The 57,671-nt window shown below is 59.5% G+C and carries 46 protein-coding genes and 2 tRNA genes (1 of these 48 running past the window's edge); 18 read left to right on the top strand and 30 right to left on the bottom strand.

Translation table 11 applies throughout. The annotated features are described in order from the left end of the window. From Q7C33_RS21865 to Q7C33_RS21850, 4 genes are all read right to left on the bottom strand, one after another. A protein-coding gene (locus tag Q7C33_RS21865) for an ABC transporter permease (protein WP_407684152.1) crosses the window boundary here: on the bottom strand, positions 1 to 651 show its 5' portion. 171 nt of this gene lie to the left of the window's left edge; 651 of the gene's 822 nt are visible here — the first part of the coding sequence; it begins with the start codon at positions 649 to 651; the stop codon falls past the left edge of the window. A gap of 5 nt (positions 652 to 656) precedes the next feature. Next, positions 657 to 1,889, bottom strand: coding sequence for a glycosyltransferase (locus Q7C33_RS21860; RefSeq protein WP_407684151.1), 1,233 nt, complete (start codon positions 1,887 to 1,889; stop codon positions 657 to 659). Between the two features lie 114 nt (positions 1,890 to 2,003). Further along, positions 2,004 to 3,176 (bottom strand): glycosyltransferase family 4 protein, encoded by a 1,173-nt coding sequence (locus tag Q7C33_RS21855; protein WP_407684150.1) that lies wholly within the window; start codon positions 3,174 to 3,176, stop codon positions 2,004 to 2,006. A gap of 80 nt (positions 3,177 to 3,256) precedes the next feature. Continuing rightward, on the bottom strand, positions 3,257 to 5,629 hold the full coding sequence (locus tag Q7C33_RS21850; protein WP_407684149.1) for an AGE family epimerase/isomerase: 2,373 nt from the start codon (positions 5,627 to 5,629) through the stop codon (positions 3,257 to 3,259). Positions 5,630 to 6,272: 643 nt separating this feature from the next. Between Q7C33_RS21850 and Q7C33_RS21845 the strand changes: the two genes are divergently transcribed. Beyond that, entirely contained in the window at positions 6,273 to 7,061 is a 789-nt protein-coding gene (locus tag Q7C33_RS21845) for a response regulator transcription factor (RefSeq protein WP_407684159.1), read from the top strand. Positions 7,062 to 7,458: 397 nt separating this feature from the next. Here the strand turns inward: Q7C33_RS21845 and Q7C33_RS21840 are convergent. Beyond that, positions 7,459 to 7,535 (bottom strand) — tRNA-Met (locus tag Q7C33_RS21840). 103 nt (positions 7,536 to 7,638) lie between these two features. Next, positions 7,639 to 9,696 carry a methyl-accepting chemotaxis protein gene (locus tag Q7C33_RS21835; RefSeq protein ID WP_334598325.1) on the bottom strand — a complete coding sequence of 686 codons (2,058 nt, stop codon included), beginning with the start codon at positions 9,694 to 9,696 and terminating at the stop codon, positions 7,639 to 7,641. 320 nt (positions 9,697 to 10,016) lie between these two features. Between Q7C33_RS21835 and Q7C33_RS21830 the strand changes: the two genes are divergently transcribed. The 4 genes from Q7C33_RS21830 to Q7C33_RS21815 all read left to right on the top strand — a co-directional run bounded on the left by Q7C33_RS21830 (position 10,017) and on the right by Q7C33_RS21815 (position 14,984). Then, on the top strand, positions 10,017 to 11,234 hold the full coding sequence (locus Q7C33_RS21830; protein ID WP_198796236.1) for an MFS transporter: 1,218 nt from the start codon (positions 10,017 to 10,019) through the stop codon (positions 11,232 to 11,234). A 477-nt stretch (positions 11,235 to 11,711) separates the two neighbouring features. Continuing rightward, positions 11,712 to 13,877, top strand: coding sequence for a methyl-accepting chemotaxis protein (locus Q7C33_RS21825; protein ID WP_198796237.1), 2,166 nt, complete (start codon positions 11,712 to 11,714; stop codon positions 13,875 to 13,877). Between the two features lie 70 nt (positions 13,878 to 13,947). Next, positions 13,948 to 14,382, top strand: coding sequence for a DUF3592 domain-containing protein (locus Q7C33_RS21820; RefSeq protein ID WP_323155793.1), 435 nt, complete (start codon positions 13,948 to 13,950; stop codon positions 14,380 to 14,382). Between the two features lie 14 nt (positions 14,383 to 14,396). Continuing rightward, the gene (locus Q7C33_RS21815; protein WP_181289747.1) at positions 14,397 to 14,984 is read left to right on the top strand and encodes a hypothetical protein; all 588 of its coding nucleotides are present in this window, start codon (positions 14,397 to 14,399) and stop codon (positions 14,982 to 14,984) included. 75 nt (positions 14,985 to 15,059) lie between these two features. On the opposite strand, the gene Q7C33_RS21810 is transcribed toward Q7C33_RS21815, so the two are convergent. From Q7C33_RS21810 to Q7C33_RS21785, 6 genes are all read right to left on the bottom strand, one after another. Continuing rightward, positions 15,060 to 18,413, bottom strand: a complete 3,354-nt coding sequence (locus Q7C33_RS21810) for an ImcF-related family protein (protein ID WP_407684148.1) — start codon at positions 18,411 to 18,413, stop codon at positions 15,060 to 15,062. A 9-nt stretch (positions 18,414 to 18,422) separates the two neighbouring features. Next, a complete protein-coding gene (locus Q7C33_RS21805) occupies positions 18,423 to 19,550 on the bottom strand; it encodes a hypothetical protein (protein WP_323156013.1) in 1,128 nt (375 codons plus the stop codon). A gap of 107 nt (positions 19,551 to 19,657) precedes the next feature. Continuing rightward, a complete protein-coding gene (locus tag Q7C33_RS21800) occupies positions 19,658 to 19,921 on the bottom strand; it encodes a PAAR domain-containing protein (protein WP_258648268.1) in 264 nt (87 codons plus the stop codon). 1,252 nt (positions 19,922 to 21,173) lie between these two features. Beyond that, the gene (locus tag Q7C33_RS21795; protein ID WP_258648267.1) at positions 21,174 to 21,587 is read right to left on the bottom strand and encodes a hypothetical protein; all 414 of its coding nucleotides are present in this window, start codon (positions 21,585 to 21,587) and stop codon (positions 21,174 to 21,176) included. Positions 21,588 to 21,600: 13 nt separating this feature from the next. Beyond that, positions 21,601 to 24,243 (bottom strand): hypothetical protein, encoded by a 2,643-nt coding sequence (locus Q7C33_RS21790; RefSeq protein ID WP_407684147.1) that lies wholly within the window; start codon positions 24,241 to 24,243, stop codon positions 21,601 to 21,603. A gap of 32 nt (positions 24,244 to 24,275) precedes the next feature. Beyond that, positions 24,276 to 26,654: a type VI secretion system Vgr family protein gene (locus Q7C33_RS21785; RefSeq protein WP_407684146.1), complete on the bottom strand. Its 2,379-nt coding sequence runs from the start codon at positions 26,652 to 26,654 to the stop codon at positions 24,276 to 24,278. Positions 26,655 to 27,043: 389 nt separating this feature from the next. Between Q7C33_RS21785 and Q7C33_RS21780 the strand changes: the two genes are divergently transcribed. Then, complete coding sequence (locus Q7C33_RS21780; RefSeq protein ID WP_258648264.1) at positions 27,044 to 29,119, top strand: calcium-binding protein; 2,076 nt, start codon at positions 27,044 to 27,046, stop codon at positions 29,117 to 29,119. 54 nt (positions 29,120 to 29,173) lie between these two features. On the opposite strand, the gene ychF is transcribed toward Q7C33_RS21780, so the two are convergent. From ychF to Q7C33_RS21740, 8 genes are all read right to left on the bottom strand, one after another. Beyond that, complete coding sequence (gene ychF / locus Q7C33_RS21775) at positions 29,174 to 30,274, bottom strand: redox-regulated ATPase YchF (RefSeq protein ID WP_217860324.1); 1,101 nt, start codon at positions 30,272 to 30,274, stop codon at positions 29,174 to 29,176. Positions 30,275 to 30,296: 22 nt separating this feature from the next. Continuing rightward, positions 30,297 to 30,881 carry an aminoacyl-tRNA hydrolase gene (pth, locus tag Q7C33_RS21770; RefSeq protein WP_030138575.1) on the bottom strand — a complete coding sequence of 195 codons (585 nt, stop codon included), beginning with the start codon at positions 30,879 to 30,881 and terminating at the stop codon, positions 30,297 to 30,299. A 165-nt stretch (positions 30,882 to 31,046) separates the two neighbouring features. Further along, a complete protein-coding gene (locus Q7C33_RS21765) occupies positions 31,047 to 31,649 on the bottom strand; it encodes a 50S ribosomal protein L25/general stress protein Ctc (protein WP_030138576.1) in 603 nt (200 codons plus the stop codon). 140 nt (positions 31,650 to 31,789) lie between these two features. Then, positions 31,790 to 32,731: a ribose-phosphate pyrophosphokinase gene (locus Q7C33_RS21760; protein ID WP_003171603.1), complete on the bottom strand. Its 942-nt coding sequence runs from the start codon at positions 32,729 to 32,731 to the stop codon at positions 31,790 to 31,792. A 47-nt stretch (positions 32,732 to 32,778) separates the two neighbouring features. After that, a tRNA-Gln gene (locus Q7C33_RS21755) sits at positions 32,779 to 32,853 on the bottom strand. A gap of 37 nt (positions 32,854 to 32,890) precedes the next feature. Continuing rightward, entirely contained in the window at positions 32,891 to 33,742 is an 852-nt protein-coding gene (gene ispE, locus Q7C33_RS21750; protein ID WP_198796244.1) for a 4-(cytidine 5'-diphospho)-2-C-methyl-D-erythritol kinase, read from the bottom strand. A gap of 1 nt (position 33,743) precedes the next feature. Further along, a complete protein-coding gene (gene lolB, locus Q7C33_RS21745) occupies positions 33,744 to 34,361 on the bottom strand; it encodes a lipoprotein insertase outer membrane protein LolB (RefSeq protein WP_030138578.1) in 618 nt (205 codons plus the stop codon). Between the two features lie 4 nt (positions 34,362 to 34,365). Beyond that, positions 34,366 to 36,090, bottom strand: a complete 1,725-nt coding sequence (locus Q7C33_RS21740; protein WP_323155751.1) for a tetratricopeptide repeat protein — start codon at positions 36,088 to 36,090, stop codon at positions 34,366 to 34,368. A gap of 181 nt (positions 36,091 to 36,271) precedes the next feature. Between Q7C33_RS21740 and hemA the strand changes: the two genes are divergently transcribed. The 6 genes from hemA to Q7C33_RS21710 all read left to right on the top strand — a co-directional run bounded on the left by hemA (position 36,272) and on the right by Q7C33_RS21710 (position 41,651). Beyond that, the gene (hemA, locus tag Q7C33_RS21735) at positions 36,272 to 37,561 is read left to right on the top strand and encodes a glutamyl-tRNA reductase (protein WP_030138580.1); all 1,290 of its coding nucleotides are present in this window, start codon (positions 36,272 to 36,274) and stop codon (positions 37,559 to 37,561) included. Continuing rightward, positions 37,558 to 38,640: a peptide chain release factor 1 gene (gene prfA, locus Q7C33_RS21730; RefSeq protein ID WP_217860320.1), complete on the top strand. Its 1,083-nt coding sequence runs from the start codon at positions 37,558 to 37,560 to the stop codon at positions 38,638 to 38,640. Before hemA ends, prfA begins: the two co-directional genes overlap by 4 nt. A 14-nt stretch (positions 38,641 to 38,654) precedes the next feature. Beyond that, positions 38,655 to 39,485 (top strand): peptide chain release factor N(5)-glutamine methyltransferase, encoded by an 831-nt coding sequence (gene prmC, locus Q7C33_RS21725; RefSeq protein WP_407684145.1) that lies wholly within the window; start codon positions 38,655 to 38,657, stop codon positions 39,483 to 39,485. Further along, the gene (locus Q7C33_RS21720) at positions 39,479 to 40,231 is read left to right on the top strand and encodes a molybdopterin-synthase adenylyltransferase MoeB (RefSeq protein ID WP_030138583.1); all 753 of its coding nucleotides are present in this window, start codon (positions 39,479 to 39,481) and stop codon (positions 40,229 to 40,231) included. Before prmC ends, Q7C33_RS21720 begins: the two co-directional genes overlap by 7 nt. After that, positions 40,228 to 41,019: a glutamate racemase gene (gene murI, locus Q7C33_RS21715; RefSeq protein WP_030138584.1), complete on the top strand. Its 792-nt coding sequence runs from the start codon at positions 40,228 to 40,230 to the stop codon at positions 41,017 to 41,019. The genes Q7C33_RS21720 and murI overlap by 4 nt, the downstream gene beginning before the upstream one ends. 113 nt (positions 41,020 to 41,132) lie before the next feature. Next, positions 41,133 to 41,651: an acyloxyacyl hydrolase gene (locus Q7C33_RS21710; RefSeq protein WP_030138585.1), complete on the top strand. Its 519-nt coding sequence runs from the start codon at positions 41,133 to 41,135 to the stop codon at positions 41,649 to 41,651. Positions 41,652 to 41,765: 114 nt separating this feature from the next. Here Q7C33_RS21710 and Q7C33_RS21705 read toward each other — a convergent pair whose 3' ends face one another. From Q7C33_RS21705 to Q7C33_RS21680, 6 genes are all read right to left on the bottom strand, one after another. After that, entirely contained in the window at positions 41,766 to 42,071 is a 306-nt protein-coding gene (locus Q7C33_RS21705; RefSeq protein ID WP_030138586.1) for a YkgJ family cysteine cluster protein, read from the bottom strand. Positions 42,072 to 42,099: 28 nt separating this feature from the next. After that, entirely contained in the window at positions 42,100 to 42,861 is a 762-nt protein-coding gene (locus Q7C33_RS21700) for an SDR family NAD(P)-dependent oxidoreductase (RefSeq protein ID WP_407684144.1), read from the bottom strand. A 167-nt stretch (positions 42,862 to 43,028) separates the two neighbouring features. Further along, entirely contained in the window at positions 43,029 to 44,462 is a 1,434-nt protein-coding gene (gene phrB / locus Q7C33_RS21695; protein WP_407684143.1) for a deoxyribodipyrimidine photo-lyase, read from the bottom strand. Positions 44,463 to 44,474: 12 nt separating this feature from the next. Next, positions 44,475 to 45,413: a MerR family transcriptional regulator gene (locus Q7C33_RS21690; protein WP_030138589.1), complete on the bottom strand. Its 939-nt coding sequence runs from the start codon at positions 45,411 to 45,413 to the stop codon at positions 44,475 to 44,477. Then, positions 45,413 to 46,375: a YbgA family protein gene (locus Q7C33_RS21685; protein WP_198796249.1), complete on the bottom strand. Its 963-nt coding sequence runs from the start codon at positions 46,373 to 46,375 to the stop codon at positions 45,413 to 45,415. The genes Q7C33_RS21690 and Q7C33_RS21685 overlap by 1 nt, the downstream gene beginning before the upstream one ends. Positions 46,376 to 46,551: 176 nt before the next feature. Next, positions 46,552 to 47,538, bottom strand: a complete 987-nt coding sequence (locus Q7C33_RS21680) for an NAD(P)/FAD-dependent oxidoreductase (RefSeq protein WP_198796250.1) — start codon at positions 47,536 to 47,538, stop codon at positions 46,552 to 46,554. Positions 47,539 to 47,734: 196 nt separating this feature from the next. On the opposite strand from Q7C33_RS21680, the gene Q7C33_RS21675 reads away from it, so the two are divergent. Together Q7C33_RS21675 and hemH are read left to right on the top strand one after the other, a co-directional pair. Beyond that, positions 47,735 to 48,634, top strand: a complete 900-nt coding sequence (locus tag Q7C33_RS21675; RefSeq protein WP_198796251.1) for a TIGR01777 family oxidoreductase — start codon at positions 47,735 to 47,737, stop codon at positions 48,632 to 48,634. Positions 48,635 to 48,647: 13 nt separating this feature from the next. Next, on the top strand, positions 48,648 to 49,673 hold the full coding sequence (gene hemH, locus Q7C33_RS21670; protein ID WP_030138592.1) for a ferrochelatase: 1,026 nt from the start codon (positions 48,648 to 48,650) through the stop codon (positions 49,671 to 49,673). Positions 49,674 to 49,807: 134 nt separating this feature from the next. On the opposite strand, the gene Q7C33_RS21665 is transcribed toward hemH, so the two are convergent. Next, positions 49,808 to 51,082: a uracil-xanthine permease family protein gene (locus Q7C33_RS21665; RefSeq protein WP_407684142.1), complete on the bottom strand. Its 1,275-nt coding sequence runs from the start codon at positions 51,080 to 51,082 to the stop codon at positions 49,808 to 49,810. Positions 51,083 to 51,084: 2 nt separating this feature from the next. Then, the gene (gene upp, locus Q7C33_RS21660) at positions 51,085 to 51,723 is read right to left on the bottom strand and encodes a uracil phosphoribosyltransferase (RefSeq protein ID WP_030138594.1); all 639 of its coding nucleotides are present in this window, start codon (positions 51,721 to 51,723) and stop codon (positions 51,085 to 51,087) included. A gap of 162 nt (positions 51,724 to 51,885) precedes the next feature. Here upp and Q7C33_RS21655 point away from each other — a divergent pair, with 162 nt between their 5' ends. Continuing rightward, positions 51,886 to 52,443 carry a hypoxanthine-guanine phosphoribosyltransferase gene (locus Q7C33_RS21655; RefSeq protein WP_030138595.1) on the top strand — a complete coding sequence of 186 codons (558 nt, stop codon included), beginning with the start codon at positions 51,886 to 51,888 and terminating at the stop codon, positions 52,441 to 52,443. A gap of 3 nt (positions 52,444 to 52,446) precedes the next feature. Beyond that, positions 52,447 to 52,920: a WbuC family cupin fold metalloprotein gene (locus Q7C33_RS21650; RefSeq protein ID WP_407684141.1), complete on the top strand. Its 474-nt coding sequence runs from the start codon at positions 52,447 to 52,449 to the stop codon at positions 52,918 to 52,920. A 169-nt stretch (positions 52,921 to 53,089) separates the two neighbouring features. On the opposite strand, the gene dauA is transcribed toward Q7C33_RS21650, so the two are convergent. Further along, positions 53,090 to 54,817 (bottom strand): C4-dicarboxylic acid transporter DauA, encoded by a 1,728-nt coding sequence (dauA, locus tag Q7C33_RS21645; protein ID WP_407684140.1) that lies wholly within the window; start codon positions 54,815 to 54,817, stop codon positions 53,090 to 53,092. A 293-nt stretch (positions 54,818 to 55,110) separates the two neighbouring features. Between dauA and Q7C33_RS21640 the strand changes: the two genes are divergently transcribed. Beyond that, positions 55,111 to 55,596, top strand: coding sequence for a hypothetical protein (locus tag Q7C33_RS21640; protein ID WP_030138597.1), 486 nt, complete (start codon positions 55,111 to 55,113; stop codon positions 55,594 to 55,596). A 61-nt stretch (positions 55,597 to 55,657) separates the two neighbouring features. Beyond that, positions 55,658 to 55,945: a PA4642 family protein gene (locus Q7C33_RS21635; protein WP_030138598.1), complete on the top strand. Its 288-nt coding sequence runs from the start codon at positions 55,658 to 55,660 to the stop codon at positions 55,943 to 55,945. A gap of 112 nt (positions 55,946 to 56,057) precedes the next feature. Here Q7C33_RS21635 and mqo read toward each other — a convergent pair whose 3' ends face one another. Beyond that, positions 56,058 to 57,566 (bottom strand): malate dehydrogenase (quinone), encoded by a 1,509-nt coding sequence (gene mqo, locus Q7C33_RS21630; protein ID WP_258648256.1) that lies wholly within the window; start codon positions 57,564 to 57,566, stop codon positions 56,058 to 56,060. Positions 57,567 to 57,671: the final 105 nt, after the last annotated feature.

Here is a 57,671-nt window from a genome sequence, read left to right as displayed (position 1 = left end):
TTCCACAACCCATCGGTGAGACATAAGGCGATCGGGTGACCAAAGAATCGGAGTCAATAAATAGGTCGCAAATAGTATTTGTGGCAAAAGTCCCCGTAAAATCCTGACTCTGTCGAAGAGGTACGCCAAGGGAAGAGACCAGGTGAACAGCACCAGCGTCAGTAAAAACAGACCCACAATGAAAGCCAAATAGTTAGCTGCGAGTACGATTGCCGGGTTCACAAAAACAATAATGGAAAACGATCCGCAAATCTTGAGCAGCAAGGCAACGGTAAACTCGTAAGTTGAAGCAAGATTGCTGATGAAGCCCGAAACACTGGGGAACGATATGTAGCGCATGGCTTTGTCGTTTGAGTAGGATATATCCGAGACGAAAATGGAAATGCCTTGCCAGATGGAAAATGATACGGCGAAGAATGGTATGAACTCTACCAAGGGCTCGTTAAAAACAAGCGCCATCACTGAGCCCAACAGGAGAACATGGATTAATACCGATATGAAAGGGGCGATGAGCCCCATTCCGGAATTGCGTTTATTTTCCGCAATATCCGCCAAATATAGCTGCCACGCCAGTTTTCGCTGCGACACGAGTACACGCACATCTGCGAAAAAATCACGTTCAATCCATCGCCATTGGTTGCGCTTTAGCATCGCGTTCAGTTCTCCATTATCAGCTGCTTGGCAGCAGCCAAGTAACTTGCTGAGCGGTGCTCGACGCTGTATTTTTCAAGATAGCTTTTCCGAGCGTTGATACGATTAGGCGTTTCACCGTCGGCGAGCAGCAATTTTTCCGCCAGCTCCATATAGTTTCCGATTTCAAAAAAAGACACCGCGTCGGGTTGGTACCGATTCAGCTCGCCGAAGCACTTTGTGCGGGAGCAATATAAGGGGCGGCTCATGTCAAGTGCCAGAGCGGCTGGTCCTGACGATGTCTGGCCAACCTCCGCGTAGGGCAGCACTACCGCGTTGCACGCTAACATGACCCGGTTGAATTCTTCGTTATCCAGTGCACCGCAAAAATGAACTCGCTTGCTCAATCCCTGTTTCTCGATCACTTTCAGTAATTTCTGAATATAGGGCGCTTTCACGCTTCCCTTGTCGATTCCCTCGGGATGCAAACCGCCTACCACGAGTAGGTGGTGCTCATCGGATAGCGCGCTCAATGCCCTGATTGCGATTTCGATGCCTTTATAGGGTGACAAAAATCCGAAACAACCTATCAACGTGGCGCTGCTGTTGATGTTCATCTGTTCTGAAACTTTCAACTTGGCGTCATGGTGATCCATTTGCTCCCGAACGCCCCTGCTGATGAACGCCAGTGGCTGGTGCGTAATAGTACTTTTGCGGACTCCGAGCAATGCGAAGTTCTTTGCTTCGCGTGGGGTTTGAACGATGTGGTGAAATTTTTCAGGAGCCTTGCGGATTTTCGAAAGTAACCTGTTAAATACGTAATTACCTCGCCATGCCCGTAAATAGTCGATTGCGCCGCGCCGGCTGAAGTGAAGCCGCGGGCTGTCCAGAGGCGGGACTGTATGGTAGGTGATGATCACTTTTTTGCTTTTGCTTATTATGGCGTTTAGGTTGCGCCATATTTGGCTGGGTGTGAAACCTAAAAGTCCAGGTTCGAATTGGATGTTAGTAATATCCGCGCGCTCGACCTTTTGCAAAATGGCATTGAATTCAGCTCGTGCCGCCCGTTTTGCATAGGATGATTGGGACCTGAGAAGATCGACAGGCAAAGGCGCAATTTTTATATCGAAGTCATCCTGTTGCCGCAACGGGATCTCCAAGAACTCAACGTACTGTGCAACACCACACGCCCGATGATAACTGGAAACGATTAGGAGCTCGGGCCGCTTCACCGCGAGGTCGTTTTTTAAATATTCCATAAAATTCCAAACAACTATAGTGCTGTCACGTTGGATAAATCGATAGACAACGCGCTTGCGTAGTCAAATCAATGGTTTCTTTCAGCCTCATATGGGATGAGGCAACCAAAGTATTCAAGCTCTTTCGGGAAGCGAGAGAGGGAGAGACGCCGGTGTGGATAACTCTTTTGGCTTCCCTCCGGACACCATATCTTGATATACCTCTACGTAAGCGCGGCTCATGATATTTCCCGAGAAATTTTCTTCGAAGCGGCGGCGAGCAGCATTCCCAAAGCATTCTGATTCACTCGTCTCACGAGCGACTCTATTAATGGCATCGGCGAGGGCTTGAACGTCATTCGCTTTGACCACCAAGCCGGTTTTTTCATCCAGATTTACGAAACTGGTGCCTGTGCCTATTTCGCAGGTGATCATCGGCTTGCCGAACATGGCTGCCTCGATTAACGAAAGGCCAAAGGCTTCCGAACGCATGTTGGATGGGAAGACAAAAGCCGTGCATTCTTCAAGCAGCGCGACCTTTTCTCGATCAGACAGTGCGCCGACAAAGTGTATGTTCTTCAGCCCAAGTGTCGCGGCCTGCCTCTTCAGGTCCCTTTCCATCGGACCGTTTCCAACGATGACCACGTCAGAGTCGAACTTTGTCGCAGCTTCCAAGAGGATATGAAGTCCCTTGTAATAGCGCAGCACGCCAACAAACAGAAAAAACGACCCGGGAAATCGAGAACGCCACTTTGCTTTCTCTTCCAACGTCGCTGGTGGATAGTCGGCTTCATCCAATCCTAGGGGTATCGTTGTTGTCTTTAATTTGTAGCGTTGCAGGACCTTGCTCGTTTCGAGATAGCGGGGCGACGTGGCGACAATACGGTCAACGCTTGACAAAAAACGATGCATCAGCGGCGTATAAAGTCGCAGCAAAAATTTCTGTTTTACGATGTCTGAATGATAAGTGACTACTGTCGGTTTTCCTGTAGAGGAGACCAAGTGAACGTAATCCATCATCGGCCAAGGAAAGTGATAATGAATGATGTCGGCCGTTGCGGCCAACTCACGGAAATGCGCGATTACTTCCCGCGAGAAGCCAGTGGAGGCGAATTCAAAATCGAGCTTTGCCTTATGGGCCATATGGCCACTGAACTCAATGCTGCTGCGATCGGGATCTCTACTGAGAGACAGCACATCGGATTTTATTCCGTAGTTCGCAGCCCCGTTGGCAATAGCATGGATCGAGCGTTCGACACCGCCAAAAGTTTCCGGCCAATACGTCTTATAAAAATGCAGGATCCGCATAACACTCCAGAGCTGGCCTTGGACGGCGAGCGACTCTTTCGAACGGTATATCCTCAGTGCCAGGTTTCCCTTGCACAGGCTCAGGGGTGCACCACGAGTGCGGTCGGTGGGTCGTGGGGAGCCGACAGGGGTTGTACGGCTTGCGATAGCCCATTGGCCGCCTTGTTGAGGAGCTCGTTGGAGGGAGGCGCATGTCTCAGCGGTCGCAGTTGAGTCCTTGCCACATAGTCGAGATATTGCGTAAGAGCACTGACGAGGTGATAGAAAATCGAGGCGGGTACATCTTCGGCCCTTGGCCTGCCCTTTTTATCGATCACATCAATCCACAGGCCTTTCGGGGCTTGTTCGATATGCCAGCGGAATAGACGCCCCACCCGTGCCTCGACTTCCGGCTTGAGGTCTGGTCCGCCATTGCCATCGAGTGCAATAGCCGCTTTTACAGCCTCGCTTTGGGGCCAGCTGCGCGAATGGGTATCAAGCGGTAGGCCATGGCGGGAAACAGCGCCATAGGCAAGTCCTGTGGTGCGGTTCAGCCCATTCGCGATGGCTGAGGCGTAGAGTTTGCGCGCGTGGCGGATCACATCTTTCTGGCCGGACGCCGCAGCGAAGTTGGACAAAAGATAGGCCCATTCAAAATGGTGTCCCGGCTCCGTCCATTCGCCTTTTTCTCCCGGTGCGCGCTCCCAGTCCTCGGTAAAATATTCGCCGAGAGTCCATGTCTCAGTGTCGAAGAAGTGCTGCCGGAACAGGTCGACAACCCGCGCGGCCTGCTGAAGATAATTTCGGTCCCCCGTCACGTCGTACCATGCGAGAAACGATTCAAGTAAATGCATATGCGGGTTGGATCGGCGCAGGCCAGTATCCCCTGGCACTTCCAGGAAGCCGCGAAGCTTGGAGTCGGCAAGATTTCTCTCAAGGAAGGCAAAGGTTTGCGTGGCAAGGCCAAGTGCTTGCGGATGGCCGGCCCGATGCGCATGCGCCAGTGCCAACAGCACGAAAGATTGATCATAGGCATCTTCTGTCCCGTCGAGCACCGTACCATCAGGGTTGAAGGTCTTGATCCAGCCGCCACGCTCCGTCCGGCCATTGGCGGTGATGAATTGTATGCCGTGATCGATCAGCTCAAAGGCCGGGCCATCCCAACCCATTTCATGCGCCACTGCAAAGGCGTAGATCTGCCGTGCTGTGGTGCGCATCCGCTTGGGCCTGGTGATGGGAGTGGCATCGAAGGTCAGTGCTTCGTGAAAACCGCCGTAGTGACGATCTACACCGGTGGTCGACCAGAGCGGCAGTGTCTCCTCGAACAACCAGTGGCGGACCCGTCTCTCATAGGCGCCAATCTGTGGCAGGCGGTCCTGCGCCGGCGTGAATTTAGCTTCAAGGCGGCCGGTTCTTTCCAGCTGTTCGACGATCTTGCGAACATTCTGACTTTCGGCGACAGGCGCAACGAATGTTGCATCAGAGGTCGACACGACTGCGAGATCGCGAAGGCCGATGGCGGAAAGCAGGCGACCATTGCTGCGTAGATAGCTGTTCTCACAATCGATGGCGATGACATCACCAACAATTACGTTACCACTGCCGTCGGTTGAGCTGACTTCGAGAAGTGATTGCCACGACCCTAGATCGTTCCAGCGAAAGCGTGCCGGAACCAGTGCAATGTCCTTCGATTTTTCCATAATGGCGTAGTCGACGGAAATGGACTCCACATCCTCGTAGAGGTTGCGCGGCAGGTAGGTACCCAAGACATTGCTTGCCGCGTTGTCGAGCGCTGCCACGGCTCCGTCCCAGATATTCGGCGCATGCGCCCGGAACGCATCCCGCATCGTGCTGGCGCGGAACAGAAAGATGCCGGAGTTCCAAAGGAAGTTCTTTGATTCAAGGTATTGGATCGCAGTCGCCTCATCGGGCTTTTCCACGAACCGTATAACGTCATGGATGTTCCGGTTCTGCGGACCGACTTCTATATAGCCATAACCGGTTTCAGGCCTGTCCGGCTGAACACCGAATACGACGATACGACCGGCCATGGCTGCATCCGTACCTGTTTGCACCGTGTTCCAGAAATCGCGGTCCGTGGTGATTTCGTGATCGGACGGCACGACGAGAACCAGATCATCACCGTGCTCGCGCAGCGTGACCTCTGCCGCCAGCACAATGGCGGCGGCCGTATTGCGTCCCACGGGCTCGAAAATCGCCCGCCCGCCCAACAGGTCGACACCGCTAAGGTCTCGGCTGATGCGATTCGCGTGACGTTCCGAGGCGAGTAGGTAGACCGGGACAGGGGCGTCTCCTTCTCGTGCGCTCATGCGTTTGACGGTCCGCAGAAGCATGGAACCCTGGCCGGACAGGTTGTGAAACTGCTTCGGGAAGTCTTCACGCGACAAAGGCCATAGGCGTGAGCCAACCCCTCCACTCATGACGAAGCTAATGATCGTTGCTTTTTTAGTCATTTCACTTTTTACAGCAATCAAATTAGTGGAGTTGGAATCGGATAATGTTGATGCCCTTCTTCCGTCCGTTTTTATCGTCTGCTGCCCCGAGGTATCGAGATCACCTGATCTTCGAGGCCTGGGCCTAACGCTTACGGAAAATCACACATCGACAAGTTGTATCCACTACTTGCTCGCGTCTCGGCGCTATTGTTCCGGTCGTGGTTTTTCAGGCGTAAGTCAGGAACGCCGTATTATTAACGCCAAAATTTGCCCGGGCCTTTGCAATAGCGGATAGCGCTTTTGCTGCAGCGGATAAAAGCAAAAATTTTTTCACAATTACCGGGAAACAAGCTCTTGGGTTAAGAAAGGATTAACATCGCGTGCAGGGACGCTGGTTTGTTAGATGGATTTGTTTTCACGAGCAAACATCTACAAATCGGCGTTTTTTCAATGTTCTGGGGGAGTTCCATAAAGAGCGATTTTTGCAAGAAGCACGGGAGTCTTGTGGTACCTGATATTCCCCAGGTTCCAAATAGGCTTAACCATCCGGGCCAAAGGCTTGCAGCATCTTTACTTTCCCGCTTGATGACAGACTAAGAGAATGTAGCGAATGGACGACGAGCGGTACAAAAAGCAGACGGCAATGGTTAGGCGCGCGGTTATGTCACCCGATCCGTTACCACACATTCTCCTTATCGACGACGCCCCGGTGGATATCCGCGCGACGCTTACCCTACTGAAGGCACAGCCCTGGCGTCTTTCTGTGGTCAGCGATGCCGGCCAAGGCTATCAGCGGGCGTTGGCATTGCGTCCGGATTTGATCGTTCTGGATGTATGCATGCCACAGATGGACGGCTTCAGCCTGTGTCGGCTACTGCGTGAGGCACCGCCGACTCGGCAGATACCCATCCTCTTTTTGTCTGCATTAAACCGTCCTGTCGAGCGTCTGGAAGGGCTGACTTTGGGCGGGGTCGACTACATATCGAAATCCTGCGAACCCGAGGAGGTGCTCGCGCGCATCCGCATCCATCTGCAACTGACTTGGCGTGAACGGCCGGTCGGCCAAGGCAACATGGCAGAGCCAGTATTGGAAGATGATGAGATCGTTCTACGCGCGACGATGCGTTTGGTTGCGGATCATCTGGACGACATGCCTGCCCTGGCTGAGATAGCACAAAAAGTCGGCACCCATGAGAAACGGCTCTCTCGCATATTCCGCGAACATCTGGGGCTGACCGTATTCTCTTATATTCGTGATGCGAGATTGCGTCGCGGTCAGGAGTTGCTGGCCGAGAGTTCCATGAGCGTCCAGGATATCGCTGAACTGGTTGGTTTCCGCAATGCCTGCAATTTCACCACTGCGTTCGGACAGCGACTAGGCATGGCGCCCAGTCAGTTCCGTCAGCGAGCCCAAGGCATTGCAGAGGCAGAGTCGGCCGAGGGGAGATAATTGCCCCTCATTCCTTGCTTCTGGTGATCGGTCGTTATTCACCGGACCCCGGTATGCGGCTCCGGCGGACGTCTGCCAAGCTGACGACCTGAATTTGATATCTGCTGCGCGAATTTCCGAAGTCCCACAAGCAAGGCTAGGCCTGGGCGACGTTATGCACTTCCATGGCGCGTTTCCAGGCAGTGACCCTGGACTGGCCGACACAATCTCTTCCAAATGACCTGTTGCCCGGGAGCGCTCCAGAAACAGTGAAGCTGTGCTTCGGCGTGGTCGGCACGGGAATCGGCATTAATCCGGAACCCGGCGATGGACTATGGGAGGGCATCGCATTGACACCCACTATTTTTCTCAAGGCATAAAAAAACGGCTTATCTTTCGATAAGCCGTTTTTAGTACTTGGTGGCTACACAGGGACTTGAACCCCGGACCCCAGCATTATGAATGCTATGCTCTAACCAACTGAGCTATGTAGCCAAGTGGCGCGCATTATTCCCTTGCGGTGGAGATGTGTCAAGCGCAAATCAAAAATATTTCTCTGCACTTTCAACCGCTTATCCATCCCTGCGACAAACGCCCATCAACCGAGTTGAAATCTCCCTGTGTTTGCACTCAAGGCCTGGCTGCCTTGGCTCAAGGTATCCGCCGCCAGGTTCACGGCGCGGGCGCCTTCGAGCAGGCGCATGGCGGCCTGGTCGACCTGCTGGATATTGCCGCTGACTTCGTCAGCCGTGCTGGCTTGCTCATCAACCGCAGTGGCGATCTGCGCCAGGGTATCGGTCACGCTTTGCACGGCGCTGGCAATTTCGCCGAGGCGTTCACCAAGGCCGGTGACCGCTTGGGCGTCGGTCTGGGCCTGGCCGCAGGCTGCTTCCATCAGGCTGACGGCTTCGTTGACCGTCGCGCGCAGGCTGTCGACGGTGCCGGCGATCTGCTGCGTGGAGGACTGGGTGCGTTGCGACAGGCTGCGCACTTCGTCGGCCACGACGGCGAAGCCGCGGCCCTGTTCTCCGGCGCGAGCGGCTTCGATGGCGGCGTTGAGCGCCAGCAGGTTGGTCTGCTCGGCCACGCCACGAATGGTGTCGACCACCAGTTGGATCTGCTGGCCCTGTTCGCTGACCCGGCCCAGCGCGGCGGCGGTCTCGTTGAGCCGCTGGTTGAGCTGCTGGATGCTCGCCGTGGTGCGTTGGCTGTCGCGGCTGCTGTCGGCCGCGATGCGGCGGGTCTGCTGGGCGCTGTCTGACGCCTGTTCACAACTTTTCGCGACGCCTTGGGAGGTCGCGGCCAGTTGTGTCGCGGCGGCGGCAATCTGGCTGATCTGCATCTGCTGCGCCTCGACTTCACCCAGGGCGCCGCTGGAATGCGTGTTGAGGGTGCGCACGGCGTCGCTCAGTTGCAGTGTTTCGTGATCCACGCCCAACAGGCTGTTGCGCAACTGGACCACGGCGACATTGAGGGCGGTGCTGATCGCTGCCAGTTCGTCCCGGCCCTGCACCGGCACTTGCAGGCTCAGGTTGCCATCGCGCAAGGCTTCGGCCAGCAGGGTGATGCCACTGGCGCTGCGGCGGATAGAGGCTTGCAGGCAAACGAAGAGATACAGCGCGGCCAGCAGCAGGCAGCCGAGCACAATGGCCACCAGAGTGAACTGACGGATGGCCGAGCCATGGTATTGGTCCAGGCGGGTATCCAGCGCGACCAATGATTGTTGGCGCAAGGTCGCCAGATCGACGAGGAGGGCGTCCATCTGTTTCTCGAAGCCTTCCGGCTTGAGGTTGATGGAGCCGCCGAACACGCCGTCATCCAAGACTTTCAAACCGCTGTCGAGATTCTTCAGGCTGCCTTGGAATTGACCAGCCCAGCTTTGCAATTCGCTCGGCAGGCGGGTTTCCAGAAGTGCACCGGTCTTGACCAGTTGGTCCCGTGCGTCGCCAATGCGGCTGCGCAGGTCACGAAGTTGCAAGCGGCTCTGCAGCGTGAATTGGCCTGACACCACCGAGGCTTGGCCAACGCTGGCCAGGCGCCCGACACGTTCGATCAGGTCGGGTGTCTGCTGGGTCGAGATTTGTGTCAGCAGGTAGGTTTCCAGCCAGGACGCGAGCGTCAGGCGATTGTCCATGACGATCTGTTCGCGCAGGGCTTGCAACGCGCCCAGGGCGGCGGTGAAACGGTCATAGCCGTCCGGCCACCAGCCCACGCTGCCCAGGCTTTTGGAATCCAGGCCGTTGAGGCTGGTTTGCAAAGCCTGGTAGCGGGCGAGGGTATCGGCTTCGGCGCCTTCGGTTTGCAAAGTGGCGCCCAGGTCGGTGGCGGCCTGGTTGAGCGCCGGCTGCACGGCGTCGAACGCCGCCATGGCGGCCAGCGTCGCAGGAGTGGGTTGTCGATTGGTTTCGGTGGCGCGCCAACGGGCCGCGCGATTGCGCTGGGCGGTCAGCAGATTGTCCAGGTTATCCAGCGCCAGCAATTGACGCACCCCGGCGCGCTCCCCGGAAATCAGGCTGAGCTTGTCGCGGTAATCCTGGCCGATGAGCCACAAGCTGCCCATGAGCGGCAAGATGAATAACAGGAACAACAGTTGGAATTTACGGGCGAAACCAAAATGCCCCAGCAACCGGATTCCCGGTGATAGAAAAGCCTGCATGCCCATACTCCCCTGAACACCCTGCACCGAATTTGTGCGTTTTTACACAGGTGCTGAAACGGGTGTTCTCTTAAAAGGCCTCGAAAGTTGTCCAGGCCGGCTCTGTAGGCCTGCTCTGTAGCGAAACTTCCCATTCTCGATCCCCTTTGTAAGGGGATCACGTCTTAGAGCATTAGCAAGGCAAGATTCAGACCATGGCGTTGCGCTATCACCTTGTTTTTTATAGGTCGATAGCAAGCTAAGGGGATAGCCTTGCCACGGTGAAAAATGGCACATTGATGCGCCTGCCTCGTGCACCCACCCGCCGTATGGAAACTCCCATGGCTATCAGCAATACCCAGGCCGACATGACGTCGGCAGCCGCGACGCCCCAAAGCAGCCCACTGGTCATGCGCATCATTGGTGCGGTGGCGCTGGCGCATCTGATTAACGACCTGATCCAGGCGGTCTTGCCGTCGATCTATCCGATGCTCAAGGACAGCTACGGCCTGACATTTACCCAGGTTGGCCTGATCACGTTGACCTTTCAGCTCACCGCTTCGCTGCTGCAACCCTGGGTGGGTTATCACACCGATCGGCATCCCAAGCCCTGGCTCCTGCCGGCGGGAACGGTATGCACATTGGTCGGCATCGTGATGATGTCGATGGTCGGCAGTTTTGCCTTGATCCTGCTGGCCGCCGCGTTGATCGGCATCGGCTCGTCGACCTTCCACCCCGAAGCGTCGCGGGTGGCCCGGCTGGCTTCCGGGGGGCGCTATGGCTTGGCCCAGTCGACTTTCCAGGTGGGCGGTAACGCCGGCTCTGCCTTCGGCCCGCTGTTGGCGGCGGCGATCATCATCCCTTACGGGCAAGGCAACGTGGCCTGGTTCGGCCTGTTCGCGCTGTTTGCCTTGTTCGTGCTGTACCGCATCAGCCGCTGGTACGCCAATCACCTGAACCTGTTCAAGCTCAAGCAAGGCCAGGCAGCGACCCACGGGTTATCCAAGGGGCGCGTCCTCGGTGCGCTCGTGGTGCTGGGGCTGCTGGTGTTTTCCAAGTACTTCTACATGGCCAGTTTCACCAGCTACTTCACGTTCTACCTGATCGAGAAGTTCGACCTGTCGGTGGCCTCTTCGCAGTTGCACCTGTTTCTGTTCCTAGGCGCGGTGGCGGCGGGAACGTTCTTTGGCGGCCCGATCGGCGACAGGATCGGGCGTAAGGCGGTGATCTGGTTCTCGATCCTCGGCGTGGCGCCATTCACCCTGATCCTGCCTCACGTCGACCTGCTGTGGACCAGCATTCTCAGCATAGTAATCGGCTTCATCCTGGCCTCGGCGTTCTCCGCGATCGTGGTGTATGCCCAGGAACTGGTGCCGGGCAACGTCGGGATGATCGCAGGCGTATTCTTCGGCCTGATGTTCGGCTTCGGCGGGATTGGCGCCGCGCTGCTGGGGCATCTGGCAGATATTCGTGGCATTGAATACGTGTACTGGCTGTGCTCGTTCCTGCCGTTGTTTGGGGTGTTGGCGATCTTTTTGCCCAGGACAAAAAAGGCCTGAGCAGCCTTCAGCCAGACGGCTCGGTGTTCTTGGGAAACACCGAGCTCTTGGCGGCTCGAGTCATGAATAACCGGTACTAAAGTCTCGATCTACATGAGCCTTAAGTTGGCTCTTGTACAAATACCGCTCGTGCTAATTTGCCTGCGTGGCAAATGGTTGGAATGGACTCTGCGGCAAATATCCAGGGGTCGCTTACGGTGACTGGATAGCGGATTCACATTCTTTCCGCGAAGGCCTTCGTTTCCGGAGGTCTTCGGCTCCTGACGTTGAATGTCCTTTATCGTCCCTCGGACGCATAGAGTGAATCTGCGCGCCATCTCCCCACGTTTCAACCAATAACCAGCTGTATCGCCATGCCCGGCCATCCACTTCGGTGCATGACGTAAGCAGCGTCAGTCGTATTCGCCGAGTCGTGCACGCGGTGGCTGCCGGCGTTCTTCATGGCGGCGCGAAAAATAGAATCGGGTGGGGAATGATATGAAGTTCACGTCGTTGCAGGCACGCATTTGTGTCACGGCGGGCGCATGCCTGTTTGTTTCGTCTGTCAGCCTGGTTGTCTACGGGCTCTTTACTGCCCGGTCGAATGAGCAATATGTCGCGAGCGAGGTCAGTGCGCTGGTTGAAAAATCAACCATCCGGGAAATCCAGAACCTGGCCGAATCCCGTGCCAACGCCATCCAGGCCAAGCTGCAGAATGCATTGGATGCAGCACGCACAATGGCCAATACTTTTGCCGCCAGCAAGGCTTCGCAAAGCCCCCTGGCATTGGGCCGTGAACAGATCAACAGCGTGCTGCTCAATGTGCTCAAGGACAACCCTGACTTCAACGGCACCTATTCCTGCTGGGAGCCGAATGCGCTGGACGGGCAGGACCCCGGGTTCCGCAACGCACAAGACGGCAACAACCCCGTGACCGGACGTTTTACGCCTTACTGGACGCGCAGCGCCGATGGTCATGTCGCGGTGCAACCGTTGGTCGAGTATGACTCGGCCGACCGCCATGCCAATGGTGTGCTCAAGGGCGGGTGGTACAGCGGCCCGCGCGACACCCTGAAGGAAAGCGTGTTGGACCCCATTCCTTACGTGGTGCAGGGGAAAAATGTCTGGCTGACCACCTTGTCGGTGCCCATCGTCTCCGAAGGGAAATTCTACGGGGTGGTTGGCGCTGACTTCGACATCGCCTTCATCCAGAAACTCAGCGAGCAGATGTCTGCCGACCTCTATGGCGGCAAAGGCACGGTGTCGATCCTGAGCAACCAGGGCCTGGTGGTCGCGGACAGCCAGCGTACCGACCTGATCGGCCAGCCTATCAAGGCCCTCTTGCCCGATTCCTGGGAAAAGGTGCTAGGCGATATCCAGGGCGGTCGAGGGGATGGCCTGCTGAATGCGCAAACCCAGAATATCGAAGTGCTGATGCCGATTGTGCTCGGCCGTACCGGCAAACCCTGGGCGGTGTTGATTCGCCTGCCCAAGGCCGTGGTCATGAGCCAGGCCATCGCCTTGGAGCAGGAGCTACAGGCGCGCAGCCTCGACAACAGTATCTGGCAGGTGTCGGTAGGGTTGGTCATTTCATTGTTGGCCCTGGCCGCCCTGTGGTATGCCGCCGCCAAGATCGTCGGGCCGATTCGCGAGGCGGCTGCCTTGGCCGCGACCATCAGCCTCGGGGATTTTTCGCGGCGACTGGTGCAGCAGTCCGAAGATGAAGTCGGGCAGTTGTCGGCTGCCCTGAACGATATGTCCGAGAGCCTGCAACGGCAGGTGAGGGTGGCGGAGCGCATTTCCGAAGGTGACCTGGATCTGCAGGTCCGGCTGTCTTCGCCCCAGGACACCTTGGGCAAGTCGCTGGAGAAAATGGTCAGCAACCTGAACCAGTTGATTTCCGAAGTTCAGGCCAGCGCCACCCAGATCACCGGCAGCTCGACGCAGGTGACCGACCTGAGCCAGTCACTGTCCGAGGGCGCCTCCAATTCCGCCTCGTCCATCACCGAGATCAGTGCGGTGATGACGCAAATGGCCGCCCAGACCCGGGACAACGCCGCCAATGCCAAGAAAGCCGATGAGCAATCCCAGGCTTCACGCGCCGATGCGGGGGAGAGCGATAAGCTGATGAGTGAGCTGATCGCCGCCATGGCCGAAATCGATAACTCGGGCAAGGACATCACGGCCATCATCACCACCATCGATAACATTGCCGCGCAAACCAACCTCCTCGCGCTCAATGCGGCGATCGAGGCTGCGCGGGCAGGTGAACTCGGCCGTGGTTTCGCGGTGGTGGCGGACGAAGTGCGCAGCCTGGCCGCCCGCAGCGCCGAGGCGGCCCAGCAGACAGCTGCGCTGATCGCCGATTCCTCGAGCAAGACCCAGCGCGGCATGATCATCGCCGGCCGTACCGCCGAATCGCTGAAGAATATCGTCAGCGGGACCAGCGAAGTCTCCAGCCTGGTTTCGCTGATCTACCAGGCCTCCAGCGAGCAGGCTTCAGGCTTGCAACAGGCGAGCATCGGGCTCGAACAGATTGACGAGGTGACCCAGAAGAACCAGTCGAACTCCCACGAATGTGCCATCGCCGCCAAGGATCTCTCCGAGCGAGCCTCGTTGATGCAGCGTGTGCTTGGGCGGTTCAAGGTGAAAGTTTCAAGGTAAAAAAAGGTCAGCAGGGAGGCTTTTTGCTATCCTGCGGGCCCTTCTTCACGGACGAATACCGAGACCTGCCATGGCTAACGACACCCCGTCACGCCTCGGGACCATACTGCTGGGCCTGCTTTTTTCCCTGATTGGCGTTGGCTTATTGGGCATTGCCGTCAACCTCACCCTCGAGCGACGCGATTTTCTCGCACAGGCACAGACCGCCGATGGCATCGTTAGTCGGCTGAACGCCGGTGGTTCTCACCCCGAAATCGCGTTCACCACTGGAAAAGGGGAAAAAATCTCCTATCCCCAGGGTGGCTTCATCTTCGGCTATGAGCCGGGGCAGCCGGTGCGAGTTTATTATTTGCCCGAGCAGCCGACCGACAACCCCCTCGTCATGGATCGAGGAGCACTGTGGGGGACGCCAGTGCTGTTGGGTGCCATGGGGCTGTTCTTCACCCTGGTCGGGTTGCTGAAAACCATCCGACCAGCGCGGTCGCGGTACGGCTCATTCACTTAAAGGACTTTGAACGCATGAGCTACAACATCCCTATTCCGGTCAATGAAAGTCGTTGGCAATACCAGACCGCCAGCGGTGGCGGTCTGACCGTGGTCATGGTGGCGGGCAGTGGCGGCTCGATCATCCTGCGTTCGCCCCAGGGCGAGGACGTCAGTTACCGCTATGGCGGTGTCGGCGTGGGTGTCGGGTTTGGCGCGCGGCTGCCACGTTTCGGCAAGATCAATATCCAGATCAAAGGCAAGGGCGTAAGTGGGGCGGGTGCGGCAGAGGCGTTCCCCAGCACCGGCAAGGTGTTTGTCAGCGATGCCCTGGTGGATCGCGACCTGACCAGCGACGACATCACCGGCCCTTGCATGTACACCGAAGTGGGCGTGGGCCTGGTGGTCGGTGGTTCGGCCACAGCGCTGCTGTTCGGACTCGATCCCAAGCTGTTGGCGCTGTCGGTGGCCTTGAGCTCCAATCCGGCGACCTCGCTCATCGCGTCGACCACGGTCAACCGCCAACTGGCACGCTCGGCCAAGGGCGCGGTGGTCATGGCCGGCGTGAACGCCGGTTTGCAGGCCGGTGGCGGCGCGGCTATCTACATGGGCTATCTGTTCTAGTTGCGGCTGGGCGCAGGTAACGTTTGGAGAGGACTCAGTGCGTCTGATTAGAGCACTGAGTCTTGGTGCTCGAGCCTATCCCTCCGCCGCCCCGCGTCCCTCCAGGAATATCCGCCCCGGCAACTTGAACCCCCGCAACTTCAGCAGCGTCATCGGCCCGGCATCGAGTTCGGTGCGCAGGTGCCAGGTCAGGCCCAGGCCATCGGGGACCTTGAGCACCATGCGGTAGCGGCTGTCGCCATCGTCCAGCGGCGTAAATTTGGCCTGTTCCAGCAAGCGGATCAGCCCCCAGGTGCCGGCGTAGTCGGCGAACAACCGCTCGCCGGTGTGGACGCTGGTCCAGGTCAGGCTGACCCCGGGATAGTCGCTGCGCCCCGGCCAGCCGAAGCGCTGCCAGCGTTCCTTCTGGTTGAAGTACTCGTGTTTTTCACCGTTGAGGATGAAGGTGGTCTGCACCACATCGCGCACGCCTTTGCCGCTCAGCTCGAAACTCAGGCCCAGGCCGCCGTCGGTGAAGAGCACGTCGGCCAGGTCGCCGAGTTGGTTGATTGCCGTCAGGAACTGCGGATTGACCCGCAAGCCGCGACCATGACGCGGATCGGCCACCCAGCGGTTGCCTTCCTTGCGCAGCACGCCGCTCAACTGGCTGTGCAGGAAGCGCTCGATGCGCCCCGTGTCGGCGCGGATCATCTGCCCCAGCATCGGCAACGAAGCATCGCTGGCCGTCGCGGCGAACGGATAACGCCCGGCGAACGCCGCGTTCCAGTGCTCGACGATCGAGCGCTGCCACTGGCTGTTGAGGCCCGCCGCCGACGGTTGCAGCACCCGCTGCCAAGCCTGATCCAGCGGCTGGACGAACAGCGTCTCGCCAACGCCGGCCCATTGCGCGCCAAGGCTGGCGGCCATCAATCGGCCGTAGGACTGAGTGTCGGTCAGGTCGATGCCGCGACCCTGGAAGACCGTCTGCGCCAGCGCCTGGGTCATTTCCATGGGGTCGGTGGCGGCGCTGATCTGTTGCAGCTTCAGGCGCACGCGGGTTACTTGGGTGAGGTAGGCCTGCAGGCTCAGATGGTCGCTGGCGTTTCGGTCTTCGGCGCCCTTGCCCAGCAGCGTCAACAACGGTCCGAAAGTGGCGTCCAGCGGTCCACCGGGCAGATCCACGAGTTGATCGATCACCGGTGCCTGGTCCGGCCCGATCAGCTTGTGCGCGGACTTCATCAGCGAGTCGCCCAAGGCCTGACCGCGAGTGCCGGCCTGCCCCTGGTAAGCCAGCGTATTGATCAACGCGATCAGCGGCGACTGACGCACATCGCTCATCAGCGTCAGTTGCTCGATCACCCCGTCCAGGTTTTTCGGTTGGCGGGCGCGCAGGCTGTTGAGAAACCCGAGCCAGGCGCTGGCGTAATCCTGGAAATAGCGTTCGGTCAGGCGCGTCTTCAGCTCGTCCGGCGTCAACCGGGGATCGACCTCGCCGGGTCTGTCGCTGAGCACCCAATCGATTTCCTCACGCCGCGCCTGGGCGATGTCGTCGATGGCCTGGCGCACCTGACCCTCCCAGGCCTGGCGCGTGAACACCCCCGGCACGCTGGCCTTGCTGGAAAACAGCCCGGCGGCCTCGGTGTCGCCGACCATCTGCGCCAGGCCCAGGGCCGAATAATGCTGGCCGGCGTCATCCAGCACCTGTTGGTACAGGCTGGCCTCGGCATTGCGCTGGCCCAGTTGATCGAGCAAGGCCTGGCGCACCTGCGCCACCAACCGAGGATCGGCCTCGATGCGCCAGTCCGGGTGCGCGGGCAATTGCTCGGCGTAGAACTGCCAGAAGCCGGGCGCCAGCGTTCGCCAGAGCGCGGGGGCAACCTCTTCCCGGGTGGGTTCGGCATGGGCGAGCGTCTTGACCAGAAGCTCCGCCTCGGCTTTTTCCGGGCGCGCCATCATCAGGTACGCCTTGAGCTGATCGTAGGCAACCGCCGAGCGCTCGACGCGCTCGGCACTGCCCGGCGCCAGCTTGACCAACGCCTCCAGTTGCTCGCGCAAGCGCGCCGCCGCCGGGTCGCGCACCAGGCGATGATTGGCCTCGACGTAACGCGGCCAGAGCATTTCAAGCAGGACGGGATTGCGGTTCAAGCCAAAGCGCAGATGCCATGGCGCACCGGCCACGGCACGGTGATCCAGGCGCGCCAGCACGTGGACCAGCTCGTTGAAGGCGAGCAATTGCTCATCGGCCCGCGACGACGCGTCCAGCCCCGCCAACACCGCTTGCACCTGAACGATCTGCGCCCGATTGCCGACAAAGGACAGCGCCATTCCCACGCCCCACACCACGGCCAACCCCAGGCACAACGCATAAACGACCCGCGGCGCACCCCAGCCCAGCCGCGCGCCAACAGCCTTGTCGTGCTGCACGCCCTGCCACACCGGATCCGGCCACCAGAAATGCTCGCCGTCAGCGCTCCGGACCTCGCGCAGCGGCTGGCTGAACCACAGCCCACGCAGCCTCACCCCCGGATTGAACCCACTCAACGACGGCGCGAGCGCCTGGCGCCAACGGGCAATGCCATCGGCCTGCAAATCCCGCGACAGGCGCAGCAGAAAATCGTGGTGCAGTTGCTTCTTGAGCTTCATCTGCACGATGCCCTGGTGACGCAAAGGCTTGATCAACTCCTGTAGGCATTCTTCCAGCATCGCTGGGGTGACCTTCGCCGGCAGCAGACACCCCACCGGCTGACGCTCGCGCCCCTCCTGCGACCACGTCGCCTCGCACACCTGCCACAGGTGCAACGGCACCTGCCGCCGCATCCGACGGGCCAGCCCCTGCAAATGGCGCATGCCCTTGGCCAGCGCCACTGCATCGGCGATCTGCTCTGGGGTCAGCGCCCAGACCACGCCATCCAAGGCGCGCCAACGGCGTAAGCCAAGCCAATGATCCAGCAACGGATTTTCCAGGTTCTCTTGGAGGCTGCCGCCCCACAACAGCACAGTGCGCTGGCCTTCGAGCCATTTCTTCTTCGCCAGCTGCGGGGCGATGGCGGTGATTTCGGTGGGTTCGCCGACGATGAGCAGCAGGCGGACTTTGTGGCGCCAGAGGGGGCCGTATTGGTGGTGGAGGGTTTCGCGCAGCTCAATCAACGACTTTTCATTCATCGAATTGGGCTCGACCTTATTGAGCGTCGGTGGCGGGCTGGTGTCCGTCTGATATTTTCGATAAGCCGAACGACCCAAGACGTTGCCTAGAAAATTGAATCCACCCAGGAACAACACCAATACCAGCGCCATCGTGGATATTCCCAGCAATCCGAGCGCCTGAAGGTCGCTATCAGGCTGAACGCCCAGCGACTGAGGGTATCGCCACATCACAGCGCCCAAGGTTGCACAAATCAGCAACAACCCGCTGGCCACCGTCCACACACGTATAAAACTTCGCAGCTGCATTCGAATTTCCTATTCCGGGAGGGAAGGCGCAGGCGTCAATGCCATGCCCCAAAGCCTGGCGTCAGCGCGGCCATTGCCGCTGAAAATGAACTGCGGTCCCGCGCCAACCTGAATGGCTTGCGTCGCCGCGACAATCGCCAGCCATGGCGAAGCTTTGCCTGGGTTCCCCAGCATTGCGTCCAAGTCATGGAGACCATGCTCATGCTGCATCGGTATCGATAGCTGGGTGGATACGCTGTCCACGGCTGTATGACGTTGCGCATCAATACCCGCCCGCCAGACCTGCCGGATCGCCTTGAACTCTACCGGTACCCAGGCACTTGCCTGTGTCGCGGCAGCATGCAGCGCGTCGGGACAAGGTTGGCGCTCCTGCTCCGGGCGGTGGAGCAAAGCCACGGGTGCCACGTTGGTTTGCGCCAGCTGATTGCTGAGCAACAAACCGGCGATCACTTCCGCCGTGCCCTCGGGTTGTCTCGGTGCAAACTGCAATCCGATGACCAGCAGCACAGCTTCCTCATAAAAGCGCTGATCGAGCCATTGATCCAACGCATCCAAGCCATTGCCTTCGAGTAGAACCGGTGCCTGGCGGATAGCGGACGCTTGCCATGCCTGCTCCCACGTCCGGTCCCACCCGGAACGCGACAAGCCGCTATCGACGTCCAACAGCAACCCCAGCCGCGTATAGTCAGGCAACTGGGCCAAGGTAGGGGCCAATTCCTCCAATACCTGTTGCAGCGTTCGCAGCAACAACGGTTCGAGATCTTCAGCCCTATCGCCCGGTAAACGACTGTGGCATGACGATGACGAAACGAGCCTCGAAGGCTGCATCGTTTGCGCCTTTATGCCACTCTGCAAAGCCTCCAACTGCACTGCAGGTTCGTCGCCGGGCGCGCGCAGGGCGGTATGCAAGTCGACTTTCAACACCTGTAGCAATCGCCTTCCTTGACGGTTTTTTTGGACAAGGTCCGCCTGTCGCGCCTGATCCCAACCATCGGCCACCGCTTGTTCGCCGAGATACAGCAACGTCCGCCCGAAACCCAGGGCACACCACCCCAGCAACGGCACGCCCAAAGCCAGGCCCCAGGAAACTTCAGGATTCTGGTGCAACGCTTCGGGGCCGAGCGACAAAACGCCCACAGCTCCCAACAACAGACAAAACACCAATAACCCAAGCCAAAGCCTGGCCCGTGGCCGTACCGGCCTAGGCGCCAAGACCGGGATGTCATCCATTCGCACCGGCATGATTAACGGGCCCCCACGCCAGGCATGGATGAAATCAGTGCACAGCCACAGGCGCACAGATGCCCAGCAAAGGCGACGGGCACGCCATTGTCCTTGAACGTCGGATGACCTTCGGCAACGACCGTGCGCCCATGCCCCGGCACCGGGCAATCCACCGGATCGCCCTGCCGAGCGACACCGATACCGCCGAATTTCATGACGGTTGAACCTGATTGGACGGTGCCGTTTCCTGAGTTTTTGTCGCCGATTCGGATGATGTTTTTCATGTTTTGCTCCTTGTTAAAACCGATTCCTTATTGGTGCCTGTCGACTTTTTATATGAGGTGGTTGTGCATATAAACTCTCCGTGGTAGTGGCGTCGGTCTGAGTGCAACTATGGATTGGGTGATGAATTTTTGGCTGCTAGCAAGTTTAATGTCAGTGGCTGGTATAGACGGCACTTTAAACATCTTTGAACTTTCCCTGCTTGCTCGTTGTGGTCTGTCTTGTGATTCGCTATTAAAATTTTATGGGGGCGCATTTCAGAGTATGGCTGCCTTTGTTGTTAAGATTAATTTGGCATTTCAATTTCTTCATCTCAGTAGGCGGAAGAGTTACAAGTTTAAGTTTAAGATAAAAAATCCCATCTCGAATGTTTAGATCGCTGGGCTCGGCAAATGCGTATCCCTGGTGGAAATCCTTACCCTCATACGCGCATACCGTTTTGGTGCTTACGATTTTCCAGTCTTTTCGAGGCGCCAAAGTATCAATGTATATGCAAGGATCTTCATATAGGCGGACATATCTGTATACCACTTCATTGCTTCGATGTGAGATTATTGTCGCGGCGCGCATGTAGTTTATGTCAGCTATACACGTTGAAGACATGGCTAAGAGTGCTCCGCCAAAGAGTTGGGTTGCTTTCATTTGGTTATTCCGGAAATTTTTATGCTCTATGCGCTTTCTGCCTTTGAACACTGCAGTCTACCGATTTGCCCATTTGTGACCGGGATAAAGCATTTTCTTGTTTCTTCTCCTATAGGCCCCAGTGGTGTAGTGCTTAAAGTGAGGTGTATTCCATCTATCTCGAAAGATATGTCTTGAAATCCAACATAAGTAAAGTCGGATGAGAACAATTGACCTTCAAGGTCGCACACACTCGCTCGGGACGTCGCGCTCCAATTGCCGTCGAGACTCAATGTTTCGATATAAAGACACGCATCTTCAAACATCCTTAAGTATCGAGCCAAGACATTCCCAACTCTCCCGGAAGTGGCGTCGGCTACTGCTGAATAATTTAGCATGTCGGCACCCGCAAAATTAATTAGGCTCAAGGTAATAAAAGCAATGACCAATTTTCTCATTTGTTGCTTCTCCTTGCGCCGAACGTCTGTTGAATATTTTTTGCGCTGATCAACTCGCGTTTGTAAACAGCTGTGAACGGACTCTCGCTTTAAATTTGGTGTTCTGAAAATTCCCCGCTGGGGGTTATTTAAACTGTCTTTCGCGTTGACGCCGGTAGAAGGTAAGTGCTTCGCTTCAGCGTTCTAGGGGTGATTTTTCGGGGGGGGTGCAAATTATCGGTAATAATTCGCTCGCTTTTATAGGGGCGATACATTCATATATTTGTTCGTTGACCGGATAGAGAGGAGTAATGCTGAGGTAGAATTTAATTCCGGCGCCTGAGAACGAAATATTATAGAAGTGCGCGTCTGCTACCTGATCCCAAAAGGACCGCCCTTCATAGCTGCACATTTTTCTTACCGATTTTATTTCTAGGTTTGTTGCGCTGAGGATACGGAATACTGCGCAGTTACCTTTTTTGCTTAGTGAGTACTTTAATATTTCATTATTGATAATGGTGGAGGTTTGCTCATAAAGTTCACGGTTTTCGGCTACCGCTTCAGAAGAGATAAATGCCAGCATGGTTAATAAGGTTGCTATATTGCCCATAGGGTGACTCCGCTTAATCTAGATAAGTTTTTCGTTTATTGAAACGATCAGCTGGTACGCTCAGCCACCGGTTCCTGTCAAAAAGCACTTCTCTAATTTTTGAGAGATTATTGTCAACTATCGGTTTTTGAATATAGGTTCTAGTAATGGGTGTGTAGTCGCCGCGGTATATCAAATCCACTGCGATGTCTTGGATGCGACGATCTGTTTTTGTCCAGTTTAATTGGCCATACTCGTCTATATTGAATTGAGCCTTGGAAATCCGTATAACTTCGTCCTTCATGTGCTTGTAAACTGGAATAAAAAGATCGTACTGCTGCTTTCTCGAAATTGTCTGCCTTCTGATCTCTTCCGGTGCGGATTTTAGATAATCTCGTGCAGCTGGGCCGGACAGCCCTATACCCCCGATAAGCCATGAATGCAAAGGTTGTTCAATATCTGCCGCCGATAGATCAGTAAAAGCATTTGGCCTTTGCCCAAGATCATATCCGCGACCAATCGTTATGCCCGACGCACCGCCTGGCCAATGGACTACTCGACTGAAGTATCGATACAAAGGATTATTCGGGTCCTCAATGTCATTACCTTCTACGTCGAAGGTGAGCTGCCCAAAAGGCACTTTCAACCACGAGAGATCATTGTCATCAATTGCTGCCGAAAAATTGCCCCCAATCCCCACCGGATGAAAGTGATAAACCTTCCCGTCCTCCGGCAGCCCAACCTTCTCCATCACCTCATCCCACCAACACAACGCCTTGATCCGCTCTTTCTCCGCCAACCAGTTCACATGCGGCGTCGAGCCGCTATGGCCGAGCAGTTCGTCCAACGCATCCCACTTTTGCGGGCGGTGGAACCATTCGCTTTCCTTGAGCACGATCAGTTGTGAGATCGATTGGGCGTGGGCCGGTACGTTGAGGGCTGTTTGCAGCTCTTCGGCGGTCATCTTGCCGTCGTGGTTGCGGTCGATGATGTCGAACAGTCGGCGCTGGACCGGCCCTTTGTCGCCCGCGTCGGCCATCGGGCCGTAGCGTTCCAGTTGCGCGCCGCTGAAACGGTCTACGGCGCGGTGGAATGAGGCCAGGTGTTCTCGGGGGGACGAGTAGTCGAAGATCACTTCGTAGCCGTCCCATGACCAGGGATTGACCCATGGCGTCACGCCAACTTCTTCGCACACCCAGCCGTCCAGCGCAGCGTTGTCGCCATCGTTCAGCAGGCCATCGAGGCGGTACCAGTTTTGTGCTTTTCGTTCAGGCGTGGCGAAGACGGCGATCTTGTATTTGTCCGGTAAGTCATCGAGCAGGCTTTTGGGAACCAACAGGTCGGCGTCGCTGAAGCGGTTGGCTCTCGCTAAATGTGGGGGGCGCGTGGTGTTGTAATCATCTTGATGCGCCAATACGGGGGTGCCCTTGGCGAGCTTCAGCCAAGTCTTGTCGCGCTTGGGCAACCGTTCGGCCCAGGCGCGACTGGCTTTGAGGAAGGCGCGCGCGTCTTGTTCGCTGAACACTTCCAGGTGCAGTTTGTTTTCCGGGCGATCCGCGTTGTAGCTTTGGTACTCGCCGATGTGGCCGATCAGATCACCGGCCTTGATAGGCACCGGTTCGTCCAGCACCACCACTCGATCATGCGCCAGCGGTTCCAGCTCCCCTCGCAGCGAGGGGTAATGGACGTATTGGTTGACGCGCTCCAGCTTTCGGAATTCGCCTTCGCCACTGATAGTCACTTCGGTGCCCGGCGGCAATTCCAAAAGAATTTCACTGAGGAGATTCGCTTCGGCACGCACATTCAGCGAGCTACGGCTCCTGACGCGATACTGATTTGCAGAAATGAGCTCCAGAAAATAGACAGAAAGGTAGCCGCGCAGCGCACCTTCGGCATCGATCAAAACCTCCGGTCCAAGGGTGTTTTCCAGTTTGCGGAATTCACCGTCGCCGCTGACAGTTACCGCGGCGCCGGCAGGCAGGAATGTCAGCACCTTGCCTTGACGGGCCATGTTGCGCACGTTCAGGCCGCGTTGTTCGGAGCGACCGTAGAATATGTCTTGTACCGTTTCCTTCACCCAACGGGTCTGCCCCTCAGGCCAGAAACCCGGGCGCGTCAGGGCTGGGTCTTGCTGGTAAGCCGCCCAGTCCTGCAAATGCATGTACAGGCTGTAGATGATCAGGCTGGGCGGTGTGTCCGGGCTGCCCTTGATTTTCGGTGGCTGCAAAAGATGGCGCACGAGCACGAAATTTCGCGAGAAGGGTTTGTTCACGACGAGCTTGTTGAATTGGTAGGCCGTGGTCGGTGCGTGTTGATCGATGCGATACGCCACCACTTCTCCGTCGGCCAGGCAGTGCACGCTGGATTGATCGAACTGGCTTGCGGTGCCCGCGTCGAAATGCACGCCGCCATGCCAGAGGCCATTGCGCCCCAGTGGGAAGTAACCCGCCGTGGCCTTGGCCAGTTGAGTCAAGTGCAGCAATGGGTGGTTTCTGTCCTTGAAGGGATGGCTCCAGGTGTTGACTGGCGACAGCCCGACATCCTGATGTTCAAGCGGCGAAGGGGCGTTGATGGGCCTGGTATCCGGCGTCGGCCAGATGGGAGGACCCGCTTGATCGGGTCTTGAACCCCTGCGATTGTCGGAGCGTTCGAAAAGGCGAAGCAGTGAGTTGAGCATGGTTTATTTGGCCTTTGGTTTCGTGGAGGGGATCAACCGGAGAAGTCCGTTAGCGCTGCGGATCTGGCGTCGTGTTCAGCCAGCTCAGGCAGTGTTTTCAGCGGTGCGGCCTGTTCGGCAGCCTCTTGCACATATTCGAAATTCGCCGACTTCACGACAAAGTCCCCCCGCGTCCCCGACTCGATGAGGCCCTCATCCAGCGTGATGTAGCTGCCGCCTGCGTTGAGGGTGATCTTTTTCTTCGCGACGATGCGGATCTCGTCTTCGGTGCTGCTGATGTCCAGCCCATGACGCGCCATCAGTTCCAATCGGTCGTTCTGCGCCTGCACCATCACCGGCCCTTGGTTGGCGATCAGCTTGAGGCCCAGCTTGCGCACGAACAGGCTCACCCCCTGGCCCACGCCGATGAACAGGCGCTTGACCACGCTGAGGTCGGCCTGGCCGCCGGCGTTGAGCATCAGGTTGTGTTGCGCGGCGAGTTGCAGGTGTTTGCCGCTGGTCAGCGCGATGCCTTGCGGAGCGCTGAGCAGCAGGACGGAGGTTTTGAGCTGTTCGAGGTCTTGCCTGAGCAAGGCCAGTTGCGCTTGCACGTCGGCGGGTTCGGCCTGGCTCGCCTGCGCGTCGCTGGAAAGGTTGTCCAGCTGGTCGGCGGCCTGCTGCAAGCGGTCTGTCGCCGCGCTCATTTCCAGGACGTCACCCTTGGCCTTGACCTGCTCATCCGCACTGATAAACACCCCCCTGCCACCCCGAATCGCCCCCCAGCCATCGGTGCGCAACTCAAACCCTTCCCCACGTTTCTTGCGCGCGGCGTCCACCAAATGCCCCAGGTTCAACTGGCTCTTGCCACTGTGTTCAGTGCTGAGCTTGATGTGTTCCTCCCCGCGGGTGTCGTCCAGGCGCAGTTTGTTGTTGGTCGGGGTGCGCAGGACGTTGCGGCGCTCGTTGCGGGCGGTGACCGGGTCCGGGTGGCGGTCATCGTGCAGGGCGTGGGCGATGTAGGGGCGGTCGGGGTCGCCGTGTTCGAAGGCGATCGCCACTTCGGTGCCGGCCTGCAGCGGGAGGTGCAGGCCGTGGGTGTCGCCGCCGTAGGGCCGGGCGAGGCGTAGCCAGGCGCTTTCGCGGCCGGGTTGCCAGGTGTCGCGGTCGAACAGGAAGCGCACTTTGTAGCGGCCTTCGAAGTCGAGGTCGGCGTACGGCGGGTTGACCACCGGGTGGCTGACGCGGGCGGGGAGGGTGCCGCTCATGCGCGGCTTGGGCAGCAGCGCGGGGCGAAAGCACACGGTTTCCGAGTAGGGAATGGCTTGGAAGTGGGCGACGAAGCTGCGGTCGCGGGCCGCTTCGGTGCGCAGGCTGACGATCACCGCGCCGGGCTCGAAGGCCTTCGGCGGGCCGCCGGTGATGTCGAGGCGCTGCGCCGGGGCCAGGATGGCGCTGCTGGTGGTGCCGCTGAGGCGGGTCTGGTCGTTGAGGTAGAGCTCATGGCGCAGACGGGCGTAGAAGAAACCGCTTTCGCTTTGCAGGTCCTCGTCCAGGGCGTAGCGCTCGCCCAGCACCGTGTAGGGGTCGCCGTAGTGATAGGCCTCGCCGTAGGTGCCCTTGGCACCTCGGGTGTGGTCGACTTCACCGTCCAGAAAGGCATGGGCCTCGCGGTGATGGTAGGCGCGAAAGTTGATCCTTTGCTCGACCATCCGGTGGGCGGTCTGCAGGTTCCAGACGGCATCCTGGCCATCGGCGGACAAGCCCGACGGCGGGCGGCACGGCAACGTGACGCCGCGCTGGTAGTGCCGCTGGTCGTCGTGAAATTCCACCACGTCGATGTTCAGGCGATCGTCGCTGGTGACGCGGTACCAGATGCCGACCTCGGCCAGCAGGCGCTCGACGAATGCCAGGTCGCTCTCGTCGTATTGCATGACCTGTTCGCGCCGGGGGTACTGGCGCACCAGGTTGAAATAGAACTCCTCGCCACGAAAATCGTGGCGCGTGCGCAGGATGTGCTCGACGATCTCCGGCACCGACTGCTGCTGGTAGATGCGAAACTGCTTGCCGCGCCCAAGCCGCGCGAAACGCGGTTGCAAGGTGATTTCATAGCGGGCTTCGTCGTTGGAGCCGGACAGGCGCTTGAAGCCTGAGATCACCCCATGAAAGGCGCGCAACGGCTTGATCACCGGCGGCTTGAAGCCCTTGGGCGTCGGCGGTGGCGGCACGGCGTACAGGTTGAAATAACCCCAGCGGTTGAGCACGTCGGTGGCCGCCAGGTCGCGCTCGGTGCAGGTGAATTCGATGCGGTAGAGGTAGGGACGACTCAGGTGTTCTTCGCCGGTGAAGGCCAGGACGTCGAGGTGAGTGTCGACGCCGGAGATTCGCAGGGTGTGGCGGCTGTGGTCGAAGAAGGTCGGGAGTGGGTTAGTCATGGATGCCCCTGGAAAACCACGCTCATGGCGCGTGGTTTTTTGTTGTCGAGGGGACCAGATTGGCTCACGGCGAAGGGCAGATACCATAGGCAAACCGCCCGTTCTGAAAATTCAGAAACGTCCTATAAAGGCGCGTTCCTCTTCCTTAGGAAGTTGCCTACAGGGGAGCCGATTGCCTAGGGAAATAAGTGGGAAGGGGAGGGTTATTGGCCATCTGTCGTCATCCCCCAGCCAGAAGTGAACTTGCCGCTCGTTGATGCCTCCGAGCAAAAGGGCCATCCAGCCTGCTGACGGCTGCAAGCCACCGGTCAAGCCAATGATCGGAAGCGTGCAAAGCGTTGTGGCTCTTCCAGAGTGACGAATCCGGCATTTATTTAAAGGACTAAACCATGACAACCTTCGATAGTACGAAAGTGGATTCCCATACCGTGAGAACCGGCCCGGGCACTGTCCAGGTCGACCTCACCGGCCAGTTCGATGATGCCCAGAGCATCACTGTCCAGTCGGACGGCAAGATATTGATTGGCGGCTATACCGAGTACCTGGCATGGGGATACCCCGGGGCGCCAGGTGAGGAAAGCTACGGTTACGAACAGAACCATTCCGTTATCCGCCTGAATGCGGATGGAAGCCTGGATACCGGCTTTCATGACGGTGGCGTCGACATGGTACCGGCCACGACAGCGCCAGCGTCCCGCTATGAGCTGACGGCGGTGCAGTTCGATGGCAAGGTGCTTGTCGCTGTGGCGCTGAACACCGGCATACAGGTGGAGCGCTATAACAGCGACGGGACGCGCGATGCTGGCTTTGGTCAGAACGGCGTCATGACGGTCGACATCGGCCATGACTTCAAGGATATCGACCTGACGGCCAATACGGACGGCACCTTTCAGGTCAGTGCCCGCGGGTTTGACCAGGCGACCGTGACCAAGGTTGGCAATGACGGCAGCTTGTTCGACGGCTTTGGCAACCATGGCGTGCTGACCGTCGATATTTCCGAAGATCCGTTCTTCAACGGCGGGATCTCAACTGCCGTGCTGGCGGATGGAAGCGTCGTGGTCGGGGCTGCCTACAACGCCGCTGGTGTGGGCGATCCGACGTTCGCCTTGCAGCGTTTCAACGCCGACGGTCAGTTGGACACCCGTTTCGGTGATGATGGCGTCCTGCATTTGAACGCCACCATGGGGTTTGGCGAAGACTCGGTGGTCACCGTGCAGGCTGACGGCAAGATCATCGTGATGGGCCATGGCGAGGGCGATAGCTTGGCTACCGTGGCGCGGCTCAACGCTGACGGATCCTTCGACAGCAGCTTTGGCAGCAATGGCTCGGTGACCTTCGAGGCCGACACGCCGGTGGCTTTGACGGTACAAGCGGATGGCCGGATTTTGGCTGCCGGCACGAACAGCGGAGATTTCAATGTCATCCGCCTGAACGCCGACGGCAGCCTGGACACCAGCTTCGGCAGCCAGGATGGCAAGCTCCACGTGGATGGGTACGCTGGCGAGGAAATCCTGCGCGGCACCGATGCCGCCGAAATCATCCATGGCCTGGCGGGCGACGATGTGCTCCAGGGCGACGGCGGACGTGACGTGTTGCAAGGTGGCGCAGGCGCGGACATTTTCCGTTTTGCCGAATTGGGCGACAGTTTCCGCACCGCCACATTGAACAACAGCGACCGCATCCAGGACTTCGATGTCTCTGAGGACCGCATTGACCTGATCGGCTTGGGCTTCACCGGGATTGGCGACGGGCATGACGGTACGTTGGCCATCCAGGCGAGCGCGGACGGCACTCGCACGTACCTCAAGAGCTTCGACGCCGATGCCGCCGGGCAACGTTTTGAACTGGCCCTGGACGGTAATCTGGTCGGGCAGTTGAACAGCACCAACCTGGTGTTTACCGCGCCTACCGTCGAAGGGACGTCTGCCAACGATACGATCAACGGTTCTGCCCTGTCGGAGATCATCCGTGGCCTCGACGGCAATGACCGTATCAACGGCGGCGCCGGAGCGGATGTCATCATCGGCGGCGCGGGCGCCGACCGTCTCAACGGCGGAGACCGGGCCGACATTTCGTTGTGGACGGACAACCGTGAAAACGCCGACGTATTCCGCTATCTCTCCACCGACGACAGCTACCGGACTGACAGCCAGAGCTTTGCCGACCTGATCGAAGGCTTCACGGTTGACGACAAGATCGATGTGTCGGCGCTGGGCTACACCGGTTTCGGAGAGGGTACGGACACTACGCTGAAGTTGGTTTACAACGAGGCACTGGACCGCACTTACCTGAAGGATGCGGAAGCGGACGCCCAAGGCCATTCGTTCCAGATCGCACTGGCTGGGGACTGGCGGGAAAGCCTTGGCGAAGACAACATGGTCTTTGCTCCCGCAGCGGCGCCCGACGCCGAATTAGGCCTGATCGGGGTGGCGCCAGATGTCGATCAATGGCATTTGCTGAGTTGACGGGCACAAAAAAACCGCGTGGCAGACAGACGCTGCCACGCGGTTTTTTTCACTTCAGACGTTAAAGCGGAAGTGCATCACGTCGCCGTCCTTGACGATGTATTCCTTGCCTTCCAGACGCCATTTGCCGGCTTCCTTGGCGCCCGCTTCGCCCTTGTACTGGATGAAATCCGAGTAGGCGATGACTTCGGCGCGGATGAAGCCTTTCTCGAAGTCGGTGTGGATGACGCCGGCGGCTTGCGGGGCGGTAGCACCCACGCGAACGGTCCAGGCGCGGACTTCTTCGACACCGGCGGTGAAGTAGGTCTGCAGGTGGAGCATTTCGTAGCCGGCGCGAATCACGCGGTTCAGGCCTGGCTCTTCCAGGCCCAGGGCCTCGAGGAACATGTCTTTCTCTTCACCGTCGTCCAGCTCGGCGATTTCCGCTTCGATCTTGTTGCAGACCGGAACGACCATGGCGCCTTCTTCTTCGGCAATGGCCTTGACCACGTCCAGGTGCGGGTTGTTCTCGAAACCGTCTTCAGCGACGTTGGCGATGTACATGACCGGCTTGGTGGTCAGCAGGTGGAAGCCCTTGATCACCTGTTTCTCGTCGGTGCTCATGTTCTTCATCAGGCTGCGCGCAGGCTTGCCTTCGGTGAAGTGGGCGATCAGCTGTTCCAACAGGCCTTTCTGGACGACGGCGTCCTTGTCGCCACCCTTGGCGTTTCGAGCGACTTTCTGCAGTTGTTTCTCGCAGCTGTCGAGGTCGGCGAAAATCAGTTCCAGGTCGATGATTTCGATGTCGCGTTTTGGGTCGACGCTGTTGGAAACGTGAATCACGTTCTCGTCTTCGAAGCAGCGCACCACGTGGGCGATGGCATCGGTCTCACGGATGTTGGCCAGGAACTTGTTACCCAGGCCTTCGCCTTTCGACGCACCGGCCACCAAGCCAGCGATGTCGACGAATTCCATGGTGGTCGGCAGGATACGCTTGGGATTGACGATCGCCGCCAAGGCTTCCAGGCGTGGATCGGGCATCGGCACGATGCCGCTGTTCGGCTCGATGGTGCAGAAGGGGAAGTTCTCGGCCGCGATCCCTGATTTGGTCAGGGCGTTGAACAGGGTGGACTTGCCGACGTTAGGCAGGCCGACGATGCCGCAATTGAATCCCATGGTGTTTCCCCTCGGATAAGTGTCAGGCCTTCTGGCTGTGCAGGTTTTTCATCGCGCGGTTCCATTCACCGGCGAGGATATCCGGCAGCACGCCGAGGGCGAAGTCGATGCTGGCATCGAGTTTTTCCTGTTCGGCGCGAGGCGCACGACCCAGGACAAAGTTTGAAACCATACTGGCAACGCCCGGGTGGCCGATGCCGAGCCGCAGGCGGTGAAAGGTATTCTGATTACCCAGTTGCGCGATGATGTCGCGCAACCCGTTGTGACCGCCATGGCCGCCGCCCTGCTTGAGCTTGGCGACGCCCGGAGGCAGGTCGAGTTCGTCGTGGGCCACCAGGATTTCTTCCGGCTTGATGCGAAAGAAACCGGCCAATGCCGCCACGGCCTGGCCGCTGCGGTTCATGTAGGTGGTGGGAATCAACAGGCGAACATCCTGACCCTGGTGCGAAAAGCGCCCGGTCAAGCCGAAATATTTGCGATCGGCGGCCAGGCTGACGCCTTGGGCGTGCGCGATGCGCTCAACAAAAAGGGCCCCTGCGTTATGCCGGGTCTGTTCGTATTCGGTGCCTGGATTACCCAGGCCAACGATCAGTTTGATGGCAGTCACGATAGGGGCCCTTCCTGGAGTGGTGGATAACATGTCGCGTCAGACGGTGTGGCGACAACGAACGAAAATTGCGGATCTACCGTTAAGTAAACTTCGCGTTCTTGCCCGTTGTCTCGCTACGTTCCAGTCCGCGATGTTTCCGGTCACTCCGGCGACAGAGTGAAATTACTCTGCAGCGCCTTCTTCAGTAGCTTCTGGAGCAACACGTGGAGCGTGGACGTTGGCAACAGCCTTGTCATCACCGTGAGCCAGGGCAACAAACTCAACGCCTTTAGGAGCCTTGAGGTCGGACAGGTGAATGATCGTGCCGACTTCGGCGTCAGCCAGGTCGACTTCGATGAATTCAGGCAGGTCTTTCGGCAGGCAGGAAACTTCGATTTCCGAAGTCACGTGCGAGATCTCGCCGCCTTTCTTGACCGGGGCAGCTTCGTTGATGAAGTGCACTGGAACAACAGCAGTCAGCTTCTGACCGGCAACAACGCGGACGAAGTCAGCGTGCATCACGTGGCCTTTGGCCGGGTGACGCTGCAGGGCTTTGATCACGACGTTTTGCTTGGTGCCGCCAATGTTCAGCTCGATGATGTGGCTGTAGGCCGCTTCGTTTTCGAGCAGTTTGGCAACTTCCTTGGCCAGCATGCTGATGGACTCAGGGGCTTTTTCGCCACCGTAGACTACAGCTGGAACCAGGCTTGCGAGACGACGCAGGCGGCGGCTCGCACCTTTCCCCAGGTCGGAACGCACTTCAGCATTCAGAGTAAAATCGTTCATGTTGTATCTCCAAAATAGCCATTTCCGAATGACGTCTGCGACCGACGCCAAAGCGGTATGGGCAAAAAAGCCCCGCCCCAACATGAGTGTTGGGGCGGGGCGCTTTTCGTCAACGAGACATTCAGGAAAGGGCAGGGCCCTTAGCGGAACATCGCACTGATCGATTCTTCATTGCTGATGCGGCGAACCGCCTCGGCAACCACCGGTGCGATATCCAGTTGACGGATACGCGCACAGGCTTGTGCTGCAGCGGACAACGGGATGGTGTTGGTCACCACCAGCTCGTCCAGCACGGAATTTTCAATGTTTTCGATCGCCCGACCGGACAGCACTGGGTGTGTGCAGTAGGCAAAGACCTTGGCAGCGCCATGCTCTTTCAGGGCCTTGGCCGCGTGGCACAGGGTGCCGGCGGTATCGACCATGTCATCGACCAGAATGCAGGTACGCCCTTCGACGTCACCAATGATATGCATCACTTCGGAGTGATTGGCTTTCTCACGGCGTTTGTCGATGATACCCAGATCAACGCCCAGGGATTTGGCAACGGCCCGTGCACGCACGACGCCGCCGATATCCGGGGACACGATCATGAGGTTTTCGAAGCGCTGATCTTCAATGTCATCCACCAGGACTGGGGAGCCGTAGATGTTATCCACGGGAATATCGAAGAAGCCCTGAATCTGGTCAGCATGCAGATCGACCGTGAGTACACGATCGATGCCGACTACGGTCAGCATATCGGCGACGACTTTCGCGCTGATAGCCACACGTGCGGAACGCGGACGGCGATCCTGGCGGGCATAACCAAAGTAAGGAATAACAGCAGTGATACGAGTAGCCGAGGAGCGGCGGAAGGCATCAGCCATCACGACGAGTTCCATCAGGTTATCGTTGGTCGGAGCGCAAGTCGGCTGAATAATGAAGACGTCTTTACCGCGAACGTTTTCATTGATCTCGGCAGTGATTTCGCCGTCGGAGAACTTACCGACAGAAATGTCACCGAGAGGGATATGCAGCTGACGTACGACACGCCGAGCCAGATCGGGGTTGGCGTTCCCCGTAAAGACCATCATCTTGGACACGCGCAGTACCTGAAGGCTGAGGGTATACCTGGATGAGTATAGGAAAATGGCAGGGGCGGCTGGATTCGAACCAACGCATGGCAGGATCAAAACCTGCTGCCTTACCGCTTGGCGACGCCCCTGTATCTGTTGCTGCGAGTGCCCAGCACTCGATTCCTTTTAGAGCAGGCTTTGCAGCTTGCGATGCAACATCGAAACGTTGCTTCCTTTTGCTACAAACCCTGTAAGGGTCTCTGTCAGAAGGGCCGAGACTTTATCAGCTTCAGCTTTGCTTGGGAAGCCCCCAAACACACAACTTCCAGTTCCGGTGAGTTTTGCTTCGGTAAAATTACCTAACAAATTCAATGCGTTACGAACATCTGGATAACGCCTTGCTACCACCGGTAAGCAGTCATTTCGACTGTTTCCCTTGGGAACGGGGCGCACTTTAATGGGAGGAGAGTTACGTGTCAACAGTGGATCTGAAAAAATTTCTGCTGTACTTACAGATACTTGCGGCACCAGCACCAAGTACCAGGGTTCTTCGGGTTCTACCGGCGTGAGTTTTTCCCCCACACCCTCGGCAAAAGCCGCGTGGCCACGCACGAAAACCGGCACGTCGGCGCCCAGCGTCAGGCCCAGGGCCGCCAAGCGATCCATGTCCCAGCCCAGTTGCCACAAATGATTCAGGCCCAGCAAAGTCGTCGCCGCATTCGAACTGCCGCCACCGATGCCGCCGCCCATGGGCAGGATTTTTTCGATCCAGATATCGATGCCCAGCGAACAACCGGATTGTTCCTGGAGTTTTTTCGCGGCCTTGACGATCAGGTTGCTGTCGTGGGGAACGCCAGCGAATTCGGTGTGCAAGCGGATCACGCCATCGTCGCGCACGGCGAAAGTGATCTCGTCGCCGTAGTCCAGGAACTGAAAGATTGTCTGCAGCTCGTGGTAGCCGTCCGGTCGCCGGCCGAGGATGTGCAGCATCAGGTTGAGCTTGGCCGGAGAGGGCAGCGTCAAGCGTGTTGCGCTCATGTCATTGCCCCAGCTTGCGCGGCTGCCATTGCTTGATGACCAGCGTGACGTCGAGGTTGCTGCCGTGCAGCTTGATGCGCTCGGGCAACCAATAGCCGTTCTGCTGGGCATAGCTGAGGTATTCGATCTGCCAGTCGTCCTGCTCCAGGTTGGACAGGCGACTGTCCGCGTCGAGGGTCAAGCGGCTTTTGCTGTCCGGTGCCGGCAGGCCGCGAACCCACCAGGTCAGGTGCGACACCGGCAGTTTCCAGCCCAATTGTTCTTCCAGCAGCGCTTCAGGCGTTGGCGCCTCGTAGCGCCCCTGATTGGCGACTTCCAGCGAAACCTGGCCCGGCCGGCCGGTCAAGCGTGCGGCGCCACGGCCCAGCGGCCCGGAGAGGCGAATGTCGTAGTAATCCTGGCGCTGCAGCCAGAACAAGGTGCCGCTGCCCGAATCCTTTGGCGCGCGAATACCGATCTTGCCGTCGATCTGCCAGCCATCGAGGCCACTCAATTGTTGCTTGTGCTCGCGCCACTGGGCCTGGTTGCCCTGGCCCTGGACGGATTCACGGGCGCCGAAGCCCGCGCAACCGGCGAGCAGGGCGATGAAACTGAAAACGATGAAATGGCGCAAAAACATAATCTTAAAGAGTCTCTGATCCGGTCAGGCGTTTGATGGTGCTGCGCAGGATGGGGCTGTCGGGCTGTTCCTTGAGGAACTTGTCCCAGATCTGCCGGGCTTCGCGTTGCTTGCCATTGGCCCACAACACTTCACCCAGGTGAGCGGCGACTTCCTGATCGGGAAAGCGCTCCAGCGCCTGGCGCAACAGGCGTTCGGCTTCGTCGAGGTTGCCCAGGCGGAAGTTCACCCAGCCGAGACTGTCGAGTACCGCCGGGTCTTCCGGGTTGATCTGGTGGGCCTGCTCGATCAGCACCTTGGCTTCATCGTAGCGGGTAGTGCGATCCGACAGGGTGTAGCCAAGGGCGTTGAGGGCCATGGCGTTGTCCGGGTCGCGCTGGATGATCAGGCGCAGGTCTTTCTCCATCTGGGCCAGGTCATTGCGTTTTTCCGCCAGCATGGCGCGGGTATACAGCAGGTTCAGATCGTCCGGGTATTGCTTCAAGGCTTGTTGCAACACGCCCCAGGCCTTGTCGCCCTGGTTGTTGGCCGACAGGGTCTCGGCCTCGATCAGGAAAAGCTGGATACCATAATCCGGCTGGGTGTCACGCTGGATGGCCAGGCGACTCTGGGCCTCGGCCGTCCTGCCGTTGCCCATCAGGATGTCGGCCTGGCGCAACTGCGCCGGGAGATAATCATTGCCCGGGCCGACCTGGGCGTATTCGATCAGGGCACTCTCGGGGTCGTTGCGCTCCTCGGCGATGCGACCGAGGTTGAGGTGGGCCGAATCGACATGGCTTTCCCGCGCGATCAGGTCTTCCAGGTAGCCCTTGGCCTCTTCCCAAGCCTTGGCTTCCAGGCAGACCAGTGCCAGGGAATAACGCAGGTCATCATCCTCCGGGTACTGCTGCACCAGGCTGGAAAACTCGACCTTGGCGTCGTCCATGCGGTTGTTCTCGACCAGCATGCGCGCATAGGTAAGGCGCAGGCGTTTGTCGTCCGGATATTTCTTGATGCTTTTTTCCATCAGCGGCAGGGCTTCGTCGCCGCGGTTCATGCCTTGCAGCAGCCGTGCACGCAACAGGATGGGCGCCACTTCGCCGGCCTCTGGCGGGTTGTCTTCCAGCAGGGTGAGGGCGCCCTGGGAGTCGCCGTCCTGTTGCAGCAGCAGGGCCTTGCCGAAAATCAGTTGTCCATTGTTCGGATGACGCTGCAGCAGGCGATCGAAGCTCTTCATCAGGCCGGCGCGGGTTTCCTGGTCGGTATCGGCGGCGGACAGCGCCAGGAAGTCGAAATGGGTATCGCCTTTGCCCTGCAGGACTTTTTCCATATACGTCATGGCATCGTCATAGCGTCCGGCACGTGCCAGTTGTATGGCGGCGGCGCGTTGCGCTTCCAGATCGTCCGGGGCGTTCTTCGCCCAGATCAGCGCAGTATCCAATGCAGGCTGGTCAGCGCCCAGGTATTCGGCGATGCGAAACGCGCGCTCGGAAATCCCCGGGTCCTGGGTATTGATGGCCTGGGTGACGTAGTTGTCCAGCGCAATATCGAAGCGATTGCGCTGGCCCGCCAGCTCGGCACTCAGCAGGCTGAAGATGGTCTCCTCGCTGAACGAGCCGTAGACCTTGGGCTTTTCGGGGGTCGGGGAACTGTCTTCGACCGGTGGCGTACCGTCCGTCGAAACGGGGGCCATGGACTGGCAGCCGCCGAGGAAGGCAAAAGCGAGGAGCAACGCAAAGGATCTATTCATATAGGAAGAGGACGACTAACCTGCGGTCGGATCATCATGACACAAGCCATCGGTCAAACATAACCGAGTCTCGGCGGATGCTTTATAGGCACAGGTAATTGTGACAATAGTCGGGGGTGGTTGTTCTGGATCTGGCGAAGTAGGACAATTGCCGGCTTCACGTCACCATCAGCGACCTTGAATGGCCTTCCTTGCACTTGGTATTAACCACAAGACTGCTTCAGTAGACGTCCGCGAGCGCGTGGCCTTTACGCCTGAGCAGCTGGTTGAGGCCCTGCAGCAGCTCTGCCGACTCACCGACAGCCGCGAAGCTGCGATCCTCTCCACCTGCAATCGCAGCGAGCTTTATATAGAACAGGATCACGTTTCGGCCGATTCAGTGCTGCGCTGGCTGGCCGAATACCATGATTTGAGTCTTGAAGAGCTGCGCTCCAGCGCCTATGTGCACGAAGATGATGCGGCCGTTCGTCACATGATGCGCGTCGCCTCGGGGCTTGATTCGCTGGTGTTGGGCGAGCCGCAGATCCTCGGCCAGATGAAGTCGGCCTACGCCGTGGCGCGCGAGGCAGGCACCGTCGGCCCGCTGCTGGGGCGGCTGTTCCAGGCCACGTTCAATGCCGCCAAGCAAGTGCGCACCGACACCGCCATTGGCGAGAACCCGGTGTCCGTGGCGTTTGCCGCGGTCAGCCTGGCGAAGCAGATTTTCAGTGACCTGCAGCGCAGCCAGGCGTTGCTGATCGGTGCCGGCGAGACCATCACCCTGGTTGCCCGCCACCTGCATGACCTGGGCGTGAAACGCATCGTGGTCGCCAACCGCACGCTGGAGCGCGCCAGCACCCTGGCCGAACAGTTCGGCGCCCACGCGGTGCTGCTGTCCGACATTCCCGCCGAGCTGGTACACAGCGACATCGTCATCAGTTCCACCGCCAGCCAGTTGCCGATCCTAGGCAAGGGCGCGGTGGAAAGCGCCTTGAAGCTGCGCAAGCACAAGCCGATCTTCATGGTCGACATTGCCGTGCCGCGTGACATCGAGCCGGAAGTCGGCGAACTGGACGACGTTTACCTCTACAGTGTCGATGACCTGCACGAAGTGGTTGCCGAAAACCTGAAGAGCCGGCAAGGCGCGGCCCAGGCGGCGGAAGAGATGATTACCGTCGGCGCCGAGGATTTCATGGTGCGCCTGCGCGAGCTGGCGGCGGTGGACGTGCTCAAGGCGTATCGTCAGCAAAGTGAACGGCTGCGTGACGAAGAATTGCAAAAGGCCCAGCGCCTGCTGGCCAACGGTGGCAGTGCCGAAGAGGTGCTGGTGCAACTGGCCCGTGGCCTGACCAACAAGCTGCTCCACGCGCCCAGCGTCCAGCTCAAGAAACTGACCGCCGAAGGCCGCCTCGATGCGTTGGCCATGGCCCAGGAACTTTTCGCCCTCGGTGAGGCTTCACCGGATAGCTTTTCGGATAAAAAATCGCAATGAAAGCGTCACTGCTCAATAAGCTGGACATTCTCCAGGACCGTTTCGAGGAACTGACCGCCTTGCTGGGCGACGGCGAGGTCATTTCCGACCAGAACAAGTTCCGGACCTACTCCAAGGAGTACGCGGAAGTCGAGCCGATTGTCGCGACCTATAAACAGTTGCTCAAGGTGCAAGGCGATCTCGAGGGCGCCCAGGCGCTGCTCAAGGACAGCGACCCGGACATGCGCGAAATGGCGGTGGAAGAGGTGCGCGAGGCCAAGGAGCAACTGGTCGAGTTGGAAAGCAACCTGCAGCGCATGCTGCTGCCCAAGGATCCGAACGACGGGCGCAACGTGTTCCTTGAAATCCGCGCCGGCACCGGTGGTGACGAGGCGGCGATCTTTTCCGGCGACCTGTTTCGCATGTACTCGCGCTACGCCGAGCGTCGTGGCTGGCGTGTGGAAATCCTCTCGGAGAACGAAGGCGAACACGGCGGCTATAAAGAAGTCATCGCCCGGGTCGAGGGTGACAACGTCTATGGCAAGCTGAAATTCGAATCCGGCGCCCACCGCGTACAGCGTGTGCCGGCCACCGAATCCCAGGGCCGCATCCACACATCCGCCTGCACCGTGGCGGTGTTGCCCGAGCCGGACGAACAGGAAGCCATCGAGATCAACCCGGCGGACCTGCGGATCGACACCTACCGCTCCTCCGGCGCGGGCGGCCAGCACGTCAACAAGACCGATTCGGCGATCCGCATCACGCACTTGCCCTCGGGCATCGTGGTCGAGTGCCAGGAAGAGCGCTCCCAGCACAAGAACCGCGCGCGGGCGATGTCCTGGTTGTCGGCCAAGCTCAACGACCAGCAGACCAGCGCCGCCGCCAACGCCATCGCCAGCGAGCGGAAATTGCTGGTGGGCTCGGGTGATCGTTCCGAGCGGATCCGTACCTACAACTTTGCCCAGGGCCGGGTCACCGACCATCGCGTCAACCTGACCCTGTATTCCCTGGATGAAATCCTTGCCGGTGGTGTCGACGCGGTGATCGAGCCCTTGCTGGCCGAATACCAGGCCGACCAGTTGGCCGCGATTGGCGAATAGGCACAGGTGAATAAATGACCATCATTGCCAGTCTGTTACGCGCCGCCGAGCTGCCGGATTCGCCCACGCCACGGCTGGACGCCGAGTTGCTGCTGGCCGCTGCGCTGGGCAAGTCCCGCAGCTTCCTGCACACCTGGCCCGAGCGGATCGTACCCAGCGAGGCGGCGCTGTTGTTTTCCGAGTACCTGCGTCGCCGTCGCTCCGGTGAGCCGGTGGCCTACATTCTCGGGCAGCAGGGCTTCTGGAAACTGGACCTGGAGGTGGCGCCCCATACGCTGATCCCGCGCCCCGACACCGAGCTGCTGGTGGAAACCGCGTTGGCCTTGCTGCCGGCCACGCCGGCCCGGGTCCTGGACCTCGGCACCGGCAGCGGCGCGATAGCCCTGGCGTTGGCCAGCGAGCGCCCGGCCTGGAAAGTCACGGCGGTCGATCGGGTGCTCGAAGCGGTGGCCCTGGCCGAACGCAATCGTCAGCGCCTGGACCTGCGCAACGTGACGGTGGCGAGCAGTCACTGGTTCAGCGCCCTGGAGGGCAAACGTTTCGAATTGATCATCAGCAACCCGCCCTATATCGCCGCCAGCGACCCGCACCTGGCCGAGGGCGACGTGCGGTTCGAGCCGGCCAGTGCGCTGGTCGCGGGGCCGGACGGGCTTGATGACTTGCGCGCGATCGTTGACCAGGCCCCCGATCATCTCGAGGCGGGCGGCTGGTTGATGCTCGAACACGGTTACGACCAGGCTGAAGCGGTGCGCGACCTGTTGAGCGGCCGAGGGTTCGCCGAAGTCCACAGTCGCAAGGACCTGGGCAATCATGAACGCATCAGCCTGGGACGCCTGCCGTGCTGAACGATCAGGAATTGCTGCGCTATAGCCGACAGATTCTGCTGCAACACGTCGACATCGATGGGCAGTTGCGCCTCAAGCAGGGCCGCGTGTTGATCATCGGGCTGGGCGGCCTCGGCGCTCCGGTGGCGTTGTACCTCGCCGCCGCTGGCGTTGGCGAGATGCACTTGGCGGACTTCGACACGGTCGACCTGACCAACCTCCAGCGGCAGATCATCCACGACACCGACAGCGTCGGCCTGAGCAAAGTCGAATCGGCGGTGCGGCGCCTGACCGCCATCAATCCCGAGGTCCGGCTGGTGCCTCACACGGCTGCGATGGACGAAGACAGCCTGGCAGATGCCGTGGCGGCGGTGGACGTGGTGCTGGATTGCTCGGACAATTTTTCCACGCGCGAAGCGGTGAACGCTGCCTGTGTGGCGGCGGGCAAGCCATTGGTCAGCGGCGCGGCGATTCGTCTGGAAGGACAGTTATCGGTGTTCGATCCGCGTCGCGCCGAAAGTCCGTGTTACCACTGCCTCTACGGTCACGGCAGCGAAGCTGAATTGACCTGCAGCGAGGCCGGCGTACTTGGCCCGCTCGTGGGGTTGGTGGGCAGCCTCCAGGCGCTCGAAGCCTTGAAGCTGCTGGCCGGTTTTGGTGAGCCGCTGGTGGGGCGCTTGCTGTTGATCGATGCCTTGGGCACGCGTTTTCGCGAATTGCGGGTCAAGCGTGATCCGGGTTGCAGCGTCTGTGGCAAGCCGACATGAGTGAAGCGCCGGTCGGTGTGTTCGATTCCGGGGTCGGCGGGCTGTCGGTGCTGGGTGAGATCCGTCGGTTGCTGCCCAATGAATCTCTCCTGTATATCGCTGACTGCGGGCATATCCCTTACGGCGAGAAGAGCCCGGAATTCATTCGCGAGCGCTGCGCGATCATTGCGGGCTTTCTCCAGCGCGAAGGCGCCAAGGCGCTGGTGGTCGCTTGCAACACTGCGACGGTAGCCGGCGTGGCCGACCTGCGTCGCGATTACCCCGAGTGGCCCATCGTCGGCATGGAGCCAGCGGTCAAGCCCGCCGCCGCCGCCACACGAAGCGGCATCGTGGGTGTGCTGGCAACCACGGGCACCTTACAGAGCGCCAAGTTCGCCGCGTTGCTCGATCGTTTTGCCACGGATGTGCGGGTCATCACGCAGCCCTGCCCAGGGCTGGTGGAATTGATCGAGGCCGGTGACTTGAACAGCCCGGCCTTGCTTCAATTGCTACAAGGCTACGTCACTCCCTTGCTGGCGGCCGGTTGCGACACATTGATCCTCGGCTGCACGCACTATCCATTCCTCAAGCCGTTGCTCAAGCAGATGGTTCCTGAACATATCAGCCTGATCGACACGGGCGCCGCCGTGGCTCGGCAACTTCAACGCCTGTTGGCCGAACGGAATCTACTGGCCCACGGGCCGGCCAGTGAAGCGCAATTCTGGACCAGTTCGGATCCGCTACATTTAAGAAAAATCCTACCGACTCTATGGGATTCGTCTGACATTGTGCGAAACTTCGAACTGTAAAAAAAACGTGAAAATTGTGTAAATCGAGCTGAACTTCTGTTTTGGCGCCGATTTCTATAGCTCTGTCTGTTGTAAGAAAAAACTAACTAGGCTGTCGGAAAAGGATGTTTCTAATGAAGCGCTTATTCTGCTTTGCCGCGTTTGCGGCTGCATTGCTGGGGCACACTTACACCGCGCAGGCAGCGGGCGTCGAGTTCGGGGTAGGCCAGACTGGCGACTCGACCATGACCTACCGCCTGGGCATGCAATTCGATTGGGACAAAAGTTGGTTGCAGAGCGACGTGGGGCGCCTGACCGGTTACTGGAGCGGTGCCTACACGTACTGGGAGGGGGATGAGACCTCCAGCAACCATAGCTTGTCGTTTTCGCCGGTATTTGTGTACGAATTTGCCGGTCAGAATGTGAAGCCTTATATCGAGGCGGGCGTGGGCGTTGCGTTGTTTGAAAACACCGAAGTGGAAAGCAACAAGCTGGGCACGGCGTTCCAGTTCGAGGATCGCATCGGTTTCGGCCTGCGCTTCAAGGGTGGGCATGAAGTGGGCATCCGCGCCACTCATTACTCCAACGCCGGCATCAAGTCGACCAACGACGGTGTGGAAAGCTACGCGCTGCACTACACGATGCCGTTGTAACACTCGATCCTGTGGGGGCGGGCTTGCTCGCGAATGCGTAGTGTCAGTCACATCAATGCTGGCTGAACCGCCGCTTTCGCGAGCAAGCCCACTCCCCCAATAAACGCGGATTTCCTACCGATACGCCGTCGTGATGCCCTGTCGCTCCTCCAGGCATTCCGGCGCACCCATTTCGAATTCCCTGCAAATCAGCGGACGCCTCTCGTAGATCGTGCACATCATGCTGTCGCGATCCAGCGCTGCGCACCAGCCATCGTCGAGCCGCAGCATGACTTCCCCTCCCCAATCGTCGGTGTCGATAAACCGCTCGGGAACGCCGGTGTCGGTGATGAGCATGACTTCGAGCTGGCAGCAGCACGCCGCGCAGGTCGAGCAGGTGACGACCGGCGCGGGGAGTTCAACGAGAGGGATGGTTTTCATGGGGCGCAGTGTAAGGCAACCGGGCCGATCAGGGTTGTCCCTTGATCGGGGATTGTCCTGCTTTTTGGCAGGCGGCGATGTCGCCTTGGGTGGGGTCGCTTGATGACGGTAACGGCCAGAGCTTCGTCATGGAGACAGCAGGCAAGGCCATCTCGTGGGGGCGTCCCTCCAGTTGCGTCAGTATGTGGCTCGCTGCCGTTTCAGCGGTCCATCGGGCCAGCACTGAAAAGTCCTCATCGACACCTGTCGCCGAATTGCCGAAGCCAGGGACGACCAATGTGAGGTCGATCCCCTTGGAGGCCAGGTCGGCACGCACTGACTCGAATACTTGGCGCATCGCGTTGCCGTCGCCCTCGGCTTGCGAGGGTCGCAAGTAAGTGACCGGGCTGGTGATGCCCACCAGATGCGGCTCGGCTCCCTGGTGTAACAATGGTCGCGCCGTCTCGATGCAGAAACTCGCTGCAAGCAAATTGCTGCGAATGATGTGTTCAATCAGTGTGCTATCGGTGGGTTGGCCGGCAACGTATTCAGCCGTGCCTGCATTGATGATCACTGTATCCAGTGCTCCCCATTCCTGGGCAAGCCGCTGGCCAATCTCTCGAACGGTCTGGCTGTCGGTCAAGTTGCCCGGCACCATCAGCACCTGGCCGGGAAATTGTTGTGAAAGGGTCTCGCAAGAGGGCGCGACGCGGGAACTCACGGCCAACTGCCCTCCGGCCTGAAGAATCGCTTCGGCCAACGCAGCCCCCAGTCCATTACTGGCACCGGTCAGCCAATATTTTCGCGCCATCGTTCTCCCCTTTTTGCGCACAGCCTTGATTTGAAATGAACCAGGCTTGGACCGTGCATCCTGCACAATGCCTTTAATGGCCCCTTCGATTAGTCAGACTACATAGCCTTCACAACTGATTGCATCCGGTCTTCAACAATTTCATGTTCGGTGATCGGCCATCCATGTCATCCCATGTCTTGTCGCGCTGGCAGATGCCTGAAGGCTGTCAGCGCACGTGCTCGGGATTCGGCCAGGTCGACGATCGGCCGATGGTATTGCACCGCGTCAAACAGATTGCCTTGTGCATTTGGGCTATGGACCCGTAGCCCGTCGAGATCGTTCAGTTCAGGTATCCATCGTTTGATAAATAGTCCCTCGCGATCAAATTTTTCCGATTGGCTCAAGGGGTTGAAGATGCGGAACCAGGGCGCGGAATCCGTGCCGGTGGAAGCACTCCACTGCCAGCCGCCATTGTTGGCGGCCAAGTCCCCGTCGATCAGGTGGCGCATGAAAAAACGTTCGCCTTCGCGCCAGTCGATCAGCAAATTCTTGGTCAGGAACATGGCGACCACCATCCGCAGGCGGTTGTGCATCCAGCCGGTCTCCAATAATTGACGCATGGCCGCGTCGATAATCGGCAGGCCGGTGCGGCCCTGCTGCCAGGCTTCCAATTCGTCGGGAGCCTTGCGCCAGGCCAGCGCTTCGGTTTCCGGGCGGAACGCGCGATGGCGCGACACGCGTGGATAGCCCACAAGAATGTGTTTATAGAACTCGCGCCAGAGCAATTCATTGATCCAGGCCACGGTACCGGCACTTCCGCTCTCGAATTCGCCCTGGTTGGCTTGCAGCGCAGCGTGCAGGCACTGGCGTGGTGAAACAACGCCGGCCACCAGATAGGCCGAAAGCTGGCTGGTGCCGGGGTGGGCGGGGAAGTCGCGCGCTCGCTGGTATTCATCGATGTGTTCATCGATAAAGGCGTCCAGCCGCCGTCGGGCCTCGTTCTCGCCGGCAGGCCAGAGGGCACGTAGCGCCTCGCTGGGAGGTGCGAAACCTTCGACGTGTGCGGGCACCGGATCGCTGGCGATGGCCGTGCGGGCTTGTCCGGTCGGCGCGGGAACCAGATTGGGTAGCGAAAGGTTCAAGCGCTGGTAGCACACCTTGCGAAACTGGCTGAACACTTGGAAATAGTTGCCGGTCCTGGTCAGGACGCTGCCGGGCCGGAACAGCAGTTGATCAAGGTAACCGTGGAACGCCACGCCTTGATCCTTCAGGGTTCGAGCAACCTCGCCATCACGCCGGGTTTCGTTCACGCCGTATTCTTCGTTGGCATGCACGGCGCTGATATTCAATTCGCGACACAGTGTTGCCAGCACCTGGGGCGCCTGGTCCCAGTGCGAAGCGTGGCGAATCAGCAGCGGAATGTTCAATGTGTTCAGCGCCGCACTCAACGAGGCGAGGTTGCGCAGCCAGAAATCGATCTTGCAGGGAGCATCGTCATGGGCGCGCCATTGCCCGGGGCTCATCAGGTACACCGCCACGCAGGGGCCCGCGGCTGCGGCTGCCGCCAGGGCGGTGTTGTCGTGCAGGCGCAAGTCGCTGCGCAGCCAGATCAGTTGCATGCGGTCTTTCATCTACAGGAGTTCTCTGCGGCTCAGCTCGCGGTAAGCGGCCAGTGGGTCTTCGGCCCAGGACACGTCCAGCGTCGAGACGCCTGTGGATAACCTGGCTTGATGGATCGACGCGGCCGGGCCGGCGATGATGATCGGGCAGTCGATTGCATTCAGCAGCCTGGGCAGTTGGGACAGGTCCAGGGCGTGGTTGGAATACACCAGCACGGCGCGAACCTTGAGGCGTTCGACCGCCAGGGCCAACTCTCCGGCAGGCAGCGGCCCGTCAAGTATTTCCACGGGGCAATCGGCGCTGCTGGCGAGCCAGGCGGTGAGCCACAAGCAGGGTTCCTGATGTGATTGCGATTGATTGACCAGCAGCAACGGCGCGCCACGCAGCTGGCGGTTGTTGTGATAAATCCGGCTGCCGAATTTGCTGCGCAGCCAAGTGTGGAAAAACACCTGCTCCAGTTGCGCGCCGAACTGGCCTTGCCAGCGCGTTTGCAACTCGGCCAGCAAGGGCAGCAACAACTGTTCGCAGACTGTCCGCGGCGGATACAGCGCCATCGCCTGGTTGATCAGGTCGTCGACCTGACGCTCGGCCAGTTGTGTCACGGCCAGCAGCAAGGCATGGCGCTGGCGTTGCCATTCGTCCTGCACGGGCTCTTCGGGTGGTTGCGGCGTCTCGAGCAACGGCTTGATCTTGCTCACCGCCACGCCGCGATTGATCCAGGTGAGGATGCTCTGGATCCGCTGCACATGCTCGGCATTGAACAGGCGATGACCCTTGGCGGTGCGGTGCGGCACGATCAAGCCGTAGCGTCGCTCCCAGGCCCGCAGCGTGACGGCATTGACGCCGGTTTGCCGGGCCACTTCGCGGATGGGAAGCCAGCCCTGCGCCAGTGCCTCGGCAAAATCGACGCCGAGGTCTTCGCTGGCGCTTGAATCAGGTTTCGTGTTCATCAAATGGCGTTTCGCAAGCTGAGATTTTCCGGGTGAGGTTGCAGGTACACCTGCTGCGCCAGATAAGGGTCGGGGTGCTGGCGCAGGTGGTGCTTGAGCAGTGTCAGCGGTACCACCAGCGGCACGATGCCGAGGCGATATTGCGCGATGAGGTGTTGCACTTCCTGCTTGTCATCGGCATCGATGGCGCGCTTGAGATAGCCGCTCAAGTGCTGGAGTACGTTGGTGTGGGTACGGCGGGTAGCGCATTTTTTCAAGGCGGCCATCAAGGCGCTGAAATAACGTGCGCCCAGTTCGTCGGGATCGCCCTTGCCCATGTTGCCCAACAAATTGCCCAGTGCCTTGTACTGCACTGGGTTGTGGGCCATCAGCAGGTATTTGTAGCGCGAGTGAAATTCGATGAGGTCACGTCGGGTCAGGCCTCGCTGGCGCAGCGGTTGCCAGGCCGCATAGGCGAACACGCGCGTCAGGAAATTCTCCCGCAGCACCGGGTCATTCAGGCGGCCATCTTCCTCCACCGGCAGGTCCGGATGACGCTCGCAAAAAGCCTGGGCATAGATGCCTCGTCCACCGCCGTCCTGGGGCACGCCGTTGTGATCGTAGACCTTGACCCGTTCCAGCCCGCAGGAAGGGGATTTCTGCATGAAGATATAGCCACAGATACCCTCCAACTCCCCGGCCATCTGCCGTCCGTATTCGGCCAACGGTCCCGTCACGTCGAGGTCGCGATTCACCGTGCCGACCGCGTCAGGATGCTCTGGGTTGCCCACCAGGCGAATCGGCTCGCGGGGAATGCCCAGGCCGATGGCGACCTCGGGGCACACCGGGACGAAATCGAAGTATTCCGTGAGCGTGCGACTGCACAGTGGCGATTGTTTATGCCCGCCGTTAAAGCGAACTTCAGCGCCCATCAGGCAGGCGCTGATGGCAATTCTGGGTTTGGCATGGGCTTCGCTGGGCATGGGCGACCTCTGATGGCTTAATCTTGTACAGTTTTTGTTTTCTGTACAATATTTTCATCATAGGTCCGAACGGGCACAAGTCAACCGCGAATTGAACGAGCGGAGTTCATGACACATTGGCGCGGGATGGGCTGCTGTCTTTTGCGACAGCAGCGAGCGGTACGGGATGACACGATTCACTGAAGACTGGCGTGCAAGCGGCGAGCGGCCTCCTGGCCGCTGAGCCAGGCGCCTTCGACCCGGCCGGACAGGCACCAGTCGCCACACACATACAAACCCAGGTCCGCGTCCGCCAGTGCGCCCCATTCATGACTGCCGGCAGGGCGCGCATACAGCCAGCGATGGGCCACGCTGAAGCTCGGCGCTGGCATCGCGCTGTGCAACAGTTCGGCGAAAGCACCGTGCAAATGTTCGATAACCGCTTCCTTGGGCATGTCGATGTGCTGGCGGCTCCAGTCACTCGTGGCGTGCAGCACCCACGTGTCGAGCTTGCTGTCGCGCCCCGGTTTGCTGCGGTTGCGCGCCAGCCAGTCGAGGGGGCTGTCTTGTACGAAGCAGCCTTCCATAGGTGTATCCAGGGGATGTTCGAAGGCCAGCGCCACGGCCCAGGTAGGGTCCATTTTTACCCCGGCGGCGACCCCGGCCAGTTTCGGCACGGCCGCCAGCAACGCGGTGGCCTGGGGCGCCGGCGTGGCGATGATCACCTGGCCGAAGGGGCCATGGGTGAACCCTTCCGCGTCCTGCAGGTGCCAGTGTTCCTGGCCGCGAAACACCTCGGTGATGCGGCAGGCGAATTGCACCTGCAGTTCGCCGAGCAGGGCGCGGGTAATGGCGCTCATGCGAGGGGTTCCGACCCAGCGGGTCTGTTCGTCGGGGGAGGGGCTCATTTGCCCCTCCTGATAATGATAAAGCTGCGGGTTCCACTCCGCCGCCCAGCCGTTGGCTTGCCAGCGCTGGACTTCCGTGACGAAGCGCCGATCGCGGGCGGTGAAATATTGTGCGCCCATGTCCAGGGCGCCAGCGTCACTGCGCTTGCTCGACATGCGACCGCCGCTGCCGTGGCTTTTGTCGAAGAGTTGGATGACGTGCCCGGCCTCCGTCAGGGCCTGGGCGGCTGATAACCCGGCGATGCCGGTACCGATGATTGCGATAGGTACAGTCATGAGGGCCTCGTTTAACTTTCTGTACAGACTACGCCGTCGTTTAATCCTGTACAATTTTGATTTTTGGTATAAGTTTTACCGTTCGCGTTTCGACAGGTTGTCCTATTGTTAGAAACAGGGCCTGTCCGATATGAACAATCTCTACCTATAAAAATAGACTAATGGGCCGGGTAAAACGCGATGAGAGGTACACCTCATGCACATATTGCTGACCGGCGGTACTGGTTTGATCGGACGGCAGCTCTGCCGGCACTGGTTGGAGCAGGGGCATCACTTGACGGTCTGGAGTCGTCGACCTGAACAAGTGGCTGAAATTTGCGGCGCGCAGGTACGCGGCGTCGCCAAGCTCGACGAGATCAGCGAGCCCGTGGACGCGGTGGTCAACCTGGCGGGGGCGCCCATTGCCGACCGCCCCTGGAGTCATAAGCGCAAGATGTTGCTGTGGAGCAGCCGCGTCACGCTGACCGAGGTTTTGCTCGCATGGCTGGAGCGTTGTGAACAGAAGCCGCAGGTACTGATTTCCGGTTCCGCGGTGGGTTGGTATGGCGACGGCGGCGAGCGAGAGTTGACCGAGGAATCGGGGCCGGTCAGCGAGGATTTCGCCAGCCAGTTGTGCATTGCCTGGGAGGAAACCGCGCAGCGGGCCGAGGCCATGGGCCTGCGTGTGGTGCTGGTTCGCACCGGCTTGGTCCTGTCTGCCGAGGGCGGCTTTTTGTCGCGGCTGTTATTGCCCTTCAAGCTGGCGCTGGGCGGGCGTATCGGCGATGGTCGGCAGTGGATGCCGTGGATTCATATCGACGATCAAATCGCCCTGATTGATTTTCTTCTGCACCGCGATGATGCCAGCGGTCCTTATAATGCCTGCGCGCCGAATCCGGTGCGCAACCGCGATTTTGCCAAGGCCCTGGGGCGCGTATTGCATCGGCCGGCGGTGGTGCCGATGCCAGAGCTGGCGTTGAAAGTCACGTTGGGTGAGTTGTCATTACTGTTGCTGGGCGGCCAGCGCGCCACGCCGGCCCGATTACAGGCGGCGGGTTTTTCATTCCGGTTCACTGATTTGCCTGCGGCCCTGGAAGATTTATCGGGTCGCCTTTGAAATAGGATGTTGCATGACCGATCACGCGTTGCTTCTGGTGAATCTGGGTTCGCCTGCCTCCACCTCGGTGGCCGATGTGCGCCGCTACCTCAATCAATTCCTGATGGACCCGTACGTCATCGACTTGCCTTGGCCGGTGCGTCGGTTGCTGGTATCGCTGATCCTGATCAAGCGCCCCGAGCAGTCGGCCCATGCCTATGCGTCGATCTGGTGGGAGGAGGGCTCGCCGCTGGTGGTGCTCAGCCGGCGCTTGCAGCAAGCCATGACCCGTCAATGGACTCAAGGCCCGGTGGAACTGGCGATGCGTTATGGCGAGCCCTCCCTCGAATCCACCCTGGTACGGCTGGCGAGCCAGGGCCACAAGAACATCACGCTGGCGCCGTTGTATCCGCAATTCGCGGAAAGCACCGTGACCACAGTGGTTGAAGAGGCCAAGCGGGTCGTGCGCGAAAAGAAGCTCGATGTGCAGTTCTCGATTCTCCAGCCGTTCTACGACCAGCCGGAATACCTCGATGCGCTGGTCGCCAGCGCCAAGCCGTACTTGATGCAGGACCATGATCACTTGCTGCTGAGTTTCCATGGCCTGCCCGAACGGCACCTGACCAAGCTCGATCCCACGGGTTTCCACTGTTTCAAGGATGCCGACTGCTGCAAGAACGCGCCGCCGGAAGTCATGGCAACGTGTTACCGCGCCCAGTGCATCCGCACCGCCGAGCTGTTTGCCCATCGCATGGGCCTGGCGGATGGAAAATGGTCGGTGTCGTTCCAGTCGCGACTGGGCCGTGCCAAGTGGATCGAACCGTACACTGAAGCGCGCCTGGAGGAACTGGCCAAGAGCGGCGTGAAGAAGGTCCTCGTGATGTGCCCGGCGTTCGTCGCCGATTGCATCGAGACGCTGGAGGAAATAGGCGACCGTGGCCGTGAACAGTTTCGCGAAGCGGGAGGGGAGGAGTTGGTGTTGGTGCCGTGTCTCAATGACGATCCGCAGTGGGCGCAGGCGTTGAGTACTCTCTGCGAGCGGGCGCCGATAGCTTTGTGAGGTTCTAGGGCCTCATCGCGAGCAAGCTCGCTCCCACAGTGGATCGCGAGTGTTCACAAAATTTGTGTTCACAACAGATCCCCTTGTGGGAGCGAGCTTGCTCGCGATGGCTTTCTGACTGACAACAAAGTACTTCAGATCAGCGGCTCATCCGCCTTCTTCTGCTTCCAACCGTCATTGCCCGGCAGCAACAGGTTCAACGCGATCGCCACCACGGCGCACAGCGCGATGCCCTTGAGACCGAAGTCGTCCGGGCCGGTGCCGGTGCCCACCAGCACGCCGCCGATGCCGAACACCAAGGTCACTGAAACGATCACCAGGTTGCGGGCTTCGCCCAAGTCGATCTTGTGGCGGATCAGCGTGTTCATGCCCACCGCCGCGATCGAGCCGAACAGCAGGCACAGGATCCCGCCCATCACCGGTACCGGGATGCTCTGCAGCAGCGCGCCGAACTTGCCGATGAACGCCAGGCTGATGGCAAAGATTGCCGCCCAGGTCATGACCTTCGGGTTGTAGTTCTTGGTCAGCATCACCGCGCCAGTCACTTCGGCGTAGGTGGTGTTGGGCGGGCCGCCGAACAGGCCGGCGGCGGTGGTGGCAATGCCGTCGCCGAGCAGTGTGCGATGCAGGCCGGGTTTTTTCAGGTAGTCACGACCGGTCACGCTGCCCACGGCGATCACACCGCCGATGTGCTCGATGGCCGGCGCCAGGGCGACCGGCACGATGAACAGGATTGCCTGCCAGTTGAACTCCGGTGCGGTGAACGCCGGCAGGGCGAACCATGGCGCGGCGGCGATTTTTGCGGTGTCCACGACACCGAAGAAAAATGCCATGGCAAAACCCACCAGCACGCCGGAAATGATCGGCACCAGGCGGAAAATGCCTTTGCCGAACACCGCTACGATCAAGGTGGTGAGCAGCGCCGGCATGGAAATCATCATCGCGGTCTGATAATGAATCAGCTCAGTGCCATCGCCGGCCTTGCCCATCGCCATGTTGGCGGCAATCGGCGCCATGGCCAGGCCGATGGAAATGATCACCGGCCCGATCACCACTGGCGGCAACAGGCGGTCGATGAACCCGGTGCCCTTGATCTTTACCGCCAGGCCCAGGAACGTGTAGACGAAACCGGCCGCCATCACGCCGCCCATGGTCGCTGCCAGGCCGAACTGGCCCTTGGCAAGGATGATCGGCGTGATGAAGGCAAAACTCGAGGCGAGAAACACCGGCACCTGGCGTCCGGTGACGACCTGGAACAGGATCGTTCCCAGGCCGGCGGTGAACAGCGCCACGTTCGGGTCCAGCCCAGTGATCAGCGGCATCAATACCAGCGCGCCGAAGGCGACGAACAGCATCTGGGCGCCGGACAGCACCTGGCGCCAGAGCGGATCGTTGAACTCGTCCTGCATGCTCAGGCGTCCTTCTGCTTGGTGCCGAAAATCTTGTCGCCGGCATCGCCCAGGCCCGGAATGATGTAGCCATGTTCGTTGAGTTTCTGGTCGATGGACGCGGTGTAGATGGTCACGTCCGGGTGGGCATCTTCCACGGCCTTGATGCCTTCGGGGGCGGCGACCAGCACCATCGCGCGAATGTCCCGGCAACCGGCTTTCTTCAGCAGGTCGATGGTGGCGACCATCGAACTGCCGGTGGCGAGCATCGGGTCGATGATCATCGCCAGGCGCTCGTCGATTTCCGGCACCAGTTTTTCCAGGTAGGTATGGGCCTGCAGGGTCTGCTCGTTGCGAGCCACGCCCACGGCGCTGACCTTGGCCCCCGGGATCAGGCTGAGCACGCCTTCGAGCATGCCGATGCCGGCGCGCAGGATCGGTACCACGGTGATTTTCTTGCCGGCGATTTTCTCGACCTGGACCGTACCGGCCCAGCCGTCGATTTCATAGGACTCCAGCGGCAGGTCCTTGGTGGCTTCGTAGGTGAGCAGGGCACCGACTTCCTGGGCGAGTTCGCGAAAGTTCTTCGTGCTGATGTCGGCGCGGCGCATCAGGCCGAGTTTATGTCTGATCAGCGGATGGCGGATCTCGAGGATGGGCATGGGGAAGGCTCCGGCGGCGGGCAAAAAAACCGGCCTAGATTAATCTATCCGAGGGTGTTGTCCTATAGACAATACAGAACGTTAGTCCACAAATGCTTGATCTGGCCGGGCGGGATGCGTACCTTTGCCGGCTTTTCCGAACTGCCACCCCTGGAGAGCGCCATGTCCGCTGATCTCGAGCATATCCGTCAAGTCATGCGAGAGGCTGACTGCCTGTACACCGAAGCTGAAGTCGAAGCGGCCATCGCCCGTGTCGGTGCGCAAATCAACGATCAGTTGGCCGAAAGCAATCCGGTCGTGTTCTGCGTGATGAACGGCGGGCTGATTTTCTCCGGCAAGCTGCTGACCTATCTGAACTTCCCGCTGGAAGCGTCCTACCTGCACGCGACCCGTTATCGCAACGAAACCAGCGGCGGCGACCTGTTCTGGAAAGCCAAGCCGGAAGTCTCGTTCATCGACCGCGACGTACTGATCATCGACGACATCCTCGACGAAGGTCATACCCTGGGCGCGATCATCGATTTCTGCAAACACGCCGGCGCCCGCGCGGTGCACACCGCCGTGCTGATCGACAAGGATCACGACCGCAAGGCTCGTCCGGACCTGAAGGCCGACTTCGTCGGTTTGCCGTGCATCGACCGATACATCTTTGGCTATGGCATGGACTACAAAGGCTACTGGCGCAACGCCAACGGTATCTTTGCGGTCAAGGGGATGTAATAGATGACTGGGCCGGCGTTCCTGGATCAAGCCCTGTTCGATGAACTGGCCGGGAAAGCCGCGGCCAGCCCACGCGGGCGGCAGCATCACAACTTCCACCAGATGGACGAGCCTTGCCATCGCATGGCGGTGGGCTTGCAGCCGTCGACCTACATCCCGCCACATCGCCATTTGAGCGCCGACAAGGCTGAGACCCTGCTGGTGCTCAAGGGCCGGCTCGGTGTGCTGATCTTCGACGAAAGCGGTACGGTGCTCGACAAGCGAATCCTGCAGGCCGGCGGCGATTGCCTTGGTGTCGACCTGCCGGCTGGCGTCTACCACGGCCTGGTGGTGCTCGAAGCCGACAGCCTGATGTTCGAATGCAAGGCCGGCCCTTATCGGCCAGTGGGCGAGGGCGACCTGGCCCATTGGGCACCTCGCGAAGGCGAGCCCGGCGTGGCGCAATACCACGCTTGGATGCGCGCTCAGTTCGACTGATCGACCTGTGGTGAGGAGGCTTTTGTGGCGAGGGGATTTATCCCCGCTGGGTTGCGAAGCGACCCTAGAACAATCGACTCGATTAACCTGACACTCCGAGTCGCCTGATTTTAGGGCTGCTTCGCAACCCAGCGGGGATAAATCCCCTCGCCACAGGTCGGGCGCGTCTTCAATGGGCCATACGACTGGCCAACCAATGCTCGCTCTTGACCCGCGCCTGTTCCAAGGTCTGCACATACGCCAATTGACGCTGCTCGCGGTGTATCCCAGCGCGGCGCAGTTTCAGGCGTACCCTCGGCGCGGTCGCGACCAGGATCAGGCCGATGCCCTGCTTGCGGTAATCCCTCAGGATATTTTCAAACGCGGCCAGGGCGGTCATGTCCAGCATCGGTACGGCGCTCATTTCCACGACCACCACCCGAACACCCGGGTCGAACTTGCGCAGCACGTCCAGGGCTTTTTCCGCTGCGCCAAAGAACAACGGCCCGCGAATGGCATAGCAGCGAACATGCTCGGGCATGTCCAGCAAGGCTTTATGGACATGGCGCGGCAGCTCGGCGCTGTCGGTCAGTTCGCTCATGCGCTTGATAAACAGTCCGGCCGCCAGCAACAGGCCGACGGCGACGGCCATCACCATGTCGAACAGCACGGTCAGGCTCAGGCAGGTCAACAGGACCAGCACATCGCTGCGCGGCGCTATACGCAGCGTGTGCAGCACATGCCCGGCCTCGCTCATGTTCCAGGCCACCATCACCAGCAATGCCGCCAGCGCGGCCATGGGCAAGTAGCTGAACAGCGGTGCCAGCAGCACAATCGCCACCAATACCACCAGGCTGTGGATGATCGCCGCCAGCGGTGAGGTCGCGCCGCTGCGCACGTTGGTGGCGCTACGGGCGATGGCGGCGGTGGCGGTGATGCCGCCGAACAGCGGCGCAACCAGATTGCCCAGGCCCTGGCCCATCAGCTCGGCGTTCGGGTCATGTTTGCTGCCGGTCATGCCGTCCGCCACTACCGCGCACAACAATGATTCGATGGCACCGAGCATGGCGATGGCAAACGCCGGCCCCAGCAATTGGCGGAACAGGTCATAGGAAAGCACCAGCCCATGACCTTGGCTGTCCGACAGGTTCCACGGCCAGTCGAAGCTCGGCAGGAAAGGCGGGATGCCGGGATAGGCGATGCCATCGACGACGTAGCTGAAGCGTTCGCCCAATGTTGCGATCGGCCATCCGCCGCGCTCCATGGCCAGTCCCAACAGCGCGCCCACCAGCAAGGCCACCAGATGCCCCGGCACCCTGGGTACCCAGCGCGGCCAGGCAATCAGCACGGCCAGGCACGCGGCGCCGATGATGCCATCGCCAAGATGGGCGCTGGGCAACGCGACGACCAGCTCACCGAGCTGTTCGATGTAGTGCTTGGCGTGGCCTGCGGTGGTCAGTCCCAACAGGTCCTTGAGTTGCAGCGTGGCGATCACGACGCCGATCCCGGCAGTGAAACCGAGGATCACGGGATAGGGGATGTATTGGATCAGCCGCCCGGCGCGCATCAATCCCAGGGCGATCAGGATCAAGCCGGCGAGCATCGTGCACAGCAGCAGGCCGCCCAATCCGTATTGCTGGGTGATGGGCAGCAGGATGACGACAAAGGCAGCCGTCGGCCCACTCACGTTGAAACGCGAGCCGCCGGTCAGGGCGATCAGTGGCGCCGCCACCAGCACCGTGTACAGGCCATGCTGGGGCGGGACGCCAACGGCGATGGCCAGTGCCATGGCCAGGGGGATGGCGATGATGCCCACGGTGAGCCCGGCCACCAGATCGCCGCGCAGGCGTTCAAGGGTGTAACCGGCACGCCAGGCTTGGCGCCAGGCGGCAAACAGCGGTGGGGCGGAGAAGGACATGGATACTCCACATGACGTAAATGGAACATGGGGTCCTGTGGCGAGGGGATTTAGCGAAACGTCGCACCGCCCCGCTGGGTCGCGAAGCGGCCCCGGCTTTTTGTATCGCCAGGCTGAATGCAAGTGCTACGCACTTGAGCGGGGATAAATCCCCTCGCCACGAAAGCGTACCTCAGTGAGGTCACGCAGATTGTCCTCTGAGTATGCCGCGCCAGACACCTGGATGTATTGACCCGGGTCGCTTATTTTTTCCACGGATGCTAGCGTGCCCAGCCAAGTCTCTGGAGCCTGTCATGCGTGTATCGATCCACCGCTGCGCCACTCTGCTATTGATAGCCAGCCTGCCCATGACAGCCATGGCTGCGCCGATGCACAGCCAGTTCCTGCCCTCCGATGACCTGGTGGCGCGCCAGGAACAGCCCGAACAGCAGCAGTTGCTGCAAGTCACGGAGTATTCGGTGGTGCTGGGCAACCAGCGACCGTCCAATCAACAACCGATCCCGGTCACCTCGCCCTTGATGGTGCGGCTCAAAGGCAAACCCCTGAACAAGGGCGCGACCATCAGCCAGGTCATCCTCAATTTCGATGGCGAAAGCAAAAGCCTGAAGAAACCGGTGTTCGACGAGGCAAGCAAGACCCTGACCCTGTCTTATCCACAGGCCCAGTACCGAGTCGTCATCGATCTGCTGCGCAACGACACGGTCTACGTGCAGTTTCTCAGCTACGCCAACGGTCACATCTGGGCCGACCTGCACACTGGCACCGCACGCCCGCGTTGAGCCGCGACGCCCGGCAGGGGTAAACTGCCCGCCCCGTGAACTGTGCGAGCTGGAGCCGGCAATGCGTAAAGACAAGAAACAGGTGATTGGTGACGAGATTGGCGATGAACAGATCAAGCTGTTCCTCAATTTTGAACCGATCGATGCCACGTCGCCGTCGCTGCACAAACTGATCAAGGCCTACCGTGGGCTGCGTGTCGATGATTTCGAGCGCTTCCTGGTGTTTTTTGCCGAGGCGGGCTACGACCTTAACGGCAAGGACGAACATGGCAATGATTTCGTGACGCTGGTTCGCGATCAGCGCAATGCCCAGGAATACATTGAATTGATCGAGAAGGCGCGTGGCTGATTGATTCAGGGGCCTGCTTCGCAGGCCAGCGGGAGCAAGCTCCCTCGCCACGAGGTCCAAAAAAAAACGCCCCGCTCTCATGGAGAACGGGGCGTTTTTTTAGCCGATCGAATCAAGCGTAGCTTTGGGTCTCGCTGCTTTCTTCAACCAACTCCAGCGCGATGTTGTTCTGCGCATTGATCTTGCGATACAGCGCCGCGTCGGTTTCCAGCACTTTTTCCCGGGCCGGGAAGATTTCCGCAAGCTTGGTGGCCCACTCGCCCTTGGTTTTTTCCGGGAAGCAACGCTCGATCAGTTCCAGCATGATCGACACGGTTACCGAAGCACCTGGCGAAGCGCCGAGCAAGGCGGCGAGGCTGCCGTCCTTGGCCGCCACCAGCTCGGTGCCGAATTGCAGGATGCCGCCTTTCTTCGGGTCTTTCTTGATGATCTGCACCCGTTGGCCGGCCACTTCCAGGCGCCAGTCTTCGGCTTTCGCCTCGGGGTAGAAGCGGCGCAAGGATTCCAGGCGCTGTTCCATGGACTGCATCACTTCGCTGATCAGGTACTTGGTCAGGTCCATGTTGTCCCGGGCCACGGCCAGCATCGGGCCGATGTTGCCGGCGCGTACCGACAACGGCAAGTCCATGATCGAGCCGTGCTTGAGGAACTTGGTGGTGAAACCGGCGTATGGCCCGAACAGCAGGGACTTCTTGCCGTCGACCACGCGGGTGTCCAGGTGCGGCACCGACATTGGCGGCGAGCCCACGGCGGCCTGGCTGTAGACCTTGGCCTGGTGGTGCTTGACCACTTCCGGGTTGTCGCAACGCAGCCACTGGCCGCTGACCGGAAAGCCGCCGAAGCCCTTGCTCTCTTCGATGCCTGAGGCTTGCAGCAGTGGTAACGCGGCGCCACCTGCACCGAGGAAGACGAACTTGGCGTCGACTTCCCGGGTATTGCCGGAATTGACGTCCTTGATGCTCACGGTCCAGCCATCACCGTTGCGCTTGAGGCCGGTGACGCGCTTGCAGTATTTGATCTGGGTGTCCGGCGCACTGCCCAGGTGCTTGAGCAACTGGTTGGTCAAGGCGCCGAAGTTGACGTCGGTACCGTTCATGACGCGGGTGGCGGCGACAACTTCGTCAGCCGGCCGGCCTGGCATCATCAGCGGCATCCACTCGGCCATCTGGCCCTTGTCTTCGGTGTATTCCATGTCGGCGAAGGCGTGATGCTGGCGCATCAGTTCGAAGCGCTTCTTCAAAAACTCCACGCCTTTCTCGCCCTGCACGAAGCTCAAGTGCGGCACGGGGGCGATGAAGGATTTCGACGAGCCGAACGTGCCCTTCCTGGTCAGGTACGTCCAGAACTGCTTCGATACTTCGAACTGGGTGTTGATGTGCACGGCTTTCTTGATGTCGACGGTGCCGTCGGCGGCCTGGGGCGTGTAGTTCAGCTCACACAGCCCGGCGTGGCCGGTACCGGCGTTGTTCCAGGGATTGGAACTCTCCGCGGCACCGGAATCCATCAGCTCGACGACTTCCAGCGAGATCGCGGGGTCGAGCTCCTTGAGCAGCACGGCCAGGGTGGCACTCATGATGCCGGCCCCTACCAGAACTACATCGACTGCTTCGTTATGCGCCATTTAACGCGTCTCCAAAAATCTGCAGCACCAAATTGTCGGCATAGCGGCCAGGAAGCGGGGCAAGTCAGTTGCGCCCCAGGAATCCATGGCCAGGAATCGCCATGT

Source organism: Pseudomonas sp. BP11-1-1, assembly GCF_052112105.1.
Classification (GTDB): domain Bacteria; phylum Pseudomonadota; class Gammaproteobacteria; order Pseudomonadales; family Pseudomonadaceae; genus Aquipseudomonas; species Aquipseudomonas alvandae.
The sequence above is the reverse complement of the archived record's forward strand: the minus strand, read 5'-3'. Positions and strand labels throughout refer to the sequence as shown.

Bases quoted from the DNA above. Each gene is read 5' to 3' on its own strand.
- Q7C33_RS21860 (WP_407684151.1), bottom strand. From the start codon at position 1,889: ATGGAATATTTAAAAAACGACCTCGCGGTGAAGCGGCCCGAGCTCCTA.
- Q7C33_RS21855 (WP_407684150.1), bottom strand. From the start codon at position 3,176: ATGCGGATCCTGCATTTTTATAAGACGTATTGGCCGGAAACTTTTGGC.
- Q7C33_RS21850 (WP_407684149.1), bottom strand. From the start codon at position 5,629: ATGACTAAAAAAGCAACGATCATTAGCTTCGTCATGAGTGGAGGGGTT.
- Q7C33_RS21845 (WP_407684159.1), top strand. From the start codon at position 6,273: ATGTCACCCGATCCGTTACCACACATTCTCCTTATCGACGACGCCCCG.
- Q7C33_RS21835 (WP_334598325.1), bottom strand. From the start codon at position 9,696: ATGCAGGCTTTTCTATCACCGGGAATCCGGTTGCTGGGGCATTTTGGT.
- Q7C33_RS21830 (WP_198796236.1), top strand. From the start codon at position 10,017: ATGGCTATCAGCAATACCCAGGCCGACATGACGTCGGCAGCCGCGACG.
- Q7C33_RS21825 (WP_198796237.1), top strand. From the start codon at position 11,712: ATGAAGTTCACGTCGTTGCAGGCACGCATTTGTGTCACGGCGGGCGCA.
- Q7C33_RS21820 (WP_323155793.1), top strand. From the start codon at position 13,948: ATGGCTAACGACACCCCGTCACGCCTCGGGACCATACTGCTGGGCCTG.
- Q7C33_RS21815 (WP_181289747.1), top strand. From the start codon at position 14,397: ATGAGCTACAACATCCCTATTCCGGTCAATGAAAGTCGTTGGCAATAC.
- Q7C33_RS21810 (WP_407684148.1), bottom strand. From the start codon at position 18,413: ATGCAGCTGCGAAGTTTTATACGTGTGTGGACGGTGGCCAGCGGGTTG.
- Q7C33_RS21800 (WP_258648268.1), bottom strand. From the start codon at position 19,921: ATGAAAAACATCATCCGAATCGGCGACAAAAACTCAGGAAACGGCACC.
- Q7C33_RS21795 (WP_258648267.1), bottom strand. From the start codon at position 21,587: ATGGGCAATATAGCAACCTTATTAACCATGCTGGCATTTATCTCTTCT.
- Q7C33_RS21790 (WP_407684147.1), bottom strand. From the start codon at position 24,243: ATGCTCAACTCACTGCTTCGCCTTTTCGAACGCTCCGACAATCGCAGG.
- Q7C33_RS21785 (WP_407684146.1), bottom strand. From the start codon at position 26,654: ATGACTAACCCACTCCCGACCTTCTTCGACCACAGCCGCCACACCCTG.
- Q7C33_RS21780 (WP_258648264.1), top strand. From the start codon at position 27,044: ATGACAACCTTCGATAGTACGAAAGTGGATTCCCATACCGTGAGAACC.
- ychF (WP_217860324.1), bottom strand. From the start codon at position 30,274: ATGGGATTCAATTGCGGCATCGTCGGCCTGCCTAACGTCGGCAAGTCC.
- Q7C33_RS21765 (WP_030138576.1), bottom strand. From the start codon at position 31,649: ATGAACGATTTTACTCTGAATGCTGAAGTGCGTTCCGACCTGGGGAAA.
- ispE (WP_198796244.1), bottom strand. From the start codon at position 33,742: ATGAGCGCAACACGCTTGACGCTGCCCTCTCCGGCCAAGCTCAACCTG.
- lolB (WP_030138578.1), bottom strand. From the start codon at position 34,361: ATGTTTTTGCGCCATTTCATCGTTTTCAGTTTCATCGCCCTGCTCGCC.
- Q7C33_RS21740 (WP_323155751.1), bottom strand. From the start codon at position 36,090: ATGAATAGATCCTTTGCGTTGCTCCTCGCTTTTGCCTTCCTCGGCGGC.
- hemA (WP_030138580.1), top strand. From the start codon at position 36,272: ATGGCCTTCCTTGCACTTGGTATTAACCACAAGACTGCTTCAGTAGAC.
- prfA (WP_217860320.1), top strand. From the start codon at position 37,558: ATGAAAGCGTCACTGCTCAATAAGCTGGACATTCTCCAGGACCGTTTC.
- prmC (WP_407684145.1), top strand. From the start codon at position 38,655: ATGACCATCATTGCCAGTCTGTTACGCGCCGCCGAGCTGCCGGATTCG.
- murI (WP_030138584.1), top strand. From the start codon at position 40,228: ATGAGTGAAGCGCCGGTCGGTGTGTTCGATTCCGGGGTCGGCGGGCTG.
- Q7C33_RS21710 (WP_030138585.1), top strand. From the start codon at position 41,133: ATGAAGCGCTTATTCTGCTTTGCCGCGTTTGCGGCTGCATTGCTGGGG.
- Q7C33_RS21705 (WP_030138586.1), bottom strand. From the start codon at position 42,071: ATGAAAACCATCCCTCTCGTTGAACTCCCCGCGCCGGTCGTCACCTGC.
- Q7C33_RS21700 (WP_407684144.1), bottom strand. From the start codon at position 42,861: ATGGCGCGAAAATATTGGCTGACCGGTGCCAGTAATGGACTGGGGGCT.
- phrB (WP_407684143.1), bottom strand. From the start codon at position 44,462: ATGCAACTGATCTGGCTGCGCAGCGACTTGCGCCTGCACGACAACACC.
- Q7C33_RS21690 (WP_030138589.1), bottom strand. From the start codon at position 45,413: ATGAACACGAAACCTGATTCAAGCGCCAGCGAAGACCTCGGCGTCGAT.
- Q7C33_RS21685 (WP_198796249.1), bottom strand. From the start codon at position 46,375: ATGCCCAGCGAAGCCCATGCCAAACCCAGAATTGCCATCAGCGCCTGC.
- Q7C33_RS21680 (WP_198796250.1), bottom strand. From the start codon at position 47,538: ATGACTGTACCTATCGCAATCATCGGTACCGGCATCGCCGGGTTATCA.
- Q7C33_RS21675 (WP_198796251.1), top strand. From the start codon at position 47,735: ATGCACATATTGCTGACCGGCGGTACTGGTTTGATCGGACGGCAGCTC.
- hemH (WP_030138592.1), top strand. From the start codon at position 48,648: ATGACCGATCACGCGTTGCTTCTGGTGAATCTGGGTTCGCCTGCCTCC.
- Q7C33_RS21665 (WP_407684142.1), bottom strand. From the start codon at position 51,082: ATGCAGGACGAGTTCAACGATCCGCTCTGGCGCCAGGTGCTGTCCGGC.
- upp (WP_030138594.1), bottom strand. From the start codon at position 51,723: ATGCCCATCCTCGAGATCCGCCATCCGCTGATCAGACATAAACTCGGC.
- Q7C33_RS21655 (WP_030138595.1), top strand. From the start codon at position 51,886: ATGTCCGCTGATCTCGAGCATATCCGTCAAGTCATGCGAGAGGCTGAC.
- Q7C33_RS21650 (WP_407684141.1), top strand. From the start codon at position 52,447: ATGACTGGGCCGGCGTTCCTGGATCAAGCCCTGTTCGATGAACTGGCC.
- dauA (WP_407684140.1), bottom strand. From the start codon at position 54,817: ATGTCCTTCTCCGCCCCACCGCTGTTTGCCGCCTGGCGCCAAGCCTGG.
- Q7C33_RS21640 (WP_030138597.1), top strand. From the start codon at position 55,111: ATGCGTGTATCGATCCACCGCTGCGCCACTCTGCTATTGATAGCCAGC.
- Q7C33_RS21635 (WP_030138598.1), top strand. From the start codon at position 55,658: ATGCGTAAAGACAAGAAACAGGTGATTGGTGACGAGATTGGCGATGAA.
- mqo (WP_258648256.1), bottom strand. From the start codon at position 57,566: ATGGCGCATAACGAAGCAGTCGATGTAGTTCTGGTAGGGGCCGGCATC.